Raw genomic sequence first — 55,570 nt, forward strand, 5'->3', positions numbered from 1 at the left:
CGCCGCCGGTGGGGGCGTTGCGGTGGGAGGCGCCGCGGGCGGTGGAGCCGTGGGGTGGGGTGCGTGCGGCGGTCGACAAACCGAGTGCGTGTCGGCAGCAGGCCAACCCGGAGGCGCCGGACGGGTCCACCAACGAGGACTGCCTGTACCTGAACGTCACCACACCCAAGCAACCGTCCAGCAAGCCGCGGGCTGTGGTGGTGTGGATGCCTGGCGGCGGGTTCTTCTCCGGCGCGGGCAGCAGCTATGACGCGGAGAAGTTTGCGACCCGGGGTGACGTGGTCGTGGTGACGGTCAACTACCGGCTCGGGATCTTCGGCTACCCCGGGCTCGCCGGCTCCGGCACGTACGGCATCCAGGACCAGCGACTCGGCGGCTGGGATGCCCCACTGTCCGAGACGTAGCAGGTGCTGTCGAACCAGATGGTCGACTACTGGACCGCATTCGCCCGCACCGGCAACCCCAACGACCCAGGCCGACCACACTGGTCCCCCACCGACAGCACCTCAGCCACAGGCCTGTCCCTGGCCCCCACCGACCAGGGCGGCATCCAGCGGGTCGACCTGACTGCCGAACATCACTGCACCTTCTGGTCAGGCATCCGCTGATCGACGGAGCAGCAGAGCGACAGTGAGTACGAGCGCCGCGAGGACGAAGCCAGCGGCAGCAAGCCACGCGGCGCCGTACCCATCTCGAAGAGCCAGTACGTCGCTCGCACCCTCACCCAACCGGCTAGCAGTCGTCGACGCAGCCAGGGTGGCCAGTACGGCGGTGCCGACCGCAGCGCCCGCCTGCTGCGCAGTGTTGTTGAGTCCGGAGGCCAGACCGGCGTCACCGGGCTCCGCGCCCGACATGGCGAGCATGATCGCGGCCGGGATGGCCAGACCGATGCCGGCGCCCATCACCGCGAGCACTGGCGCGACGTTGACGACGTACGAGCCGTCGACAGGTGCCTGGCTGATCCACAGCAGGGCGACAAGGAAGGCGGCGAGTCCAGCGGTGAGCATGACTCGTGGGCCGAAGCGGACTGTCAGGCGCGGTGCGATGGACAGCGACATCACGGCGTTCATCAGCGGCGCGGGGAGGAATGCCAGGCCAGTGGTGAGCGAGTCGTAGCCCAGCACGCGCTGCACGTACAGCGCGGTCGTGAACTGGAAACCGAAGCCGGCTGCGAACAGCAGCACCACGACGACGTTCGCCACCGTGACCTGTCGCTTGCGGAAGATGTGCAGGGCGAGCAGGGGGTTGGCGATGCGCGCCTGCCGCAGTACGAACGCAGCCAACAACAGCACCGAGACCATAGCCAGGATGAGCGTGCGCAGCAGCGACGCGTGCGGCTCAGCAGTCTGGACGATGGTGTAGACGCCAAGCGAGAGTCCTGCGGTCACCAGTACGGCGCCCAGCACGTCAGCGCCGTTGCCGAGGCCCAGGCCCCGCTCCCCCGCCAGCACCCGTACGGCGAATGCCAGCGAGAGCAGTCCGATCGGCACGTTGATCAGGAACGCCCAGTGCCAGCCGACGGTCTGGGTGATGACGCCGCCGAAGATCAGGCCGATGGACGCGCCGCTCGCCGCGGTGAAGCTGTAGACACCCATCGCCCGGGCCTGCTCACCCGGAGCCGGGAACAGCTTGACGATCATGCCGAGGATGACGGCGGACGCGAGCGCCCCGCCGACGCCCTGCAGGAACCGCCCGGCGATCAGCACACCGGCGCTGGTGGCGAGGCCGCACAGCAGCGAGGCGGCGGTGAACAGGGCGAGACCGGCGACGAAGACGCGGTTGCTGCCCAGCAGGTCGCCGACCCGGCCGGCCAGCAGCAGGAGGCCGGCGAAGGCGATCAGGTACGAGTTCATCACCCAGGCCAGGCCGGCCTGCGAGAAGCCGAGGTCATCCTGGATGGTCGGCAGCGCGACGGTCACCACGGTGCCGTCGAGGATGATCATCAGCTGCATCACGCACAGCACGACCAGGGCCTTCACGCGGCCGTCGATCGTGGGTGCAGGGGTTGCCGAAGTGGTCGTCATGAAAACGACCATAACAGATAGTTCCGTAGTAGACGATCTTTTAGTGGATCATGGGGTGCGTTGGCGGGCTCGTCGTACCGGCTGCGCCTCGACCGGGGTGGACAGGTGGCCGTCGACAAGCTCGGCGAGGGCGTGCACGAACGGCGTGCGCTCGTCGGCGGCGAGCGCGGCCAGGGCCTCGGCGTGCACCCGGTCGACGATCCGCTGGCCCTCGTGCGCGATCTCGGCGCCGGCGTCGGTGACGGCGATGATCCGGGCCCGGCGGTCGGTGGCCGACGGTTTGCGCACGGCGTACCCGGCCTTCTCCAGCGCGTCGACGGTGACGACCATGGTCGTCTTGTCCAGGTACGCCAGCTCGGCGATCTGGATCTGCGTGCGCTCTGCCTCAAGCGCATGCCGCAGGACGCACTGCATCCGCAGTGTGAGCCCGACCTCCGCCAGCGCCGCGGACAGCTGCGTCTCGAGCACATGACCGGCATGCGTCAGGTAGCCGGTGAGATCAGGAACAGTCCGAGCTGGGGTTGTCGCCATACCTCGAGACTATCCCGCGCCAGATAATCCCGTCCCGGATCATCCCGGCGGAAAAGCGACATCGCGGTGCGCAGGTACGGCGAGGGCGGGACTCGGGTTGCTGACCCTGGCCGTGCTGGGTGGCCTCTATGCCTTCGTGCCGCCACTACCGCCTCTGCAGGTGACACGCCCCGCCGTCCTGCAGGCAGCGCTGAGACAACGCGACATCGGTGTGGCCCTGGCGCTCACCTGTCTGATCGTGACGGCACACTTCGGCACGTACACGTACGTCACCACGTTCCTCCGCGAGTCCATCCAGCCGGAGCTCCTGAGTGGACTGCTGCTCGTCTACGGCGTAGCCGGCCTGGTCGGCAACCTCGTCGCCGGCAGCAGCGCGGCCCGGCACCTGCACGCGACGTTCCTGACCTGCGCGGGCCTCATAGCCGCCGCCACACTGCTGTTGCCCGTCCTCGGACGCAGTACGGCGGGAGCGGTGATCCTCCTGGTCGTCTGGGGACTCGGGTACGGCGGAGTGCCCGTCTGCTCGATGAGCCTCTTCGCCAAGGCGCTCCCCCGGACCCGCGAGGCGGCGACCGTGTTGTTCACCTCGTCCTTCCAGGCCACGCTGTCCGCCGGTGCTCTGCTGGGTGGGCTGGTCGTCGACGCGTGGTCGGTCTCGGTCGCGATGGTCTCCGGCGGGCTGTGCGCTCTGCTCGCGTGCACCGTGCTGCTGGGGTTCAGAAGGGCCACGTAGCATCTCGTGGATGCGTAGGACTGAGGCGGATCGGTGCCCCGGGGTGCTGGCAGTACATGAGGCGGCCGATGGAGGACTGGCTCGGGTGCGGGTGCCGGGTGGGGTGCTGAGCCTTGCGCAGCTCCAGGTGCTGCGGATGGCTGCGAGTGAGCTGGGTGACGGACGGCTCGAGCTGACCTCGCGGGGGAACGTACAGGTCAGAGGGCTGACGGAGGACGGTCCGCGGGAGCTGTCCCAGCGGTTGTACGACGCTGGACTGCTGCCGTCGATCACGCACGAGCGCGTGCGCAACATCCTCGCTTCACCGCTATCCGGTCTGGACGACCAGGGCACGTACGACGTACTGCCGCTCGTCAGCGCGGTCGATCGGGCCTTGTGCTCGCGTCCGGGGCTTGCGGAGTTGCCCGGGCGGTTCCTGTTCGCGCTGGACGATGGGCGCGGGGATCTGAGTGGGTTGCAGGCGGATGTGCTGGTGCGCGCGGTGGACGAGCGCGGGGGCCTTCTGAGCCTGGGTGGCTCCGCAGTGCGGGTCAGCTGGGCTGAGGTACCTGAGGTGATGGTCGCGGCGGCGGAGGCATTCCTGGCGGAGCGCGACGGCCAGGAGTGGCGGATCGCCGAGCTCGACGACGGAGGACGCCGGATCCTGAACCGCCTCGGACTGCCGACGACCGAAGAGCTGCCGTCCGACACGGAAACCACCGGATCCTCGGTGATCACCGCCGGGCGGCACGGGTCGGCCCTGGTGGTGACGGTTCCGCTGGGCAGTCTCGGCCAGGAGCAGGCGGTTGTCGTCGCCGACATGGCCGAGCAGGTCCGGGTCACGCCTTGGCGGTCGCTGGTCCTCGTCGCGCCGGCGGATCAGGGGGCGCGGCTGGAGGAGGTTGGGTTGGTCACAAAGGCGGACTCGCCGTGGAACGGTGTGACAGCGTGTGCTGGTCAGCCGGGGTGCGCGAAGGCGCTCGCGGACGTCCGGGCGGAGGCCTGGCGGGTGACCCCGCGGCTGCCGCGGCACGGGCGGCCGATGCACTGGTCCGGGTGTGCGCGACGGTGCGGGAAGCCGTCCGGTGAGTTCGTGGATGTGCTTGCGCTAGGCAACGGATATTCGATCGACGGAGAGCGGATGTGAGTGGGTTCGAGTACGTGAAGGACGGCGCCGAGATCTACCGGCGGTCCTTCGCGACGATCCGGGCCGAGGCGGCGGACGCGCTCGGCGGGCTCCCGGCCGACCTGGCGCAGGTCGCCGTACGGATGATTCACGCGTGCGGCATGACCGACCTGGTTGCGGACCTCGCGGCATCGCCCAACGTGGTCAAGAACGCGCGGGCCGCGCTGCAGGACGGGGCGCCGATCCTCTGTGACGCCCAGATGGTCGCGGCCGGTATCACCCGGAAGCGGCTGCCGGCGGACAACCAGGTCATCTGCACGCTCCAGGACCCCCGGACCGTCGAGCTCGCCGAACGCCTGCAGACCACCCGCAGCGCCGCCGCGGCCGACCTCTGGCACGACCACCTCGCCGGAGCTGTTGTTGCTATCGGCAACGCTCCGACCACGCTGTTCCGGCTGCTCGAGCTGATCGCGGACGGCGCGCCCCGGCCGGCCGCGATCCTGGGCATCCCGGTCGGGTTCATCGGCGCAGCCGAGTCCAAGGACGCGCTGGCCGCGAACGACCTCGGGCTGGAGTACCTGGTGGTGCGAGGTCGTCGCGGCGGGAGTGCGATCACCGCGGCGGCAGTCAACGCGATCGCGAGCGAGGAGGAGTGAGCGGGCGGCTCTGGGGCGTCGGGCTCGGCCCGGGCGATCCCGAACTGGTGACGGTGAAGGCGGCCCGGCTGATCGGCGCGGCGGACGTGATCGCGTTCCACAGCGCGCGGCACGGCCGTAGCATCGCCCGCTCGGTCGCGGCGCCGTACCTCACCGAGGGGCAGATCGAGGAGCACTTGGTCTACCCGCTGACCACGGAGACGACCGACCACCCGGGCGGCTACCAGGGCGCGATGGACGACTTCTACACGGACTGCGCTGCCCGGCTCGCGGCGCATCTCGATGCCGACCGCGACGTCGTCGTACTGGCTGAAGGGGATCCGCTGTTCTACGGGTCCTATATGCACATGCACAAGCGGCTGGCCGACCGGTATCCGTGTGAGGTGGTTCCCGGCGTCACTTCGGTGAGCGCGGCGGCCGCCGTACTCGGTCGGCCGCTGTGTGAGCGGGACGAGATCCTCACCGTGCTGCCCGGCACGCTGCCGCCTGATGTCCTGGCGGACCGGCTGCGGAACACCGACGCGGCCGCGGTGATGAAGCTCGGCCGCACGTTCGCCAACGTGCGCGAGGCCTTCGAACTCGCCGGTCGCGAGGACGAGGCCTGGTACGTCGAACGCGCGACGACCGACGCGCAGCGCACCGCTCCCCTGGCCGACGTGGACCCGGCAGACGTGCCGTACTTCTCGCTCGCCCTGCTCCCGAGCCCGATCAACAACACCTTCACCGCCCCGACCCCCAAGACCGAGGCGGAGGGATCGGTGACCGTCGTCGGTCTCGGACCCGCCGGACCGGAGTGGATGACGCCGGAAGTGCGGGCGGCGATCGCCGGCGCCGACGACCTGATCGGCTACGGCCCGTACGTCGACCGACTGCCGGACCGCGCCCGTCAGCGCAAGCACGGGTCGGACAACCGGGTGGAGTCCGAGCGGGCCGCCTTCGCGCTCGACCTGGCTCGCAAGGGCGCCAAGGTGGTCGTGGTGTCGTCCGGTGATCCCGGTGTGTTCGCGATGGCCAGCGCGGTCACGGAGGTCGCGTCCGAACCCGAGTACGCCGACATCGCCGTACGCGTGCTGCCCGGGATGACCGCGGCCCAGGCGGTCGCCAGCCGGGTCGGCGCGCCACTCGGGCACGACTACTGCGTCCTGTCGCTGTCGGACCGCCTGAAGCCGTGGGACGTGATCGCCGGGCGAGTCTCTGCTGCGGCCGCGGCCGACCTGGCGATCGCGATCTACAACCCGGCCTCGAAGTCCCGCACCTGGCAGGTCGCCGCCACCCGCGACCTGCTCCTCGAACACCGTTCGCCCGGTACGCCGGTCGTCGTCGGACGCGACGTGGGCGGTCCGGAAGAAGAGATCACCGTCACCACGCTCGCCGAACTGGACCCGGAAGCGGTTGACATGCGGTGCTTGCTGGTGATCGGGTCGTCACAGACCCGCACCGTGCCCCGCCCGGCCGGCCCTCTGGTCTTCACTCCCCGCCGATACCCGGCGACGGTGAGTGAGCCCGCGCCAGAGGCCGGTTAAATCCGCCGTTCCGGCTGTGTAGGAACAGCCTCGGTGGGTAGGACCCGCGCGGAGCTGACCAGTGAGGAGATGCGGAATGGTCCAGCAGTACGGCGAGACCGCCACGATGAGGCAGCCTGTCGCCGCGGCGCCGGTGCCTGAGAATGCGGATGCGAACACGACCCAGAAGTACGAGGAGGCGCGGGCGGCAGCCCACCGGGCGATGAGCACTGTCACGATCATTCCTGACCGGCCACTGCCGGTCGAGCCGGTCGTCGACCCCGACCTGCTGTCGTACCGCGGCTTCAAGTTCGGCGCCGCGTTCTTCGGCTGGCTGATCGCCATCGCGATGTCGGTCGTGCTGTCGCTGGCCGTGTCCGCGGCCGCCGTGGGTACGGCGGAGGTCCTCGACTACACCCGGGCCGACGCCGAGGCGCAGGCCGGCGCGGCGGGCATCACGGCTGCGGCCATCGCCGTACTGACGATGTGCCTGGCCTTCTACTGCGGCGGGTACGTCGCCGGGCGGCTGGCCCGCTTCGACGGTGGTCGGAACGGGTTCGGGGTGTGGATGTTCGCGTTCCTGTTCTCCGTGCTGGCGGCCGGGGCGGGTGCGCTGCTGAACAACCAGTACGACCTGGTCTCCGAGGTGAACCGGCCGGACGTGGCGGTGTCCACCGACAGCATCACGACCGCGGGCATCATCGCCGCCGCGGCCCTCGTCGTACTCACGCTGCTGGCCGCCATCCTGGGCGGCAAGACCGGCAAGCGCTACCACGACAAGATCGACCGCCTGCTCGACTAGCGGTCAGTCACCACCTCGCCACGCTTAGCCAGCCCTCCGACGGGTACCGGAGGTGCGACACGGGGCTGTCTGGCGAGGAGAACTGACATGGCCCAGCAGTATCGAGAGGACACGCAAGCTGAGCGGCTCGGCGCGGCCGAGCCCTATGACGACGACCGGCAGGTCACCACGACCGAGCCGCTGTACCGGGCGGATGTCCCGGCCACCGAGGTCGACCCGGCGTACCGGGGCTTCAAAGGTGGCGCCGCGTTCTTCGGCTGGCTGGTCGCGGTCGGCCTGATCGCGCTGCTGAGCGGGATCGTCGGCGCGGTCGCCGCCGCCATCGACTACGCGGTGACGATCGACTGGAACGCGGCCGAGGCAGAGGCCGGCACGATCGGCATCGTCTCCGGCGGCGTGCTGCTGCTGATCCTGGCGATCGCCTACTACAACGGCGGGTACGTCGCCGGCAGGCTCGCCCGCTTCGACGGCGGCCGGCAGGGCTTCGGCGTCTGGCTGATCGGCCTCCTGGTCACCTTGATCGTCGCGGCGATCGGTGCCCTGGCCGGTTCGCAGTACGACGTGCTGGACCGGGTGGACCTGCCGTCCCTGCCGCTGACCGACGAGACGATGACCGCCGGCGGGCTGATCGCCGTCGGCGCGGCCGTGCTGGTGACGCTGTTCGCGGCCGTGATCGGCGGCAAGGCGGGACAGCGGTACCACCGCCGGATCGACGTGAGTGGCGACTGACCTGAGGAACGGGACCCGGGCTGCGGATGGGGGGCATCCGCTGTCCGGGTCTTCGTTGTGCTGACCTGGACAGCGGTGCAGGATGCCGGACATGGCTCGGACCGCGCTTGTCATCGGAGGTACGAGCGGTATCGGCGCGGCCACCGCGCTCCGGCTCGTCCTCGACGGCGCTTCCGTGGTCGCCGCCGGGTTGAAGGTCGCGGAGGCGTCTCCCGAGCTGCAGCGGTCAGCTCAGCTGCACGAGCTCGACCTCCGCGCGCCGGATGCGTTGGAGGAGCTGATCGGGTCGCTCGACCGGCTCGACGTACTGGTCAATGCGGCCGGCATCATCCGGCGCGGCCACGAGCACCGGCCCGAGGTGTTCCGGGAGGTCGTCGAGATCAACCTCACCGGCGCGATGCGGGCTGCCGAGGCCGCGCACGACCTGCTCGCCGCGAGCCGGGGCTGCATCGTCAACGTCGCCTCGATGCTGAGCTACTTCGGCGGGCCGCTGGTCCCCGGGTACAGCGCTTCGAAGGGCGGGATCGTGCAGCTCACCAAGTCGCTCGCGGTCGCCTGGGCGGCCGAGGGCATCCGGGTGAACGCGGTCGCGCCCGGCTGGATCGCCACCGACCTGACCGCCGCCCTGCAAGCCGATCCGGACGCGGCCGCCCGGATCATCTCCCGTACGCCGATGGCCCGCTGGGGCAGACCGGAGGAGGTCGCCGGTGCGATCGCCTTCCTGGCGGGCCCGGACGCGGGATTCGTCACCGGCGCCGTCCTTGCTGTAGACGGCGGCTACCAGAGCATTTGACGTCCTCCCCGCCGGAATCGGTAGGGATTCCAACTACTACGCGGAGGTAGCGTGTTGAGGTTCACGCTTCGGCGAGACCCGTACCGGCGTCTCTCGGCGTGCGCTGACGGCCCGTCCGGCCGCGATATTGACTGCCGCGTTCACGTCCGCGTGCGCCCGATACCTGCAGGCGACGCACCGGAACACCGATTGGCTCTCGCGGTTCTCCGGTGCGCGGTGCCCGCAGACGCTGCAGGTTTGCGACGTGTACGCAGGGTTGATCTTCTCGACCCGTCCCGCTGCCTTGTGCTGGAGGCGCCGGACGAGCAGGCCCCAGCCATTCGAAAGGATGCCGCGGTTGAGTCCGGCTTTGGCGCGGCGACGGTTCGGCAGATGGACGCCGGGCTGTACGGGGTCGGGTTTGGGTTTTGGTCGCTTGGTCATCCGAGCGACCCGCAGGTCCTTCACGCGGATGACGTCGAAGCGCCTGGCCAGGTCGGTGCTGGCCTGCTCGACCCAGTCCTTGCGGCGGTCGGCGACCCGGGCGTGCAGCTTGGCAAGCGCCGCCTTCACCCGTTGACGGCGACGCGACCCACGGCGGCAGCGCGACAGGCGACGCTGAAGCTGCTTCAGCCGCTCATGCTCATGTGCCGACGGACCGGGACAAGACAGCAGCTCCCCAGTGGACAGGGCCGCCGAAACAGCGACGCCGCGGTCCACGCCGACGACCTCACCCGTCCCCGGTGCGGGAATCGGCGGGGGGATCACGGCGAACGCGATATGCCAACGACCCACCCGGTCACAGGTGACCCGGTACGACCTCGCGGCGGGGACAGGTCGGGTCAGCCGGAACCGCACCCAGCCGACCTTGGGCACCAGCACGCCGCCCCACTTCCGGTTCAGCTTCACGATCCGGGACGCCTGGGAGCCGACGATGCGGAACCCCTCATGCAGCCCGGCCTTGCGCCAGGCCGGCCGTCCATGGGTGCCGCTGTAGAAATTCCTGACCGCCTGTCCGAAATCTCGCAGCGCTTGTTGCTGCACAGTCTGCGACCCCGCCCGCAGCCACCCGAACGTCAGTCGCGCCGCGGTCAACTGCCGGCACTGCTCAGCAAAGCCAGGTGCCGGTGCCCTGTCACGGGACCACATCGACCACTGCTCGAGCGCCAGGTTCCACACGTACCGCGCGTGGCCGCAATGCTCCAGCAACGCTACCCGCTGCGTCGGAGTGGGGCACAGCCGGTATCAGGACACGTCATCAACCCAATCAGTCAGGACCGACAGTCTCTACGCCATGAAAGACGGCGCGGTCGCTGCCCATGCTTGACGGCTCCACTCCCTACGAAAACATGTGAAGGAGCGTCGATGATCCCTGTTTCGGCAGGAGTTCCCGCGGAGATCGCCGTACCGGCGGTGCCCGAGGACGACCGGTTGTGGGTGCCGCAGGCGCCGGACGTGTGGTTCCGGCCGCTGATGCTGAACACGATCACCGGGCAGTGGTGCAACCTGCTCAAGGTGACCCGGTCGGGCATCGTGTCCCGGCACCGGCACCCGAGCGCCGTGTTCGGCTACGTGATCAAGGGCAAGTGGCAGTACGACGAGCACGACTGGGTCGCCGAGACCGGGTCGTTCGTGTACGAGCCGCCGGGTGAGATCCACACGCTGCGGGTGCCGGAGGACTGCACCGAGATGATCACGTTCTTCAACATCTCCGGCGCGATGATCTACGTCGACGACGCCGGCAACCAGACCGGCTACGAGGACACCTTCACCAAGATCCAGCTCTGCCGCGACCACTACGGCGCGAATGGGCTAGGCGCGGACTACGTGGACCAGTTCATCCGCTGACAGCACGGACCGCGTCGATCACCTGGCCCAGCGCGGGCGAGGGCGGGCTGTCCCGCCGGGTGAACAAGCCGACCTGACGCTCGACGCCGGCGTCGGCGACCGGGACCAGACGGACGCCGGCCAGATTCGCGGTGGTGACCGCGAGCTCGTTGGTGACGCCGACGCCGAGTCCGTGCCGGACCAGCGAGAGCAACGTCTGCGGCTGGTTGGTGCGGAAGGCGGACTCGGGGCTCAGGCCCGCCGACGCGAACGCCAGGTGCGACTCGAACTGCCGCGGCCCGTCGCTCTCGCCGATCGAGATCAGCGGCAGCTCGGCGAGTTGCTTCAGGCTGACGGCCGGGCTGCCCGCGAGCGGGTGCTTCTCAGGGAACACGGCGGTCAGCGGCTCGCGCCACAGCACCTCGTGGGTGAGCGACTCGTCTGCGACCAGCGGGTGGACCGGGCGGATGGCGAGGTCGATGTCGCCGCGGACCAGACCGCTCTCCAGGTCGACGCTGGGTCCTTCGACGAGCAGGAGCCTGACGTTGGCGGGGAGGCGGCGGACGACCTGGGGGAACAGCCAGGCGGCCGCGCTCGGGTAGGCGCCGAACCGGACCTCTCCACCGGCGGACATGTTGTGGACGAGGCGCAGGATCTCCTCGGCCTGCGGGAGGAGCGCACGTCCTTCCGGCGTGAGCCGGGCCGGGTGAGCGGTGCGGTCGAAGAGCTGGACGCCGAGGGCCTTCTCCAGGTCGGCCACGTGCTCGCTGATCCGGGACTGGCCGCGGAAGACGGCCTTGGCGGCCGCCGAGAAGCCGCCGTGGTGGGCGACCGCGACAAAGCTGACGATCCAGTCCATCCGAAAGCCGTACGCCGCGGTCAGGTCCATCTGCCCAGTATTCAAGCCAGGTCCGTACCACGCCTCGCCGCATCCGCGGTGCCGTCGCCGGACTGAATCATCGGCAGTACCCGGTTGACCAGCGCCTCGCGGAAACGCTCGGGTTGAGTGAAGGCTGCGAAGTGGCTGGCGTCCTCGATCAGCGCGATCTCCTTGTGCGGCGCGTCGATGTGCGCGACGTAGTCCTGCGCGAGGTCGGTCAGGGTGAGCACGTCGTCCGCGCCCTGGAAGACGAAGACCGGCAGCTCATAGCGGGCGGGCAGATCGTAGGCGTTGAAGGACATGTACTCACTGAACATGGCCTTCTGGGTGGCCAGGAAGCCGGCGAGCAGATGCCACGCCTCCCGCTTGCTATAGACCTCCCCCTTGAGTGCCAGCGGGAACAGCAGCTTGCTCACGGCGTTGGGCGTGACGGGGTCGGTGGCCATCGTCCACTTCATCTTGATCTGCCACGCCTTGAGGTCCCAGGCGGCCGGGTCGGCGCCGATCTTCTTCAGGGCGCGGACGGCCTTGGAGTTGCCGGCCGCGGTCACGCGCTCCAGGCAGCGGGCGTAGCCGAGGGCCTCGTTGCGGTGCATGTCGGCGTACAGGTCCGTGGTGACCAGCGCGGAGTACAGGTCCGGGCGGCGCTGCGCCAGCGGCAGGCCGATGATCGTGCCCATCGAGCCGGCCATCAGGACGATCTTGTCCTTGTCGAGATGGGTCCGCAGGAACTCGGTGACCTCGATCGCGTCCTCGAGATGCCGCTCGAACGGGGCTGTCTGCTTGGTGCCGCGCGCGCGAGTCTTGCCGCAGCCGCGCCGATCCCACTGGACGACGGTGAATTCGCGCTCCCAGGACCGGATCAGCGGCGTGAACACCGCGTACGGCGAGCCCGGGCCGCCGTGCAGGACCAGGAGCACGGGGTTGTCGGCGCTCTCGCCGCGGATCTGGATCCACTGCTCGACGCCGCCGATGCGGAGGTAGTGCTGCTCGTTGATCGTCATGGCAAACATCGTACGCAGGTCTTAGACACTTGTGCAAGACGATCGTCTGAGAACTCTGTATGATGTGGGCATGGGAAACCGGGAAGCCCTGATCCAGGGCGCCAAACAGTGCTTGTTCGAGAAGGGCTTCACGCGGACGACGGCACGCGACGTCGCGACCACCGCCGGCGTGAGCCTGGCCGCGATCGGGTACCACTTCGGCTCCACAGAGGCGCTGCTCAGCCAGGCGCTGTTCGAGGCCGTCGGTGAGTGGGGCGCGCGACTCAGTGAGGCCATGGCTGCCGGCGGCGACCCGGCCGCCGTCTGGGACGGCGTCATCGCCTCGGTGCGGTCCGACCGTCCGATGTGGACAGTGCAGTACGAGCTGGTCGGGCAGATCGACCGCGCGGAGCAACTCCGCACATTCCTCACCGATTCCCAGCGGTACGCGCGAAGCGAGCTGGCGGATCTCTTCGGCTCACCCACCGGGGACGAGGAGCGGCGCCTACTCGGCGGGCTCTACCAGGCGATCCTGGGCGGTCTGGTCATGCAGTGGCTCATCGACCCGGACAACGCGCCCACCGGCGCCGACATCGTCGCCGCGCTCAAGCTCGCCGCCTAGCCGGCAAAGCCCCGAACCTCGGAGCTGGCCGGGAAGAGCTGTCGGGTTCGGGGTGTTGGTCTGGGTGTGAAGGTTGTCGTGATCGGCGCGGGACAGGCGGGCTTGTCGGCTGCCTACCACTTGGTGCGGCTCGGGTTCACGCCGTACGACGAGGTCGTCGTACTGGACCGGAATCCGGCGGCGGGTGGGGCGTGGCAGCATCGGTGGGACTCGCTGACCATGCGGGACGTGCACGGGATCGCAAGCCTGCCGGGGGTGTCGGTGCCGCCCAGCGCCGACGGCGACCGGGCGAACGTGTTTGTGCCGGCGTACTTCGCGGATTACGAGGAGCGGTTCGCGTTGCCGGTGCTGCGGCCGGTGGTCGTGTCGAGTGTGCGTCGGGCGGGCTCGCTGTTCGAGGTGCGGACGTCTGGGGAGACTTACCTGACCGAGGCGATCGTGAACGCGACCGGGACGTGGAACCGGCCGTTCATTCCCTGGTATCCGGGGATCGAGAGCTTTCGCGGGCGGCAGCTGCACACGGCCGACTATCGCGGCGCCTCGGAGTTAGCCGGCCAGCACGTGCTCGTGGTCGGTGGAGGCGCGTCGGCGGTGCAGTTGCTGGCGGAGATCTCCGAGGTCGCGACCACGACCTGGGTGACGCGTCGGCCGCCGGAATGGCGCACGGGTGAGGACTTCAGCCCGGAGTACGGGCGGCAGGTGGTCGCCAAGGTCGAGGAGCGGGTACGCGCGGGACTGCCGCCGCGGAGCGTGGTCAGCGTGACCGGCCTGCACCTCCGGGAGCAGGAACAAGACGCGTTGCGGCGCGGCGTCTACGAGCGGCAGCCCATCTTCTCCCGCATCACCCCGGACGGCGTCGAGTGGCCCGGCGGCCGCGCCTTGCACGTCGACACCATCCTCTGGGCTACCGGCTTCCGCGCCGACCTGGCCCACCTGGCCCCACTCCACCTCCGTGAGCCCTCCGGCGGCATCCGCATGAACGGCACCCAAACCGTCCTGGACCCCCGAATCCACCTCATCGGCTACGGCCCCTCAGCCAGCACCATCGGCGCCAACCGAGCCGGCTTCACCGCCGCCCGAGCGCTACGCAACCTCCTCCAACCAGCCGCCGCCTGAACCACCCCACGCGCCCCGCTACACCCGCTCGTCCGTCGTCGCTCCCTTCGAGGCGTTCTCCCGGTAGGTGTGCCACTTGGTCGGCGGGGGTTCGGGTGGGGCGGGCGAGAGTTGGCGGACGGTGGTGGCGCCGGGGGCCCAGGCGGCTTCGGGAAGCCTGTCGCCCATGACGTCGGCGTACACCGACCGGATGACCTCGGCCTGCGCGGCCCAGGAGAACCGGTGCAGCAGCCGGGGGTCGTCGGCGATGCGCTTGGCGATGCGGTCGCGGTCGGCGAGCACGTTCCAGACCGCCTGGACGAGGCTGTCCACGTCGCCCGCGGTGTAGACGGCGCCGAGGTCGAGCTCGTTCACCAGGTCGGCCTGGGCCGGGGTGTCGCTGGTGATGATGGGCAGTCCGGCGGCGATGTACTCGCAGAACTTGTTCGTCACCGCGATGTCGTGGTTGGGCGCGTGCAGCAGCGGGCTGAGGCCGATGCTGGCCGAGCGCAGGTACAGCGGCACGACCTCGGCGTCGACGAACGGCGCCAGGTGCACGCGGTCGCCCACGCCCAGCTCGGCTGCGCGGGTCAGCAACTCCGCGGTGACGGAGTTGGCCCGCGCAACGATCGCGAGGTGGACCTCGGGCAGCTGGGGCAGTGCCTCGACGACCGTCCCGACGCCGCGGGCGCGGTTGACGCCGCCGCCGTACACCAGCAGCGGGACGTCCTCGGACAGTTGCAGCAGCTCGCGCAGACCCGTGACCTCGGCGTCCTCGGGCGGCTCGACCGGCGCGTTCAGGACGACGTCGGGCATGCTGGCCAGCTTGTGGTCGCGGTGCAGCCAGCGGGCCAACGGCTCGGACACCGTGATGACGCGGTCGGCGTCGCGGATGAACTCGCGCTCGAGGTCGCTGTATGCGGCGACCCGGCGCGGGGCGACCACCGGCACGCCCGGGATGTACTCGTGGGCGTCGTAGATGATCTTGATCGTGCGGCCATCCAGGGCCGCCCGGTGCGCCGCGCGCGCCGCGATGCCGAGCATGAACACGTCGTGCACGTGGATGACCTCGATCTGCATCCGGTCCAGCAGCGGGCCCAGCGTCAGCTCTTGGTCGACCAACTCGGGCATCACCCGCCGCCAGCGGCCCGACGGCAGGCGGCGGTGCAGAGCGAGCAGCCGCTCGCGCCGCTTGCCGATGCCCAGGTCGGTGAGGTCGGTCGTCTGGTGCTTGGCCCGCCGGACGAGATAGGCGCGGGCGTGCAGGATGGCGCGACGCAGCCGCAAGGTCCGCCAGGTCACCGCCCGCCGCAGCCGGTCGACGGCCGGCCGCAGGGTCGGCCGGGACGAGCCGCCGGTGCGCTGGCGGTCGCGGCGGTCCCGGCCACGCTCGGCGCGCAGCTCGCGGCTGTCGTACTGCCAGCGGCCGTAGGCCAGCTTGTACTCGGCCTCGGTTCTGAACCACGGGTTGAGGTTGGCCTTGATGGTTGCCCACCGCTTGCGCCAGCCCGTCACCAGGACCTTCGACTGGATGGGCGGGCACAACACCTGCACCTTGCCGAGCCGGCGGATACCCCTGAGTCTGCGCCCGGGGATGCCGATGCAGGTGACGTCGAGGTCCCAGTTGGCCACTGTCTGCGCGTACTTGAGCACGCGGGCGTCGACGACGATCTCGTTGCCGGCCATCATGACGACCTTGGGCCGGACCCACGGCGGCTTCCAGTCCGCCGGCACCGTGCTCGGCTGCTCCACGAACGCGGCGAGCGTCTCGGCCGACCGGCGGCCGTCGTGCACCTGCTCGACAAAGGCCGGCCCGCGCGCCGCGACCGCGCGGGCCCGCTCCGGGTGCGCGATGAGGTCGAGCACGACCTGCTCGACGGTGTCCGGCGTCGCATCCACGATGGGCAGCTCGAGCCCGGTGTCGGCGGCCACGCGGTCGCGGACGTGCTGGGCGATGTGACCCACCACTATCCGGCCCGCCGCCATGGCCTCGCACGCGGCGACGCCGTAGCTGCCGACGCGGAACTGGTCGAGGACGATGTCGGCGTCGCGGTAGACGGCCGGCATGTCCGCCGGATCGACGCCCTCGACCCGGCGGTAGGTGATGAGCCCCCGCTGGGCCAGGCGCTCCATGATCGGGTCGATGAGCTCGGAGCCCTTCATGGCCGACTTGCTGGGCGCGTGGGCCACCACCGGCTTCTCGTGTGCGAGCACCGGGGCGTCGCTGCGCCAGGTGTCGACGTCGACGACCACCGGGCACCACGCAGCGTTCGGGACGTAGTCCAGAAGGTCAGGCGTCGAGACGTAGACCGGGCCCGGGTACGACGTGAACAGCTCGACAGCCCGGGTCGCGTTGCGCTCGAGCAGTTCGACGGTCTCGTCCTCGAGGTCGGGGAACGGCGACCACGGCTCGAGCTCGACGTGCCGGCTCGGTACGCGGACATCGGAGCCGTGCGCCATCAGCCCCAGGTGCAAGCCCTTGGAGATCAGGTGCTGGATGTCGCCGGCCGCGTCCGGTCCGTGCAAGGGACCGAAGATCGGCCGCGCCGCCTCGATCAGCACGTGCGTGTAGTTGCGCACGACATGGTTGTAGAAGTTCAGCTGCCATCGACGATGGCGCCGGTACGTGCGCGCCGGGACGCCGTAGTCGACCGGGTAGTCGAGGACTCCCCTGAAGAACGCGAACGAGGTCGCCAACGTGTCGGGTGCCCGCTCCTCGAGCGCGCGTGCCCATCTGGTGCCCTGCCCCGCGAAGTTGGCCGGGCCGACCAGCAGCCGGACGGGCGCGTCCAGCCGCGCCGGCATCCCGTCCCGGGTCGCCGGTGCGCTTTCCGGGCGCGCGTCCCTGCCCTTGTCTGTACTGCGATCCACTGTGTTGCCCCCCACGCCGCTGACAAGATCGCGCTGCGTTCTTGAGATTGCGGACTATACCGGTATTTGGGCAGGCGCTGCCCAGGACGGTTGCTGCTGGTGGTGCTCTTCCCCCTCTGTGTCCAGCGGGCCCGAGAGGTTGCCTCGGACTACTGGATAGATGCAGCGAACGTGCCGTTTGGTTGCAACGAATCGCGCACTTTCTTCGTCACCTCATCACGAGGTCCAGAAGGTCGGTGCCGAGGTTGCGGAAGGCGTCCTCGTCCAGGCGGTAGGCGACGAAGCGGCCCTGGCGTTCGGCGGTGACCAGGCCGGCTCGGGTGAGGGCGCGGAGGTGGCGGGTGACCTGCGTCGGGTGCAGTCCCCAGAGGCCGGCGATCTCGCCGGCGGTGCGGGGCTCGCTGGCCACGGCCCGGCAGACGAAGAGGCGATCCGGGGCGGCGAGGGCTTCCAGGCGGGCGCGGACCTGCTGGGCCGTGGGCACGGCCGGACCGCGATCGGCGGCCGGGTAGATGATCGTGAGCGGCTCCCCCGGCACCTCGCCGAGGAACAGGTGCGGCGCGATGTAGTTGCTGGGGACAAGCAGGAGCGAGCGTTCACCCAGGTCGATGCGCTTGTTCTGGACTTTCTGGACCAGCAGGCTGTCCTTGTCCCGCACGCTGATCGCGCCGTCCAGCGAGCACAGCATCGCGGCCACCCCGGCGCGGATCGCCAGGTCGCGATCCTGCCGGCCGCGAGCGGCCAGCGCATCCCGGGACTGCTCCCACACCTCCTCGAACCACTCCGACCAGCAGGCGTCGAGCAGGTCGAGGAACCGCCGTACCGGTTCGGCCGGGTCGGTCAGCAGCGCCTCGACGAGGGCGCCGACGGGCCGGCCCCGGCTCCGGGCCCAGCGCAGTACGGCGTCGGCGTCAGTGGCGCGACTGTTCGACGGCAGGCCGCGAAGGGGACGGATCAGGTCGGCCGCCAGGTCCTCGGGCCGGCGGGACCGCAGGGCCTCCAACTCGTCCTGCCAGGTCGGCACGCCGGTCGCCGTACTCGTCGCGAAACAGCGTGAGCGGACCGCCCGCACAGTCCACGTCCACTGCGCGAGCTCGGCCCGCAGGTCGTCGGACAGCGGTACGGCGCATGCCCACTCGGTCCGACCGTGGTGGCGCGGCTCGGCCAGGACGTGCAGGGCGCAGCCGAGCTCGATCAGCGGGGACGCGACATGCCGGATCCGTTCCGGCTCGAGCCGGCTGATCCCGGCGAGCACGTTGGGCAACGGCGGGCTCAGTCCTTGAGCTTGAACTCGAGGTCGGTCTCCCAGTCGTTCATGTCCGGGACCTCGCGCGGGTCGGACCGGTAGATCTCGAGCCGGGCCGTCCAGTTGTTGCCGTGGGCATCCCACTCCAGGCCCTGCTCGGCCGCCCACTCGAGCAGGTCGCGGGTCGCGCCGAGCAGGCCGTCCGGGTGGCCGTGGTGGGTGGCGCTCACGTACCGGCCGGCCGGGAGCACGCCCGCGACGATCTCCCCCTCGCCGTGGTGCAGGTCGTCGACCGGGAACCCGATCTCCAGCACCAGCCCGGCTTCCATGTCGACGACGTCGTACTTGAAGAACGGAGCGTCGTTCGGGGCGACCTCGTGCGCGGCCAGCCAGGACACCACCTCGCCCATCCGATCGGCGAACGCGCCGATCCCGTCCATCGCGACCTTCCCCCGCAACGCGACGTACGGCCGCTCCTCGCGCTTCACGATCTCCGGCATCCCACGACCTCCCGACTCGACGCTTCCCTCAACTTAACGCCTGCGCAGGACTGGCGCCCGCCAGGCTCCCGGCTGTCTACTACTCAGGTGGGGGTGATCGTGATGATCCGGGTCAGGGTGCTGGCGGTGGCTGTCGCGGTATTGGCATTGGGGTTGCCGATGACGGCTTCGGCCGAGCCGACGACGCCGTTGACCTATCCGGCGGGGAGTACGGCGACGCGGTTCACCGGGTATGCGTTCGACACGTGCACGGCGCCGACGGTCGCCCAGATGACGGCGTGGAAAGCCTCGCCGTACAAGGCGATCGGGATCTACATCGGCGGCGTCAACCGCAGTTGTGCGCAACCGCAGCTCACGCCCAGCTGGGTCAGCAGCGTGACGCGAATGGGCTTCCGGCTGATTCCGATCTACGTGGGCTACCAGGCGCCTTGCACGTTCCGGACCAACGCCGTGAAGATGACCGCGCCGTCCGCCACCACCCAAGGCGGCCTCCAGGCCAGGGATGCGATCGCCAGAGCCCGGGCGCTCAACCTGCTGGCCGGTAGCGCGATCTACTTCGACCTGGAGCACTACAACGCGGCTGATGCGACCTGCAAGACGACGGTGCTGCGCTTCTTGTCGGCCTGGACGAAGGAGCTGCACCGGCTCGGGTTCCTCTCCGGCGTGTACGCGCACCAGAACTCGGGAGCGCCACACCTCGCGTCGGCGTACAACTCCACGTCGTACGCCCGGCCGGACGCGCTCTGGATCGCCCGCTGGGACGGCATCAGCTCGCTCACCGGCTGGCCGACCGTGCCCAACTCCTTCTGGGCGGTCGGCCAACGCGGCAAGCAGTACCTCGGCGACCACAACGAGACGCACGGCGGCGTGACGCTCAACATCGACAGCGACCGCTTCGACGCGCCGGCGGCGAGTGTCTGGTACACGTACACGGTCCGGACCACGATCCACTCGTACGCCGGCCCGTCTACCGCGTACCCGGTCCGGTCCACGATCGCGGCGAACGCCGGCGTACGGATCGTCTGCCAGACGTTCGGGCCGAAGATCGGCACCACCAGCGTGTGGAACAAGCTGATCGACGGCACCTACGTGACCGACTACTACGTGCGGACACCGAACAAGACCGGCTACTCCGCACCCATCCCCGGCTGCAGCAACGCCTTCCAGACCACGATCAACAACCTGACCCGCCGGCACGGCCCGGGTACGTCGTACGCCGCGTACCCAAGCCCGCTTCCGATCGGGTCCCTGGCCTGGGTGACCTGCCAGCGCGCCGGCTCCAGGGTCGGTACGACGTCCGTCTGGGACCGGCTGAGTGACGGCAGCTGGGTCACCGACTACTACGTCGCCACCACCAGCAACACCACCTACACCGCACCGCTCCGGCGCTGCTGACTCACTGCGCCCACGGCGGCTGAACCGTCGTACCGTCCGCCATCGTCCCGGTGAAGCCGGCGGTGACGGCGACGTACAGCTCGGCCGGGCCGGCGCCGAGGTTGGTCAGTCGGATCGGCTCCCCCGCGGCGACCACGACGGCGTCGCCGGCGCCGAGCTTGTCGCCGTCCGGGGTTACCTGCACAGTGCCGTCGAGCACCATGAACACCTCGTCGCGGTCGACGGTGTGCGGCTGGTCGCCGCCGGCGCCGGGATCGACGGTGAGCTTCCACGTGCACAACCCGGCCGACCCGAGGCTCGGCGCCGCCATCACCGTGAACCGCACGCCGGGCAGCTCGAACACCGGCGCCTCGTCCGCTCGGACAACCTGCATGTCCCCTCCTTCAGATAGTCAAGCTGACTTGACCAAGCCAGCTTGACTATCATGGAGCGCATGACACGATCTGGCAAGCCTGATTTCGGGATCCTGCTGCTGTTGGCCGAGCAGGAGTTCGTCCGGGGGCTGCGGGCGGAGACGGCTGCGCAGGGGTTCGACGACCAGGGCCGGTCGGACGGGTTCGTGCTGCGCACGCTGGGCGCCGGGCCGACGAGTATCAGCGGACTCGCGGAGCGGCTGGAGATCACCAAACAGGGCGCGAGCCAGATCGTCGACGACATGGAACGGCGCGGGTACGTCGAACGGCGTCCCGACCCGTCCGACGCCCGCGCGCGCCTGTTGCACCTGACCCCGCGGGGTGAGGCGGCGCTCAACGCGGCCCGGAAGTTCCACCAGGCCTACGAGCGCAAACTCCGAAGGCAGTACGGCGACGACGCGATCGACACCGTCCGCGCCGTACTGACCTCGATGGCAGGTGAGGCGCAGGTGCGCACCCCACACTTCCGATCCCTGTTCTAGCTGAAGTACTTGGAGAAGTAGTCGTGGGTCGGCCAGGTCTGCACGCCGTTGGCCGCGGTCCACATCGCCGCGTCGATGTCGGCGTACGACTTGCCGCTGGCGTCGTCGCGGCGGTTGAAGACGGCCGCCCAGCTCATCCCGGACGAGGTCCGGACCAGCAGGCTGTAGGTGCCCGGCAGGCTGCCGGTGTGCCAGGTGTTGCGCCCGGTGCCGCCAGAGGTCGGACGCACCTGCCAGCCGAGGCCGTAGTACCAGCCGTTGCTGATGCCGGTCTCCGGCTTCGCCCAGATCGCGTTCAGCGAGGTGGAGTTCAGCACCGAGGACGACGCGTCGAACATCCGCGCCCAGCGGACCAGGTCCGGCGCGCTGGCGATCCAGCCGCCGTTCGCGTCCTGGATCCGCATGCTGAACGTCCCGTACGGCGAGGCCACCGTCGCGCCGGTGTTGTCGAGCACGGTCTTGCCGGTGTACTGCGACTCGTACGGCATCTCACCGGTGTGCTTGGCGATGCTCCAGCCCAGCGCCATCCGCTTGATCTTCAGCGGGGTCAGCAGCTTCTGCTGGACGTAGGCCGCGTAGCTCATGCCGCTGACCTTCTCGATCACCCGGCCGGCCAGCACGTAGCCGAAGTTCGAGTAGACGACCTTGGTGCCCGGCGCGTGGTTGATCGTCTGGCCGGCCATGTACTTGATCACGTCGGCGTGCTTGAGCTCCATCGGCACGTTCAGCGCCTTGGAGATCGTGGCATCCTTGAAGTTCGGGTCACCGGACAGGTCGCGGTCCCAGCCGCCGAGGTGCTGCAGCAGCCGCTTGATCGTCACCGACGACCAGCGCGCGTCCCGGGTCTGGCCGGCCGGCGGGGTGGTGGTGAGGATCTTGGTGACCGGCGTGGACAGGCTCAGCTTGCCGTCCTGCACCAGCTTCATGATCGCGGCCGCGGTGATCGACTTCGACACGCTCGCGATCCGGAACAGCGAGGTCGGCTGGACGTCCAGCGAGGTGGACGTGCTGTAGCCGCGGGCAAGCACCAGGCGGCCCTTGTAGGTGACCGCGAGCTGGCCGCCGGTGATGCCGCGGGCCTGCATGAAGGTCTTCATCTGGTTGTCGAAGCCGGCCAGCGCGGTGACCGCGGTGCCGGTGGTCTTCCAGGTTGCGGCGGCATCGGCGGAACGACTGAGCACCGTCGTCCCCACTCCGGTGCCGACGGCGGCGGCCGCCCCGGTTGCGACAGCAAACTTCCCGAGGTTGCGGCGCGACAGCTCCACGAACGTGTTCTCCTTCAGGTGTTCAAGGCAGGGGGCAGTGCCTGAGGAGTCTCTCACCGCGTGGGTTCGTCTACGGCTCGTCGACCACCGAGGCGTACGAGATCACACCGCGCCGGATCTGGTCCACGACAGCTCGTGCGGTGCTGCGCAACTGGGTGTCACCGGCGGCGTCGGCGACCTGCTCGGTGAGATCGATCAGTTGCTTCACCCAACGAACGAAGTCACCCGCGGCAAGGTCGGACTCGTACAGCACCTCGGCCAGCGACGCGCCCGAGGCCCAGCGGAACGCCGGCCAGCAGAACCCGAGGTCCATCGACCGCAGGAAGTCGACCCGCATGTCGCGCTCCAGGGCCGACAGGTTCCGCCAGATCGACCCCATCCGCTCCAGCGCCTGCCGTACGTCGCCACGCGGCAACCGTGGTGACGTCGGCTCGTCCTTCGCCCGCGACTCGTAGACGAGCGCAGCCAGGCACGCGGCCAGCTCGGGCACCGTCAGGTCGTCGAACACGCCCTGCCGCAGGCACTCCGCCGCGACCAGGTCGAGCTCGGTGTAGATCCGCGCCAGCCGGTCGCCGGCCTCGGTGGTCTTGTCGCCGTCCAGGTAGTGCAGTGCGTCCAGCACCTGGCAGACCCGGTCGAACTGGCGGGCGATCGTGTTCGTGCGCTGCTCGATCTTCCGCTGCACGTCGCGGTTCTCCCGGTCGAGCCGGAAGTACCGCTCGGCCCAACGGGCGTGGTCCTCGCGGTCCGAGCAGCCGTGGCACGGGTGCGCGCGCAACTGCGCCCGCATCTCCTGCAGCTCCGGGTCGTCCGCATGACTGACCGCGTCGCGGCCGCGGGCGCGCGACGGCGGCCCGTCCTCACCCAGCATGTCGGTGCGGCTCCGCAGCACCTGGGCCAGCTCGCGGCGCTGCTGCGGGTTGCGCGGGTTGAACTTCTTCGGGATCCGCAGCGACCCGATCGCCTCGACCGGGGTCGGGAAGTCGATCATCGACAGCTTGCGGACCTGCCGGTCCAGCGTCAGCACGGTCGGCCGCGGGCCCTCCCGCTCCGAGCGCATCCCCGGGTCGAGCACCAGCGCGAAGCCCGCGCTGCGGCCGGCCGGGATCCGGACGATGTCGCCGATCCGCAGCTTCTCGATCGATTCCTGCGCCTCGATCCGGCGGTCCAGCTTGCGCCGCTTCGACCCGGACGCCTCGCGCTCACCGATCCGCCGGCGCAGGTCGGCGTACTCGAGGAAGTCGCCGAGGTGGCAGTCGATCGACTCCTTGTAGCCCTCGAGCGCCTCGGTGTTGCGATGCACCTGCCGGGCCAGCCCGACCACAGCCTGGTCGGACTGGAACTGCGCGAACGACAGCTCCAGCATGTCGCGGGCCCGGGTCCGACCGACCTGGCGGACCAGGTTGACGGCCATGTTGTACGACGGGGAGAACGACGACCGCAGCGGGTACGTACGCGTCGAGGCCAGCCCGGCCACGGCGCGCGGATCGAACCCGGGCTGCCAGAGCACGACCGCGTGCCCCTCGACGTCGATCCCGCGCCGCCCGGCCCGGCCGGTGAGCTGGGTGTACTCCCCCGGGGTGATGTCGACGTGCGCCTCGCCGTTCCACTTCGACAGCTTCTCGAGCACGACGGTGCGGGCCGGCATGTTGATGCCCAGGGCAAGCGTCTCGGTGGCGAACACGACCTTGATCAGGCCGCGCGCGAACAGCTCCTCGACGACCTCCTTGAAGGCCGCCAGCATGCCCGCGTGGTGCGCGGCGATCCCGCGGCTGAGCGCCTCGGCGAAGTCGTGGTACCCGAGCACGCCGAGGTCCTCGTCCGGCAGGTCCGCGGTCCGCTCGGCCAGCACCCGCTTGATCTCGTCCCGCTCGTGCGGCTTGGTCAGCCGCAGGCCGGACCGCAGGCACTGCAGCATCGCGTCCTCGCAGCCCTTGCGGGAGAAGATGAAGTAGATCGCCGGCAGCAGCGCGCCGGCGTCCAGCTCCTCGACCACGTCGGACCGGAACGGCGTGAAGTGCGTCCGGCTGGGCCGGTTCTTCGGCAGGTCGCGGCGCCGGCGTGGCTTGCGCGAGTCGTCGCGGAAGACCCGGTTGTCGTCGCGGGCGATCCGGACCAGCTGCGGGTTGACCAGGTCCTTCAGGTCGGGCTGCGCCGCCTTGGCCGGGTTGCCGGACTTGTTCTTCGCAGGTGCGCCGACCCTCGCGGTCGGCGCTTCCCCGGCGAACAGGTCGTGCAGCCGCTTGCCCACCATCACGTGCTGGAACAGCGGCACCGGCCGCTTCTCCTCCAGGACGACGACGGTGTTGCCGCGGACGGTCTCCAGCCAGTCGCCGAACTCCTCGGCGTTGCTCACGGTCGCGGACAACGACACCACCGACACCGAGTCGGGCAGGTGGATCAGCACTTCCTCCCACACCGCGCCGCGGGAGCGGTCGGCCAGGTAGTGCACTTCGTCCATCACGACGTACGACAGGCCGAGCAGGGTGCTGGAACCGGCGTACAGCATGTTCCGCAGCACCTCGGTCGTCATGACGACGATCGGGGCGTCGGAGTTGATCGAGTTGTCACCGGTCAGCAAGCCGACCTTGTCGGCGCCGTACCGGCTGACCAGGTCGGCGTACTTCTGGTTGCTCAGCGCCTTGATCGGGGTGGTGTAGAAGCACTTCTGCCCGCGCTGGAGGGCCAGGTGGACGGCGAACTCGCCGACCAGCGTCTTGCCGGACCCGGTCGGCGCCGCCACCAGTACCTGATGCCCGTCCTCCAGCGCCGCACAGGCCCGCAACTGGAACTCGTCGAGCTCGAAGTCGTACAGCCGCCTGAACTCCACGACCGCCGGATGCTCCTGGTCCGAGCGAAACACGGCGTACTTCTCGGACGGAGTGCTCATGCCCCCAATCTATGCGACCCGACCCCCAAGAAACGTCGCGGCGTGGTCGAGGGCCTCGTCGGCCTCGTCCAGGAGGCCGGCCATCAGGGGGTAGACGTGGGGTGCGCCGGCGACTACGTCCAGGCTCACGTCGACGTCTTGTTCGGCGGCGTGGGTGGCCAGGCGGAGGGCGTCGTCGAGGAGGACCTCGGCGCTGCCGACCTGGATCAGGAGGGGTGGGAGGCCGGTCAGGTTGGCAAGCAGGGGGCTGGCCAGGTCGTGCTTGGGGTCGTGGCCGGCGAGGTAGTGGTCGGCGTACTCCTGCATGTGGGCGCGGCTGAACAGCGGGTCGAAGTCGCCGCGGGTGTCCATGCTCGCGCCGGACAGCGTGAGGTCGGCCCAGGGCGAGAAGACAACGGCAGCGGCCGGCAGCCGGAGGTCCTCGCGTCGCGCGGCCAGCATGGTGGCGAGGACCAGCCCGCCACCTGCGGAGTCGCCCGCGATCACGATCGGACGGCCGGTCTCCACGAGCGCTTTGTACGCCGCCAACGCGTCATCGAGCGCAGCCGGGAAGGGATTCTCCGGTGCGAGCCGGTACTCCAGCGAGACCGCCTGGAAGCCGGTACGGCGGGCCAGCGGGGCCGCCAGGTTGGCGCCGGTCCGGGCCGAACCGACGACGTAACCGCCGCCGTGAAGGTAGAAGATCACCGCGTCGCCATCCGCACCGGCGACATCGACGTCCAGCGCCGGGACGCCGCCCAGCGTGCGCTGCGTCAGCGTGACGTCGTCGCCGAGCGGCCGGGTCGCGAACAGTTCGTCGAACCCGGCCCGCTGCTCCGCCACGGTCCGGCCGAGGTCGCCCTTGGTGATGATGGCTCGCGCCGCGGCGCGTTGTTCGAAGGTCATCGTCATCCTCCGCTGGATGATAGATTCCGAGGAATATAGTTCCTGGTAACCAGATTCCTCAGCAGCTCATTCCCCAGGATGCCGAGTGACCGATCTCACAGCACTGTTCACCGACCTGGTCCGGCTGGAGACGCGGCTGTACAACGTGCTCGACGCCCGGCTGAAGGCGGAGCACGACCTGCCGCTGGGCCAGTTCGAGTTCCTCCGGTTCATCGCGGCCCGCGGGTCGGCCCGCGTGCACGACCTCGCCCACCAGATGGCGATCACCGTCGGCGCGACCAGCAAGGCCGTCGACCGGCTCGAGTCCGCCGGCCGCGTCCGCCGTACGGCGAATCCGCACGACCGCCGCTCGTCGCTGGTCACGCTCACTCCGGAAGGCGAGCGCATCCTCGCCGCAGCAGCCCCCACCGTCGAGGCGGAGCTCACCACCTGGGTGGGTTCGGTGCTGCCTGCCGGCGTCGTCGAACAGTTGGCAACGACCCTGTCCATGCTCCGTCAACGAGCCGAAGCAGACCACCGAACTGACCGCCCCGAACCCAAGGTCACGCCTTAGAGAGGGAAGGTTGTGTCTCAGGCGAAGACGGTGAGGGCGCCTGGGGCGATGGTGATGTCGACCGGGAGCGGGCCGAGCGGCTCGCCGTCGGCGTACGCGGTGATACCGGGCGACTCGATCCGGACCGACTTGCCGCGCAGCGTCAGCAGCCGGGGATCGCCGACGTGCGTGCCCTTGGCGAGCTTCGGGAACAGCTGCAGCAGGGTCAGCCGGGACAGCGGCGAGATGATCGTGACGTCGAGCAGGCCGTCGTCGATCTCGGCGCCGGCGCAGATTTGCAGTCCGCCGCCGTACGTCGGCCCGGTGCCGACCGCGACCAGCATGGCCCTGGTCTCGATCACCTGGTCGTCGACGGTCACGACGTACTCGAGCGGGGTGAAGGTGCGGAGCTCGGCGAGGGTGGCGACGGTGTAGCGCGAGTTGCCCTTCGGCCAGGTCATCGCGTTGGCGCGCTTGTTCACCAGGGAGTCGAAACCGCCGGCCACGACGGTGGTGATGTACTCGTCCTTGGCCACCGCGAGGTCGACCGCCCGGGTGTTGCCGGCCACGATCAGGTCGGCCGCCGCGGCCGGATCCTTCAGCGGTACGCCGATCCCGCGGGCGAAGTCGTTGCCGGTGCCGGCCGGGATCACGCCGAACGGCATCCCGGACCTGGCCAGCACCTGGGCGCCGAGGTGGATGGTGCCGTCGCCGCCGATCAGCGCGACCGCGTCGGCGCCGGAGGCGATCACGTCGGCCGAGATCCGGCCGACGTCCTCGGCACACGTCGTCGAGTACTCGTCGACGGTGAGCCCGGCCGCCTCCAGCCGCCCGCGGACGACCGGCGCGGCCCGGGCACCGAGGCCCTTGCCGGCGGTCGGGTTGACCACCAGCGCTACTTTCCTGCTCATCAGTCGGCCAGGAGCTCTTCGGTCCTGCGGGCCCGGCGGCGGTCGTTGAGCCGGGAGATCACCTCGGCGATGAAGAACAGCACGCACATCGGGATCGCCAGCAGGCACATCGTGAACGGGTCACCGGAGGGGGTCGCGACCGCCGCGAACACGAAGATGACCAGCACGATGTACGGCCGGAACCGGCCCAGCGCGGCGCCGGGGACGATCCCGAGGATGTTCAGCAGCACGACCACCAGCGGGATCAGGAACGCGACCCCGAAGACCAGCATCGTGCGCAGCACGAAGTCGAGGTAGTCGGGCAACTCGACCAGGTTCTGGATGTCGAGCGGGGTGAAGCCGAGCAGGATTTCGATGCCCTTCGGCAGCGTCCAGTAGGCCACCCAGATACCGCCGGCGAACAGCGGGGTGGCGAGCGCCGAGAAGACGTAGGCCCACTTCCGCTCGTTGCGGTGCAGGCCGGGCGCGATGAACGCCCACAGCTGGTACAGCCAGACCGGCGCGGCCAGGATCAGGCCGAACAGCGCCGAGATCTTGATCCGGAAGGTCAGTGCGTTGCCGACGCCGGGGAAGGTGAGCTGCGGGGTCTTCGTGTTGCCCGCGTCCTTGGCCATCTCGGCGACGCTGGTCAGGAACGGCTTGGTCAGGAAGTCGAAGGCCTGGTTGTAGAAGATCCAGCCCACGATCGTCCCGGCCACGATCGCGAGCACACTGATCACCAGCCGGTTGCGCAGCTCGATGATGTGCTCGCGCAGGGTCATCCGACCCTCGTCGTCCTTCGGACGGCGTTCCTTGGGTTCCTTACGCCGTCCGATCTTCACCAATGACACCGGCGGGTGCTCGGCTCAGTTGGCCGTGTGCGGCGGCAGGCCGTCGCCCGGCGCCTGGCCGTTCACCTGGTTCGGCTGCTGGGCCGCCTGCGGCTGCGCCTGGGGGGCGGCCTGCTGGGTCGGCGCCTGGGCCGGCTGGGTGGTGCCCTCGGTCAGCTCCGGCTCCTTCTTCTTCGGGCCGACCTCTTCCTCCCAGATCTTCTTCGACTTGCCGAGCTGCTTCACCAGAGCCGGCAGCTTGGCCGATCCGAACAGCAGCACGACGATGGCGAGGATGATCAGCCACTCCGCGCCCTGGGGCATACCGATGAGTGGTGCCATGTCGATCTCCCTTTCACAAAACTTCTAGGTGGACGCTCGAGCGTGCGAACGTGGGCCGAATACTACGCCGGTGCTCGCTGATCCTCGCGGGTCTGTCCAGACCCGGCCGTGGACATCGCGGCGTCCAGCTTGGACTGGGCGGCGACCAACTCACGCGTCAGCGCCTTGCCCTGGCCCCACAGCCTCTTCGCGAGCAGGGCGAGGACGAGCAGCCACACCGCCACCACACCGAGGAGGAGCAGGAACCAGTACATACCCAGGAGCCTAGCGGGTTCCCGGCGATCGCCCACGTCCCGCGGGGAGTCTCGGTGGACAACGGTGCCGGAACGTGATGGTAAAACCGGGTGTCTCGCAGCCGACGCGGCCTTCGGGCTGCCGGTCGGCCGGTGAGCGGGCAGACTGCTTCCGCGAGCGTGTGAGCACGGAAACTTTCGGTACGGCGAGGGGGCGGCTGGATGGTGCGGTTCGGGGTCGAGGAGCGGCGGACGCGGATCGGCCGGCGGCACCGGCTCGGGCCGGACGTCCAGGCCGCGGACCCGGTGGCGGCGGCCGCGTCCGTGGTGGCCCTGCACGCCACCGATCCCGCGACGGTCCACCTGTCTGTGGCTGCGCGCGTGCCTGGGAGTGAAGTGGCAGGCACGGAGCGTGCTCTGTACGAGGAACGGACGCTGATCCGGATGCTCGGCATGCGCCGAACGGTGTTCGTCGTACCCACTGCTTTTGCGCCGGTGGTGCAGGCGGCGTGCACGGACGACATCGCGGTGAAGCAGCGGAAGTTGCTGGTCAAGCACCTGACCGAGGCGGGGATCGCGCCGGACGTGGAGGCGTCCGGCAAGTGGCTGCGGGCGGTCGAGGAGTCGACTGCCACGGCGCTGACGCTGCGCGGGTCTGCGACCGCTCAGGAGCTGTCTGCGGACGAGCCGCGGCTGCGGAGCCGACTCAGTATGGCGGAAGGGAAGGCGTACGCCGCTCAGCCGTACGTGACGAGCCGGGTGCTGTTCCAGCTGTCGGCGGAGGGGCGGATCGTGCGTGGACGCCCGCTGGGGACGTGGCTGAGCAGCCAGCACCAGTGGTCACCGGCGGAGGACTGGGTGCCGGGCGGGCTCGGCGACAAGCTCGCCGCTGAGGAGGCGCGGGTGACGCTGGCCCGAGCGTGGCTGTCGTCGTTCGGCCCGGGTACGGCGGCTGACCTGCAGTGGTGGGCTGGTTGGACGGGCGGTCAGACGAAGAAGGCGTTGGTTGCGGTCGAGGCGGTCGAGGTGGACCTGGACGGGCAGGTGGGCTACGTGCTGCCGGGTGACGAGGCGCCCGAGGTGCCGGTGGAGCCGTGGGTGGCGTTCCTGCCGGCGCTGGACCCGACGCCGATGGGCTGGAAGGACCGCGACTGGTACCTCGGCGAGCACAAGGCGAAGCTGTTCGACAACACCGGCAACGTAGGCCCGACGGTCTGGGCCGACGGACGCATCATCGGCGGCTGGGGCCAGCCGGAGTCCGGCGAAGTCCGCTACCAACTCCTGGAAGACGTCGGCTCCGACACCCTCGCCCTGGTCGAGTCCGAAGCCGCCCGCTGGACCGCCTGGCTCTCCGGCGTCCGCGTAACCCCCCGCTTCCGCGCCCCCCTCGAAAAGAACCTCAGCCAGGGCTAGCCCCACCCCACCCGCGTTCGAGGGGATATCCCCTCGACCTATGCCTTCTCCGGTCGTCTACGAGGGGAGAAGGCACACCACGAGCGGATATCCGCTCGAACGAGAGGTGGGGTCAGGACGGGTCGTCGTACGCGGAGAGGGCTTCGCGGGCGGTGGCGGCGATCTGGGTGGTCAGGTCGGGTGGGTGGAGGAGTGTGGCGGCGCCGCCCAGGCGGAGGACCAGGCGCTGGAGCCAGCCGGTGTCGGCGACGCGGAGCTTGACGATGAGTGAGTTCTCCGGGCCTTCTTCGACCGACTCGTTCGGGTAGTACTCGGCGACCCAGCGGGCCGGCGGCGCGAGCCGGATGGTCGCCAGCAGGTCCCGCTCGGACGGCTGGAACATGCCGTTCGACAGGTCCCGCGGCGTCGCCTCCGGCGGCGGCTCGCTCGGCAGCTCGAGCAGCTTCACCGCAGCGATCCGGTCCAGGCGGAACAACCGGACGTCCTCGGCCAGCCGGCACCAGGCTTCCAGGTACGTGCGCCCCTCGGAGACGACCAGCCGCATCGGGTCCACGTCCCGCTCGGTGGTCTCGTCGCGCGACGGTACGTCGTACGTCAGATGCAGGCGACGCTTCCCAGCAAGGGCCCGGTTGACCGTCTCGGCGATCTCCGGCGCGGCCGGCTCGACGTGTACGTGGGCCGCCGCACCCTCACTCGCGGCCGCAGCCTCCCCCGCAGCGCGCTCGAGCTTGGCGATCGCCCGGTCGACCGCGTCCCGGTCGCTCCCGGCGGTCACCTCACGCAGCGTCCGGAGCGCGGTCAGCAGCGCCAGCGCCTCGTCCGCGGCCAGCCGCAACGGACGGGCCAGGTAGTCGGCGTTGTTGATGTGGATGACGCCGTCGCCCTCGGCCGCCTCGATGTCGATCTCGATCAGGTCGCCCATCTGCGCACCCGGCAGCCCGCAGAACCACAGCACCTTCAGGTCCGCGATGATCTGCTTCGGCCGGACGCCGAACTCCTTGGCGACGTCGTCGACCCGCGCACCGTCGTTCTCGCGCAGGTAAGGCACCAGTGCCAGCAGTCGCTGCACCTGGTCGCGGGCGTTGCTCATACGCCAGCCACCGTTCGCAAGCGCCACAGCACACCGTCCAGTACGTCGCCTGGGCCCTCAACCACCGCGTCGGGGCCGTAGGAGGCGATCTCCTCGGCCAGCACGCCGGAGTCGGCGTACGGGACGTGCAGGAGGTCCCAGCCCTCCTCGTACGGCTCTATGGCGTTCGCACGGCGTCGCAGGCTGACGCATGAGCCGGTGCGAGCCCGCACCTTCGCCTCCGACGTCGGACGCGGCGGCGCGAGCTCGGACACCAGTGACCGCAGGTCGGTGCCCTCCGGCACGGTGAACGCGCCCGGCTCGCCGACCGTCTTCACGTCCCCGCCGATCCGGGACAGCCGGAACATCCGGGTCGCCTGGCGGTCGCGGTCCCGGCCCACGACGTACCAACGGCCGTGCCAGGAGACGATCCCCCACGGCTCCAGGGTCCGCGTGGTCGGCTCCGACGCACCGCTGCGCAGGTGCTGGAACCGTACGGCGGTCCGGCTGACCACGGCCGACCACAGCGGATCGAAGGCCGGTTCGGACGCGCCGACGTGCGGCTCGATGGCGCTCAGCGCGGACTGGTCGGTCTGGATCCCGGCCGCCTTCAGCTTGAGCACCGCCGACGTGGTCGCCTCGGCCAGGCTGGCGTGCTGCCAGACCCGGGCGGCGACCCCCAGTACGGCGGCCTCGTCCGGCTCCAGATGAACCTCGGGCAGCTCGAACACGTCCCGGCGGATCCGGTAGCCGACCTCGTCGGAGAAGAACTTGTCGATCGTGCCCATCTCGATCGGGATGCCGAGATCGCGCAGCTCGTCCTTGTCCCGCTCGAACATCTTCTCGAACGCGTCGTCGGTCTGGCCCGCGTACCCCTCGACGACCTCGCGGATGCGTTCCTTGGTCACGTAGGTGCGCGCGACCAGCAGGCAGATGACCACGTTGAGCAGTCGCTCACTCTTCCGCGCCGACACCCGACCACCTTACGGCCTGAAAGCGTCAAACCCCGCCCTCCCGCACCGAAATCTTCGAACACACCTTCGAGGCACGTGCCTCGTCGAGGCACTACAGTCGGCCTGTGATTCGGTGGCGCGACGGTGTGGTGCGTGAGGTCGGACGGAGCTGGGCGGGCGCTGTCGAACTGACAGTGACGGTCGGTTCGCAGGCTGTGCGCGCGCTGGCCTACCCGGAGCTGGTCGGTTCGCCGGTGGCCGGCGACCGGGTGCTGCTGAACGTCGGCGCGCTCGACAAGGGCCTGGGGACGGGCGGGTACGCCTTGGTGGTCGCCGTACCGGACCGGCTGCCGGAGGACCCTCCTGAGCACGGCCACCTGGTCAAGGCGCGCTACACGCCGCTGCAGACGATGGTGCTGGGCGCGGACGAGCAGGACTCCCCCGACCACGACGTACTGCGTGACGCGGACGACCTCTTCCGTACGCCGATCGTCGTGGCGGACCTGCACTCGGCGCTCCCCGCCGTACTGGCCGGTGTGTACGAGGCACGGCCGACCACGCGGGTCGTCTATGTGATGACTGACGGTGGGGCGCTGCCGCTGGCGTTCTCGCGGACTGTGGCGGCGCTGCGGGACAGCGGGTGGCTGAGCGGGACTGTGACCGTTGGACAGGCGTACGGCGGGGATCGGGAGGCTGTCACGGTCCACACCGGGCTGCTGACCGCCGTACACGTGCTGACGGCGGAGCTCGTCGTACTGACACAGGGGCCGGGCAATCTGGGGACTGGGACTCGTTGGGGGTTCTCCGGGGTGCAGTCCGGTGAGGCGGTCAACGCGGTCGGCACGCTGGGCGGGCGGGCCGTGGCGTCGCTCCGGATCTCCGAGGCCGATCCACGGCCGCGGCACCGCGGGATCTCGCACCACAGCCTGACCGCGTACGGCCGGGTGGCGTTGCAGCCGGCGGATGTCGTCGTACCCGATCTGCCGGGTGAGTTCGGTGACGCGGTCCGCGACGCCGCCGAACCACTCAAGGCCCGGCACCGCGTCGTGCGCGTGGGAGTGGACGGCCTGTACGACGCCATGCGTGCAGCGCCGGTCAAGTTGTCGACGATGGGCCGCGACCTGGACGCCGACCGCGCGTACTTCGAGGCAGCCGCAGCCGCCGGGCGCCATGCCGCCGGACTCGTGGACGTGCCGTGATCATCACCGCCGCGAGCTTCCCGACGCCCGAGTTCATCATGACGACGAACAATCCGGCGGTCTGGGACCAGAAGGCGCGGTTCGCCGACTTCCAGGCAGCTGCCGCCAACCAGGCGCTGGAGAGGTTGAGCGGGACGCTGGGCCGCCTGTCGACGCCGGACGAGCGATCGATGGCCTTCGTGCAGCTGTACCGCGACCTTGCGGAGTGGCGGTATCGCCTCGCCCATACCGCCGAGGGTCAGAGCCCCGGCGCCGAGCTCGAGCAGTACCACCTCCCGATCGGCGGCCATCGCATGGTCGATCGCTTCGGTCCGGGTCGCCGGCGGGAGCTGACGACCGACCGGGCCACCGGCCTGGTGGTCCGGGTCGACGAGACTCCTGGCAGCCGGACGTCGGCCCGGATGGGGGCGATCATCGAGGCGCGGTTCCAGGCTGAGGCGCCACCCGGCCTGGAGACGCTGCAGAACCACGTGCGGTTGCCGGACGGCCGGGCGATCCCGGGGAACGTGCTGATGCGCGGGAGCGCCGCCGCAGAGGCGTACGGCGTCGCCGTTCCTCCCGAGGGGATCTGGTGCACGATGACCGGTGCGGAGGCCGATCGGCATGCTCTGCAGCGGGAGGCGTTCACTGTGCTGGGCGATCTGGAAACACAGCGGGCCGAGGGCCGAGGGGACCTGATTGCCGATCCGGACGCGCGGCGGGCGTTCACTGCGGCGGAGTACTACCTGTACCAGGGGCCGGAGTACCAGCGCGGTGGGGACGCGACGATCAGAGTGCTGCTGGCGGCCTCGCACGCCCGCATCTTCGACGCGGCGCCGAAGCTGCCGCACGACATCGACCTGATGGCGTACGCCGCTGGACAGGACGAGTTCCACAGGCACGTGGACAGCACTCAGGCGGTGTTGTCGAGCGGTGCTCCGGTCCTGGCCGGCCAGGGTCAGCAGCCAGTGGCACGGCGGCAGCAGCAGCGTGGGGTAGCGCCGGAGCGAGGGTGACCGGTGGGGGTACGTCCACCTCGAGTGTGGTCGCAGTACTCCTGATGCTCAGGGCTTCGGCGGCGACGCTGGAAGCATGGCAACCACTACTGCAGTCGAAGCCCCACTGACGGCCCGTTGGGCGACCCTGCTGTGGTTGCTCGCCGTCGGTGCGGGGGTCGCGGAGTCCGTCGTCGGCGCGATCCAGGCGGACAGCTCGCTACCAGCTCTCGCGGTCCAGCTCGCCGTACGGACGCTTGTGTACGGCGGACTGTTCGTCACCATCGACCGCTACTTCCGTCACGGCGTCCCCTGGTCCCGCTACCTCCTTGCCGGGCTCCTGGGCACCGTCGGCCTCGCGTCCCTCGTCTACCAACCCATCACCTGGCTGGCCGACCACCAGCTCAGCGACCTCAGTTGGTCTCCCTCGTTCTTACTCTCGGCAGGCCTGCGCACCATCCACCTCAGCGCCCTGCTGGCCGCCCTGGCCCTCACCTTCCACCCGGACACCAACCGCTGGTTCCGCCGATAAACACACCGAGAGCCGGCCTCCCACGTAGGGAGACCGGCTGTCGGTAGCTGCTTCGGTTACCGACCCTGCTGCTTCGGTTACTGACCCTGCTGCTTCGGGGCCGGGAACGCGTTCAGCACGTCGATGACCGCGAAGGCGCTGACGGTCTTGCCGGCGGCGTCCTTGGTCGGGGGCAGCTCGACGAGGACGCGGCTGCCGATCGGGATACCGGCGAGGGCGTCCAGCGGGCCGGCCTGGCCGTTCGGGCCGGGGCCTACCTGCAGCTGGTCGGTCGGGGCGCCGGGCTGCGCGGGCTGGCCCTGCGCGGCGGGCTGGCCGTCCCAGGTGCTGGCCTGCTTCTTGCCGGCGTAGTCGAACACGACGTACCGGCCGATCAGCTGGCTGCCCTTCTCGATCGGCTTGCCCTTGCCGGTCGCGAACACCACCGGCTTGCCCGGCTTCGCCGGCGCCTTGCTGCCCGCCGGGACCGTCACCTTCGGCTCCGCGTTCAGCGCGCCGGTGACCTTGATCGCACTCGCCGTCGAGGCCGCCGGGGTGGCGTCCAGCGGGGTGTCGTTGGCGGCCGCGCCGACCAGGTCGACGACGAAGATCAGCGTGTCGTCCTTGGTGATGCCGGCTTTCTCGTTGCCGCCGGAGGGGCCGTAGCCCTTGTCGGCAGGGATGGACAGCATCACGCGGCTGCCGATCTTCTTGCCGACCAGGCCCTCGTCCCAGCCGGCGATGACGCCGCCGACCCCGATCGGGAACGACGCCGGCGCACCCCGGTCGTAGGAGTTGTCGAAGACCTTGCCGTCCCGCCAGATCTGGCCGAGGTAGTTCGCGGTGAGCAGCTCGCCCTTCTTGACCGCCGGCCCGTCGCCCTCCTTGAGGACCTCGGTCACCAGGGTCTTGTCCGGGTCACCTTCGCGGTGGGTGACGGTCGGCTTCTGGCCGAACTCCGAGGTCACCTTCACCCCACCGGCTCCGAACTCCGGTTCGTCGGAGCCACAGGCGGCCAGCCCGGACCCGAGCGCGACCACCGCGACCAGACTCAACAACTTGCGCACGAAACGAGCACCTCGAAACATCCCGGCGCGATCCGCGCCGCTCGACTCGGAGGGCAGAACCCTCTCGGGGGGCAACAACGCGCCCACCCTAGCCTGCGCACGCAAAGAGCCCATCGCCCGACCGCGTCACCATTGCGTCACACCACGTACAGTGACAGCGATTTCGTCGTACGGCGGACCTCACATGCTGGCGATGAGTTTCTCCACTCGTTCGTCGTGGGACTTGAACGGGTCCTTGCACAGCACGGTGCGCTGGGCCTGGTCGTTCAGCTTCAGGTGCACCCAGTCGACGGTGAAGTCGCGGCGGCGCTCCTGCGCGCGCTTGATGAACTCACCGCGCAGCCGGGCCCGGGTCGTCTGCGGCGGCACCGACTTGGCCTCGAAGATCCGCAGGTCGTCGACCACCCGGGTGACCGCGCCCTTGCGCTCGAGCAGGTAGTACAGCCCGCGCGGCCGGTGGATGTCGTGGTACGCCAGGTCGAGCTGGGCGACCCGCGGGCTGGCCAGGCCGAGGTTGTTCTGCTGCCGGTAGCGCTCGATCAGGCGGTACTTGATCACCCAGTCGATCTCGCGCTCGATCCCGCTCAGGTCACCGGACTCGATCGCCTTCAGCGTCCGCTCCCACAGCGACAGCGCCCGCTCGACGGCCGGCGTCCCGAGCTCGCGGCGGTCGACGAAGTCGCGCGCCTTGGTCAGGTACTCGCTCTGGATGTCGAGGGCGCTGGCCTCGCGGCCGTTGGCGAGCCGGACCTCGCGGCGGCCGGTCATGTCGTGGCTGATCTCGCGGATGGCCCGGATCGGGTTGTCCAGGGTCAGGTCGCGCATCACGATGCCGGCCTCGATCATCCGCAGTACCAGGTCGGTGCTGGCCACCTTGAGCAGCATGGTGGTCTCGGACATGTTCGAGTCGCCGACGATGACGTGCAGCCGGCGGAACCGCTCGGCGTCCGCGTGCGGCTCGTCGCGGGTGTTGATGATCGGCCGGGACCGGGTGGTCGCGCTGGAGACGCCCTCCCAGATGTGCTCGGCGCGCTGGCTGACCGAGTACACCGCGCCGCGCGGGGTCTGCAGCACCTTGCCGGCGCCGCAGATCAGCTGGCGCGTGACCAGGAACGGGATCAGCACGTCGGCCAGCTTGGCGAAGTCCCCGTGCCGGCTGACCAGGTAGTTCTCGTGGCAGCCGTAGCTGTTGCCGGCCGAGTCGGTGTTGTTCTTGAACAGATAGACGTCGCCGAAGATGCCCTCGTCGTGCAGCCGCTTCTGCGCGTCCACCAGCAGGCCCTCGAGGATCCGCTCACCGGCCTTGTCGTGCGCGATCAGGTCGGTGACCGAGTCACACTCACCGGTCGCGTACTCCGGGTGGGAGCCCACGTCGAGGTAGAGCCGAGCCCCGTTGCGGAGGAAGACGTTGCTGCTCCGCCCCCAGGACACGACGCGCCGAAACAGGTACCGCGCCACCTCGTCCGGGGTCAGTCGGCGCTGACCGCGAAAGGTACACGTGACGCCGTACTCGTTCTCCAGACCGAAGATTCGCCGGTTCACACACCCACACTACGTGGCACCTCCGACAACCGGGCCATGTCTCAGGCGCGCCGTTTCACGGCGTTACCCCTTTGATGTCAACCGACTGCGAGTGGAGCGCTCTCCGGACGACGGGTGGATCTCCGGGTGGAGGTCGATCCGACAGTAGTGACGACCCAGGTTGCGGATGCCAGCGTCGGCGTCATGAGGAGACGAACCTTCACCGCCGTACTCGCCTCGACGATCCTGACCGGGGTGTCGCCGGCCTTCGCCCGCAGTGGTGACCTCACGCTTCGGCTTCCGCCGCCGACGGGAGGATTCCTGGTCGGTACGACGAGGTTGCCGTTGGTGGATCGTGATCGCACTGATCCGTGGAACGGCGCCGGCGTGCGTGAGCTGATCGGCGGGCGGCGCGACCGCGGCGGTGTCGCTCGACGATCCGCGGGTCCGAGCGGCGGTCAACCTTGATGGGTACCTGGATTCGCTGGACGGTGAGCTGCACCCGATTGCTGAGCATGGCACCGACAAGCCGCTGCTGCTGGCCGGGACGGACGGCTTCCGCGACGATCGCTTCGACCGGACCTGGGCGGCCGTGATGGCTCACGGCGGAGCGGTACGGCGCGTCGAGCTTCGGGATGCGAACCACTGGGTGTTCACCGACTACGCCGCCCTTACTCCGCAGCTGCAGGCGGCCGGCCTCGTCACGCCGTCGGCTCGGGCTCGGCTGATCGGCAGTACGTCTTGCGGGATCAGCGCGTACGCGTGCTGGTGCGGAGCTTCTTCGATCGGGCGCTGTAACTTTCTGGCGACGGAGTGCATCGACGTGGGTATGAGGAGACTCACCGGGTTGGCCGGCACGCTGAGCGCCGTACTGCTGGCGGCGACACTCGTCCCGACGGCAACGGCGAGCACCACCGCCGTCTGTGGACTCAGGCTGGGGTCGGTGACGGCATCGGGCGGTCACCGCCTCCAGCAGGTCTCCGCGACCACGCCGCCGAGCGTCGTACAGTCCGTCGACGGGCCGAAGGACCTGTTCCCGGACGGGCAGGTGCGGCTGGCCACTGCGGTCGGCTGGGAGCCCGGTGCGAGCGAGGGCGAGCACCGCTTCGCCACGGTCTCGATCGGCAACAGCCTGTACGACGTCTACTACCACGTCGGCGACAACCTGACCGATGTCACGCCGGGCACGTACGAGCAGACGCTGATCGGGGGCGGCTGGACGCCGAGCATCACGTACGTCGAGGAGTCGTTCTACTTCGCCGCCGACGGGTCGCACCGGGCCAACAACTACGCGCTGTGGTCCGGGACGATCCACCGCTGGAACCAGGGCTGGGGCCAGCCCAAGGTGTTCAAGGGGTTCGACGCGGTCAAGACGATGACGCTGATCAGCCAGACCCCGACGTACGACACCTTCCTCGCGAACACCCGCGGGGGCGCGCTCTACACGATCCGGATCCCGCTGAGCAGCACCGCCGTACCGATCGTGAAGAAGGTGCGGACGCGGACGTGGCAGGGCTTCGAGACCCTGATCGCGGAGAAGTGCGGCCGGGCGAGCACGCTCCTTCTCGGCATCGACAAGGACACCGGCTCCGGCTACCTCTACGCCATGAGCCACGCCAACGGAACCGCCACCATCATCAACTCCCTCGGCAAGGTCCCCGGAACCTTCACCGACCCCACCCACTTCCGCTTCCGCCAAACCCTCCCCACCCCAACCGCCGCCCTCAACGGCGAGTAACCCAAACCCACAGAAGCCCCCACCGGACGACTTGCCCCCCGCACGACAGCACCGCCCGCACGACAACTCCGCGCGTACGACGACTCCACCCGCACGACGACTCTGCCTGCACGACGACTCTGCCTGCACGACAACCCGGCTCGCACGACAACTCAGCATGTACGACGGCTCCACCTGCACGACGACCCGCCCCGTACAACGACTCGGTACGTACGACGACTCGGCCGCATTACGACCCGGCACGTACGACGAGTCCGCCTGTACGACGACTCGGTCCGCACGACAACTCAGCACGTACGACGGCTCAGCCTGTAGGTCGGCTCCGCCCGTACGACGACTCCATCCGTACGGCTGCTCGGCCCGTTTGACGGCTCGGCCGCTCCGGGTCTCGTTGCGTGCGGCGGCTCGGTGCGCACGACGCTGTCGTGCGGGTGGACACCAGCACGACGACTCCACCGTACGGCGGCTCGGTCCGCACGGCGGCTCCGCCTGTACGGTGCTCGACGCATACAGCGCGGCGGGTGGGTTAGAGGTCGACCAGGTCGAGGAGTTGGCCTAGCTCTTTTTGGTCGAGTTCGCGGAGTTCGCCGGTGTGGAGGTTGCCGCGGCGGACCGGGCCGATGGCCGTGCGGGTGAGGCGCTTGACCGGGTGGCCGACCGCGTCGAACATGCGGCGGACGATCCGGTTGCGGCCCTCGTGCAGGCTGATCTGAATGAGCGTGCGGCCGCGGATGCTGGAGATCACCTTGACCGTGTCCGCCTGCGCCGGTCCATCGTCGAGCTGGACGCCGTCGAGGAGATTGCGCAGTACTGCTGGCTTCACGTTGCCGTCGACTTCGGCGACGTACGTCTTGGAGACCTCGTACGACGGATGCGCGAGCCGATGCGCGAACTCGCCATGATTCGTCAGCAGCAACAACCCCTCGGTGTCGGTGTCCAGCCGGCCGATGTGAAACAGCCGCTCCGGCCGTTCCTCGACGAAGTCCGCAAGGCAACGCCGCCCCTGGGGATCCGACATCGTGGAGACAACGCCGCGCGGCTTGTTGAGCACCAGGTACACGTGCGCGCTGGTCGGCGGAATCCGCTCCCCATCAACCCGAATCACCGAAACAGCCGGATCCACCCGCCGCCCGAACTCGGTCACCACCTGCCCGTCGACCTCGACCCTGCCCTGCTCGATCAAGATCTCCGCATTACGCCGGCTCGCCACCCCCGCCTGAGCCAACACCTTCTGCAGCCGAACCCCCTCGACCTCCTCACCCATCACGCCCCCCATCCCACCCCCGCAACCGCTCCCAAGCCAAACTCCCCGCCACCCCAGCATCCTCCGCCGCACCAGCCTGGTCCTTGGCGCCAGCCTGGTCCGCGGAGCCAGCTTGGTCCGTGGTGCCAGCTTGGTCCGCCGTGCCAGCGTCACCCCGGGCGGCAGATCCGTCTTCCACGGATGCCCCGTCCGCCCCACCGTCCGCACTCACCTCAGACGCGCTCGCCTCGTCGCCCGCACTCACGTCAGACGTGCTGACCTCGTCGTCGGCGCTCGCCTCATCGTCAGAAGTCGCCGCGGGCGTGCCGGCCTCGTCAGTCGGCGTATCGCTCGCGGTCCGCTCGTCGGCAGCCTCGAACTCGTCGGACGGCTCCAGCTCACCCGGCTCATGTACGACGTCCAACTCGGCCGACTCGTCGGTCGCCAGATCCCCGTCGATCCCAGCGTCACCCTCAGCAGACTCGTCGGCCGGTGGTTCGTCGGCGGCGTCGAACTCGTCGGATGGCTCGAGGTCGCCCGGCTCGTGGTCGACGTCCAGGTCGGCTGGCTCGTCGGTTGCCAGGTCAGCGTCGATGCCGGTCTGGTCCTCGGCGGTCTCGTCCGGCGCGGCGTGGGCCGCATCCGCCGAGGAGGACGGCGGCACGTCGAAGTCCGCGTACTCCTGGGGGATCGATCCGGCAAGCTCCGCATCCGCCGCGGAGGATGGGGGCACGCCGAAGGAGGGGTCCTCCGGGCGGACCGGCTCGGCGGATCCGGCATCCGCTGAGTCGTCCGGGTGAGCCGACTCGGTGTCCGCGGTGGATGGCTGTTCGACCGGCGAGGGCGGCTCGTCGGCGGCGTCGGGCGTCGTACTGGCGTCGCCCGTTGCGCCGTCGCCTGGCGTCGTACCGGCGTCTGGCGTCGAGTCGTCGGCTGGCGTCGTACCGTCGTCGGGCGTCGTGGTGTCGGCTCGGGGGAGGGATTGGGCGGCTAGTTCTTCCTCTATGTCGTCCATGTCGGGGAGGTAGGGGGCTAGCTCGGGGAGGTCGTCGAGGGACTGCATGCCCATGCGTTCGAGGAAGTAGGACGTGGTGCGGTACAGGGTTGCGTGGGACTCGGTGTCGGCGCCGGCTTCCTCGACGAGGCCGCGCGCGACGAGGGTTCGCATGACGCCGTCGACGTTCACGCCGCGGATCGCGGAGACTCGGGCGCGGCTGACCGGTTGCTTGTATGCGACCACGGCGAGGGTTTCCAGCGCGGCCTGGGTGAGGCGCGCTTGCTGGCCGTCGAGGACGAACCTCTCGACGTACGGCGCTGCCTCCACGCGGGTGTAGTAGCGCCAACCGCCACCCACCTCACGCAGGTCGAACCCGCGGCCCTGCTCGGTGTACTCCTCGGACAGCGTCCCCAACGCCGACGCCACATCACCCGTCGGGCGGCCGACCGCGCGAGCCAGCGTCAGCACCGGCAACGGCTCGTCCGTCACCATCAGGATCGCCTCGAGCGCGCGCCGCATGGTCTCGTCGTCAACGACGACCTCATCCCCCACCGGCACCTCAGTCTGCCCCGGCGGCAGGTAGTCCTCATCCGCTGGTACGTCGGAGTCGGCGCTCGACTGCCCGTCGTCGGAGGAGGTGTCGGCGGCCGATGACAGCTCGTCGGCCGGCTCGGTGAGATCCGTGGAGTCGGCGTCGTCGGGTGAGGCTTCGGTCGACTCCGCGGTTGCGCCGGCGGAGTCCGTCTCGGCGGTTGGCTCCTCGCTCGAGGGCTCGGTGCCGGCTGGGTCCGGGGAGTCGGCGTCGGCGTCGGCCGGGGTCGAGTCGGCGGCGGAGGTCACCTCGTTGTCGAACTCGCCGGACTCCGCGGAGGCGCCGTCGGAGTCGCCGGACTCCGCGGAGGCGGCGTCGGCGGCGGAATCCGTGGAGGAGTTGTCGGCGGCGGGATCCGTGGAGGAGGCGGCGGACTCGGTGGACTCCGCGGAGGCGGCGGAGTCGGTGCGATCCGTGGAGGAGGCCGCGTCGGCGGGATCCGCGGAGGCTGTGTCGGGCTCGTCGGACGGGCGGGAGTCGTTGGAGCGCGGCTCGGTGTCCTCGGGGTCCGCGGCGGGGTCGGTGAGGTCCGCGGCGGGGTCGGCGGCCCCGGCGGTGGGGTCGGCGGTCGAGGTGGTGAGGTCGGCGCCTTCGTCTACGGAGCTGGGGTGGGCGGGGGCGGACGGGTGGGTTGGGGGGTGTTCGGTCACTGGTCCGCCGTCTCGTTCGGGGCGTCGGCCGGGGCGGGCTCGACGTCGTCTTCAGCTGTGGCGCTGGCGCCGGGTTCGAGGAAGTCGGTGTCGTCGGAGACCTGCGGGGCCTCGCCGTCCTCGGATTCGGGGCGCGACACCTCGTCGAACTCGTCGCTGACGTCGATGTCGCCCTCGTCCGACCCGGTCCACCGGATCGTGAGCTCCCCCAGCGGCGTCACCTGGTCGAAGGAGACAGCCGCCTCCCGGAACAACTCCAGCAACGCCAGGAACCGGCACACCGTCGTCACAGTGTCCGGCGAGTCCGCCACCAACGCGCGGAACGTCGTACTGCGCTGCCGCCGCAACCGATCCACGACGACAGCCGCCTGCTCCCGCACCGTCACCTGCGACCCGTGCAGGTGCGTCAGCGACACGCCTTCGGGTAGATCGGTCTTCGGCGCCAGCGCCCGTGCGGCCAAGGCAGCCAGCCCGGCCGGATCGATCCCCAGCAGCACCTCGGGCAGCAGCTCCGCGAACCGCGGCTCCACCCCCACCGCCCGCGGGAACCGCTTGGCCTCGGCGGCCATCCGCTCCTGCATCAGCGCCGCGATCTGCTTGAACGCGCGGTACTGCAGCAGCCGCGCGAACAGCAGGTCCCGCGCCTCCAGCAGCGCCAGGTCCTCGGAGTCCTCGACCTCGCCCTTCGGCAGCAACCGGGCCGCCTTGAGGTCCAGCAGCGTCGCCGCGATCAGCAGGAACTCCGACGTCTGGTCCAGGTCCCACTCCGACCCGAGCGCCTTGATGTGGGCGATGAAGTCGTCGGTGACCTGGGACAGCGCGATCTCGGTGATGTCGAGCTTGTGCTTGCTGATCAGCTGCAGCAGCAGGTCGAACGGACCCTCGAAGTTGACCAGGTGAACGCTGAATCCTTTGCCCTCGGCAACAGCCGGGCCGGCGTCCGACCCAAGATCCAACGGCAACGAGTCCGAGGACACGGTCACTCCGAGGCCTTGAGCCGCCGTACCAGCACCGAGTCCGGTCCGTGGTCGACGAAGTCGGCCAGCAGCACATCGATCGCCTCGCGGACGATCCGGCCGCGGTCGGCCGTCAGCCCGTGCTCGGCCCGTAGCGCGAGTCTGGTCTGTTCCAGGCCGAGCAGCTCCTCCTCCGTCACGTACACGGTGATCTTCGTGTCGTGCCGGATCCGACCACTCGACTTCCGGTCGTCGACGACCGTCGTACTGGACCGCACAGTCGACGGTCCGTCAGTGGTGGTGCGCTTCTCGGGTCTGGTCTGCTTCGGTGCCGCACCCCCGAAGAGTTCACTGGCACCTGGCAGGCTCACCCGGCGGGACAACGCGCCAGCACCTCCTTGGCAAGATCGCGGTACTGCGTGGCCGCAGACGAGGACGGGGCGTACGTGGTGATCGGTTCGCCGACGACCGTGGTCTCGGGGAACTTGACGGTACGCCGGATGACGGTGTGGAAGACGCGTTCGTCGAAGGCCTGGACCACCCGGTCGAGGACCTCCCGGGCGTGCGTCGTACGCCCGTCGAACATGGTGCCGAGGATCCCGACGATCTCCAGCTTCGGGTTCAGCCGGTCCTGGACCTTGCCGATCGTGTCGGTCAGCATCGCCAGACCGCGGAGCGCGAAGAACTCACACTCCAGCGGTACGACGATGCCGTTGGACGCGGTCAGCGCGTTCACGGTGAGCAGGCCGAGCGACGGCGCGCAGTCGATCAGGATCACGTCGTAGTTCGGGATGATCGGCTCGAGCACGCGCTGCAGGGTGTACTCGCGGGCGACCTCCTGGACCAGCTGGACCTCGGCCGCCGACAGGTCGATGTTGGCCGGCAGCAGGTCGAGGTTCTCCACCCGGGTCGGACGGATCACCTCGTCCGGGGTGATGTCGCGCTGCATCAGCAGGTTGTAGACCGAGATGTCCAGGTCGTGCGGCTGCACGCCGAGGCCGATCGAGGCCGAGCCCTGCGGGTCGAAGTCGATCAGCAGCACCTTGCGGCCGGTCTCGGCGATCGCCGCGCCGAGGTTGATCGTGGTCGTGGTCTTGCCGACGCCACCCTTCTGGTTGCACATCGCGATCACCTGCGCCGGGCCCGTCCTGGTCGGCGGCTGCGGCACGGGCAGGTCGGGAACCGGCCGGCCGGTCGGCCCGATCTTGTTCCGCGGGCCGTGCGCGTCATTCACAGGTGCGATGTCCTCCGCGGTGAGCTTGGCCGTCGGCCGGGGCATCTCCGCATAGTTCTCGGGTGGGGTCAGGTTCCGCTGCGGCTGCGCTGCGGCAGCAGGCTGGGAGACCGTCGGCGCGATCGGTTGGGCCGGCGACGGGAACTGCTCGGTGCCCGGGAATGTCGACTCGTTCATGACTCGTCAAACCTTTCAACCGATACGGGCGATCCCAGCGACTGTAAGCGTGCATTCAAGCACTCTCAACCAGCCACTCCGCACCGGGGTGGGGTGGTTTGTCGACAAAGCTCCGGACCCGGCCGATCACCGCTTCCGCGTGACCAACCGTAACCAGATGATCGCACACCGTCCCCAAAATCCGAGCACCGACCCCCACCCTTTCACGACCCCGCCGGCGGCACGAATCTGGGTGGCGGACCGCCACGCCATCACAATGCGGGATCGCGCATGTCCCCCCGCGGGGACAGCGCGACAGCGCGGGATTGTGATGGCCTGGCGGTCCGCCATCACGACGACAGCGCGCGGGGGTGGGACGTCGCGTAGACCTCGCGGAGTTTGTCGACCGTGACCAGGGTGTAGACCTGCGTCGTGGTGACCGAGGCGTGCCCTAGCAACTCCTGCACGACCCGGACGTCGGCACCGCCGTCCAGCAAATGGGTGGCGAAGGAGTGGCGGAGGGTGTGCGGGGAGATCTCCTTGGCGATGCCGGCGCGTTGGGCGGCCCGGCGGAGGACGGTCCAGGCGGACTGCCGGGAGAGGCGGCCGCCGCGGGCGTTGAGGAACAGGGCCGGCGTACCGCGTCCTCGCCGTACCAGGTCGGGCCGACCGCGGACCTGGTACGCCGACAGCGCGTCGCGGGCGTAGGAACCGACAGGTACGACGCGCTCCTTGCTGCCCTTGCCGCGCAGCAGCACCGCACCCGCCTCGAGGTCGATGTCGTCGACGTCCAGCCCGACCGCCTCGGAGATCCGCGCACCGGTGCCGTACAGAAACTCCAGCAACGCCGCGTCGCGCGCCGCCAGGACGGCCGGCTCCGCCGCGGCGCCGGCAGCCGCGGTCAGGATCCGTGACACCTCGTCCACGGAGAGTGCCTTCGGCAACCGTTGCGGCGGCGCCGGCGGCTTCACCGCAGCCGCCGGGTCCACCTCGGTCAATCCCTCACGCAGACAGAACCGATGAAACCCGCGAACGGCGACCACAGTCCGGCCCGCCGAGGAGGCGGTGAGCGGCGGATGGTCCGCGTCGCCCTCCCGCAACCGCATCAGGAAGTCGCTGACCACGGCCTCCGAGATGCTCCCCAACGAGGAGATCCCGGCGGCCGCGAGGTAGGCGTCGTACCGGCGCAGGTCACGCCGGTACGACGCCAAGGTGTTCGCAGCCAGGCCACGCTCCACCGTGAGGTGGTCCAGGTAAGCGCCAACCGCACGGCTGATGCTCAGACCAGCACCTCGTCGAGCTTCAGCTGGGACAGGTCGTGGGCGTCGGCCACGGGACCGTAGGTGACGTGCCCCGCGTGCGTGTTCAGGCCGAGCGCGAGGCTGTGGTCCTGCTTCATCGCCTCCCGCCAGCCCAGGTTCGCGAGCTCGATCGCGTACGGCAGCGTCACGTTGGTGAGCGCGTACGTCGACGTGTTCGGCACCGCCCCGGGCATGTTCGCGACGCAGTAGAACAACGAGTTGTGCACCTTGTAGACCGGGTCGGCGTGGGTCGTGGGACGCGAGTCCTCGAAGCAGCCGCCCTGGTCGATCGCGATGTCGACGAGCACGCTGCCCGGCTTCATCCGGCGGACCATGTCGTTGGTGACGAGCTTCGGCGCCTTCGCACCGGGCACCAGCACCGCGCCGATGACCAGGTCGGCCTCCAGCACCGCCTGCTCGATCTCGAACGAGTTCGCGGCGATCGTCAGCAGGTGGCCCTGGTAGATCTGGTCGGCCTGGCGGAGCCGGGCGATGTTCCGGTCGAACAACTGGACCTGGGCCTGCATGCCGAGCGCGATCGCGGCCGCGTTCATGCCGGAGACACCGGCGCCGATGATCACCACCCGGGCCGGGTGCACCCCGGACACGCCGCCGAGCAGCACACCGCGGCCGCCGCCGTTGGCCATCAGGTGGTAGGCGCCGGACTGCGGCGCGAGCCGGCCGGCCACCTCGCTCATCGGGGCCAGCAGCGGCAGCGTCCCGTCCGGAAGCTGAACCGTCTCGTACGCGATCCCGGTGATGCCGGACTTCAGCAGCGCCTCGGTGCAGTCGGTGCTCGCGGCCAGGTGCAGGTAGGTGAACAGGACCTGGTCCCGCCGCATCCGGTGGTACTCCTCGGCCACCGGCTCCTTCACCTTGAGCACCAGCTCGGCGTCCGCCCAGACGTCGTCGGCGGCCGGCACGATCCGTGCCCCGGCCGCGACGAACTCGTCATCGGGGATCAGCGAACCGGTCCCCGCGCCCTGCTCGATCAGAACCTCGTGCCCGTTGCGCACGAACTCGTGCACGCCGGACGGGGTGATCGCCACCCGGTACTCGTGGTTCTTGACTTCCTTCGGTACTCCGACCTTCACAACTTGCCCTTCTTTCACATTCCAGGTGTGCGGCCCACGTCGTTGTGTCCGCGGCCCGGCGGTGAGGGGTGAGCTGCCAGGTCGCTGCCGAGTGTAAGCCCGCAAGGTTCATACCACCTGATCGGATGGTCCTATCCGGTGGAGACTCGCGGAACCAATGCCCGGCGGTTCGGTTACACTCCTGCAAGACGCTGCAACTCCGCGTGACGTTGACCGCGGAATCCCTTGCCTCACAGGCTTTGCGCAATCTTGACGCAATCTCCATTTCTGTCTTTACGCCAGTCTTGCACTGCCGCGAAAAACGCTCCTGACGAAAGGTTCTGACATGAACGAGGAGATCGCTCTCCACGGCGGCAACGTCGGCGGCGCGGTCCGCGTCGGCGACACCGTCCGGCGGGCCACCGGCCCGTGGACGCCGGCAGTTCATGCCTTGCTCAACTACCTCGCCGACGCCGGGCTGACCGGGATCCCGCGCGTGCTCGGGTACGACGACCAGGACCGCGAGATCCTCGACTACCTGCCTGGTACGGCGTACGGCCCGGAGGTGCCCGACGACGTACTGGCCGACGCCATGCGCTGGCTCGCCGAGTACCACCGCGTGGTCACGTCGTACCGGCCCGACGGCGAGATCGTCTGGCGCACGAGTCGCGGCGAACTCGCTGCCGGACAGATCATCTGCATGCACGACTACGGGTACTACAACTGGATCGGCACCGAGTCCGGTTTCAGCGGCGTGATCGACTGGGACATGGCCGGCCCGGGCGTTCCGCTCGACGACATCGCCTTCGCCGCCTGGAACACCGCTCCGCTTGCGATCCCGATGGACCCGGCCTACCAGGCCGCCCGCCTGCAACTGATGGCAACGTCGTACGGCGGCACCTTCACTCCTCTCGAGATCCTCGAGGCCGCGCCGATCCGTGCTCAGCGGTCGGCCCGCGTCATCCGCGCCGGCCAGCAAACGGGTGACCCAGGCATGCTCAACCTCCTCAGGGTCGGCGAACCCGACCGCACCGAGCGACGACTCGTGGACCTTCGGCAACGAATCCCCGAGATCGCCGCGCACCTGTAGCCGTCCACATTCTGGTTGCGCCGGCAGTCATCGTTGACTTGCCCTGGTGGGCGTCGGGGATGCTTTTCCCAGCACGGAATGGAGCCCGCCCGCTCCCGGTTGCAGCCTGAGAACGGTTCGACGAGAGGAGTACGCGTGGCGGTAGAACTTGGACGCTTCGGGGTCTGGCACGGACCTCAGCACTGGGGGCCGGAGCTGGCGGCGGGACTGGAGCAGGCCGGGTACGGCGCGCTCTGGCTGGGCGGCTCCCCGGACGCCGGCCTGCGCGACGCGGAAGTGTTGCTGGCGTCAACGAACTCCGTTGCCGTCGGCACCAGCATCGTGAACATGTGGAAGTCGCCCGCGGCCGACGTGGCCGCCTCGTACCACCGGCTGGAGGACGAGCACCCGGGCCGGTTCCTGCTCGGGGTCGGGATCGGTCACCCCGAACGCACCGGCGAGTACAAGTCGCCGTACGACACGATCGTCGGCTACCTGGACGAGCTCGACGACGGCAAGGTGCCGGCCGACCGGCGCGCCCTGGCCGCGCTCGGCCCGAAGGTCCTGCAGGTCGCGGGATCCCGCACCGCCGGAGCCCTGCCCTACTTGACGACTCCCGAGCACACCCGGGAAGCGCGTCGTACGCTCGGCGGCGGTGTGCTGCTCGCGCCGGAGCACGGGATCGTGCTCGAGACCGACGACGAGATCGCCCGGACGACGGCGCGCGACTACCTGGCGTCGTACCTGCAGTTGCGCAACTACCGGTCGAACCTGAAGCGCCTCGGGTTCACCGACGCCGACCTGGACGACGGCGGCAGCGACCGGCTGGTCGACGCGCTCGTGCTGCACGGCTCGGCGGTCGAGATCGCGGAGGGTCTGAAGGCCCACCTGGACGCCGGTGCGGACCACGTCGCGGTCCAGCAACTGGGGCGTGAGGGGATCGATCTGCTGCCCGGTTACGAGGCGTTGGCAACCGTTCTCCTGTAGGTGATGCCGAGTCCGTCCGGCGGTGCGCCTGTTCGCCGGACGACCTCTTGACGGCCGCTTGAAGCGGAGGAACATCAGCAGTAGACGCACGTCATTTCGGGGTGCGTTCACTGGAGGTGTTCCCCATGACCGAGCGACACGAGTTGCGTTGGGGCGGCATAGCCGGACTGGCCTTCGTCGTCCTGGCACTCCTGGGCAGGTTCCTGCCCGGCAATCTCCCCACGGTGGACGAGTCGGAAGGCACGATCACTGGCTTCATCGACGACGCCCGGACGTCGATGCTGGTCGGGTCCCTGATGTGGGCCGCCGCGGCCGGGTTGATCATCTGGTTCGCCGCTGCCTTCGCCGAGGCGATCCGGGAGCGGGACGAGCGCAGTGACGTCCACCTCGCGCTGCTGGCGGGATCGGTGCTGGTCGGCGGCGCGATCTTCATGACTGCAGGGCTGACCGCCGCGACCGCCTACGGCATCGACGGCCGGGACGCCGCGACCACCGTCATGCTGTACGAGCTGACCGCGGTGATGACGACGATGATCGGCTTCGCCGCCACGCTGCCGCTGGCTGCGGCCGGGATCGGTGTCCTGCGTACCCGGATGATGCCGAACTGGCTCGGGTGGCTCGCGCTGGCGGCCGCCGTCGTGTCGTTCGCCGGCGCCTTCGGTGTGTTCGCCACCGACGGCACGTTCGTTGCCGGCGGCACCTTGATGACCACGGTCCCGCTGCTGCTGTCGGCGGTCTGGATCGTCTGCGCCGGCGGCTACATGATCCGTGAGCACCTGCCGGAGGTGACAGCGGGCGAGGCGATCGTTCCGCAGACCTGAGCCCAGTCGTCCGCCGGGACCGTGTGCCCCTGACGCGCGTCCCGGCGGGCCCTCCCCTCACCGCAGGGTGAAGTCCGCGAAGTCGAATCCCGGCGACACGATGCACGACACCAGCACCGGCTGGTCCCCGGCCGGTCGCGCCGCCTGCCAAGCCCCCGCCGGTACGACGACCTGCGGCCGCTGACCCGCGCCGACGTCAGGTCCGAGGGTGACCGACTCGTCACCGTACTCGAGCGTCAACGGCCCGCCGGAGTGCCACAACCAGATCTCCGCCGACCGCACCCGATGCAGCCGCGACTCCTCCCCCGGCGCCAGCAGGAAGTAGATCGCGGTCGCACTGGCCCGCGTCCCGTCGTACCCCTCCGGCGCGATCTCCACCTCCGACCGCCACGTCTCCCGGTACCACCCACCCTCCGGATGCGGCTCGAGCCCCAACAACCCAGCCAACTCAGGCTTCTCCATAAAAGGCATTGTCGGATGGGCAAGGTTTGGGCAGAGTGCGGGGATGGGTGAGTTGCCTTCTGCGTATCATCGGCGGTTGCCGTATGGGGAGCGGTTGTCTGCGGAGGGGCTGGTGGGGCAGCGGTTCTTTCCGTTCGAGGGGGATGTGCAGGTTGTGCCGCTGGCGGAGCCGGTGGTGCCGGAGCCTCCGCGTGGGGGTGAGGCGGGTGGGGCGCCGTGCGTGACGTGTGCTGATCCGAACAAGTTCGTGATCTGGCGGGACGACCAGTGGCAGGTGAAGGCCGGCCTCGAGCCGAGCGGGCTGCCGTTCGTCGCCGTACTCGAGCCGCGGGAGCACTACCGCCTCGACAACTTGCCGCCCGAACTGCTCGCCACGCTCGGCCCGATCATCCAGCGCGTCGCCGGCGCGATCGGCCGGATCGACGGCGTCGGGCGCACGCATTTCAACCGCTGGGGCGACGGCTCCGAACACTTCCACGTCTGGTTCCTCGCCCGTCCGCTCGGCCAGATGCAGTTCCGCGGGGCGATGATCGCCGCCTGGGACGAGATCCTCCCGAAGGTCCCCGACGAGGAGTTCAAGGTCAACGTCCGCACCGTCACCGCCGCCCTCTGCGAAGGCGGCGGCGAGTCGGTGGACTGACCTGTCAGCTGCCCAGCGAGCGGGCGACGAGGATGTCGGTCTTGAGCTGAGGCGGACCGTCGACGGGCGCGGGGTCTTCGGCGGTCGGCGTGACACCGCCGGCGGCGACCTTGTCGAGGACCTTCAGGCCGAGGCGGTCGACGGTGCCGAAGATGGTGTAGTCGGGGCGCAGGCGGGAGTCGGCGAAGACCAGGAAGAACTGGCTGCCGTTGGTGTTCGGGCCGGCGTTCGCCATCGCCAGGGTGCCGCGGGCGTAGACCTTCCGGGTGCCGGTCGGGTCGTCGGGCCAGTTCGGCAGGTCGGTCGGGAGCTCGTCCTTGTAGGAGTAGCCGGGGCCGCGTTCACCGGTGCCGCTCGGGTCGCCGCACTGCAGGACCTTGAGAGTCGGGTACAGCGTGAGCCGGTGGCAGGTGGTGAAGTCGTAGAACCGGCTCTTCGCGAGGTGCAGGAAGCTCTGCACGGTGCACGGCGCCTTGGCCCGGTCGAGCGACAGCAGCATCGGGCCCTGGTTCGTCGCGACCACGACCCGCACGATGCCCTTGTTCGGCGTCGGCGTCGGGTCCGGCGGTAGCGAGACCGGGCGCGGCGACGGGTCGTCGGGGGTCGCGGTGTACCCACAGGGTCCGGTCGTGGTGACCGGCGTGGCGGACGCCGTACCAGGGACGGTCAGCAGGCCGGCGACGGTCAAGGTCGCCAGCAGGGCGACGCGGGTGGCTCTCATCGTTGAGATCTCCTTGGGGCGTTCGGGATCAGCCGGTGGCCAGGGTGAAGATCCGCAGGTCGCGGTTCTTCGGCAGGCTGATGCTGACCGGAGTCCCGCCCAACGTCAAGGGCGCCGTCAGCGGTCCTTGGCCGGCCAGGGGGCGTCGGCCGCGCGGAGGTTGTCGATGCCTGGCCCGTTCATCGCGGTCCAGGTCGCGAGTGCGCCCATCACCAGGATGGGGTTGTGCAGGTGTCCGGCCAGGACGGCGCCGACCACGTCGACCAGCGGCGCCCAGACGGTTTCCATGTCGGCTTCCTCGTGCCGCCGGTCGTAGGCCTCGTCGGCCGGGGACAGGTCGCGGGCGAGGAAGATCCGGACCGCCTCGTCGGTGAGACCCGGGGAGGTGAAGGCGTCGACGAGGATCCGCCAGTCGGCAGCCTTCGTGCCGGTCTCCTCCCACAGCTCCCGCTCGGCGCCCAGCCGGTACTGCTCCCCCTGGACGTCGAGCAGCCCGGCCGGTGGCTCGAGCAGGCGGTGGCCGACCGGGTGCCGGTACTGGCGGACCAGCAGCATCCGGTTGTTCTCGTCCAGGGCGACGACCCCGACCGCGCCCGGGTGCACGACCACATCCCGGACGAACGGGTCGCGACCGGGTGGGTCGAGGTGGTCGCGTCGTACCGAGATCACCCGGCCGGTCTCGTGCACCACCTCGGACGACGCGACCGGCCACTTCTCCGGCACGTCGGCCAGGCCCGCGCCGAACCGCAGCTCGGGAAGGTCCTTCATCGAGCCTTGACCGTCGTCTTGGCGGCCGGCTTCCTCGCGGCTGCCGGCTCTTCGACCGGCAGGCGGGACTCGCGCTGCCGGACCAGGGCGGCGTTGATCAGGCCGGCGAACAGCGGGTGCGGCTTGGTCGGCCGGGACCGGAGCTCGGGGTGCGCCTGGGTGGCGACGAAGTACGGGTGCTGGGCCTTGTCGAGCTCGATGAACTCGACCAGCTCGTTGTCCGGGGACAGCCCGCTGAACACCAGGCCGGCCGTCTCCAGCTTGTCGCGGTAGGCGTTGTTCACCTCGTAGCGGTGCCGGTGCCGCTCCTGGACCGAGGGAGCGGCGTACAGGTCACGGACGATCGAGCCGTCCGCGAGGTTGGCCGGATAGAGGCCGAGCCGCATGGTGCCGCCGAGGTCACCGGAACCGGAGACGATGTGCTTCTGCTCCTCCATGGTCGCGATCACCGGCTGCTCGGCGTCCGGGTCGAACTCGCTGGAGTTGGCCTCCACCAGCCCGGCCAGGTTGCGGGCGACCTCGATCACCATGCACTGCAGCCCGAGGCACAGCCCGAGGATCGGGATCCGCTGCTCGCGGGCGAACTTGATCGCGCCGATCTTGCCCTCGATCCCGCGGACGCCGAAGCCGCCCGGGATGCAGATCGCGTCGACGTCGCCGAGCAGCCGCGCGGCCGCCTCGGGCGTCGCGCAGTCGTCGGAGGCGATCCAGCGCAGCGTGACCTTGGCGTCGTTGTCGAAACCGCCGGCCCGCAGCGCCTCGGCGACCGACAGGTACGCGTCCGGCAGGTCGATGTACTTGCCGACCAGCGCCACCGTGACCTGGTCCTTCGGGTTGTGCACGACCCGCAGCAGCTCGTCCCAGCGGGTCCAGTCGACGTCGCGGAACGGCAGGTTCAGCCGCCGTACGACGTACGCGTCGAGACCCTCGGTGTGCAGCACCTTGGGGATGTCGTAGATGCTCGGCGAGTCGACGGCGGCGACCACGGCCTCGACGTCGACGTCGCACATCAGCGAGATCTTCCGCTTCACGCCGTCCGGGATCGGCCGGTCGGCGCGGCAGACGACCGCGTCCGGGGCGATACCGATCGAGCGCAGCGCGGCGACCGAGTGCTGGGTCGGCTTGGTCTTCAGCTCACCGCTCGGAGCGAGGTAGGGGACCAGCGAGATGTGCAGGAAGAACACGTTGTCCCGGCCGACGTCGTGCCGGACCTGGCGGGCCGCCTCGAGGAACGGCAGCGACTCGATGTCGCCGACGGTGCCGCCGATCTCGTGCAGCACCACGTCGACGTCCGGGCCGGCCATCGCCAGCATCCGTTCCTTGATCTCGTTGGTGATGTGCGGGATCACCTGCACGGTGTCGCCGAGGTACTCGCCGCGGCGCTCCTTGGCGATCACCCTGGAGTACACCTGCCCGGTGGTCACGTTGGCGACCGCGGACAGGTCCCGGTCCAGGAAACGCTCGTAGTGGCCGATGTCCAGGTCGGTCTCGGCGCCGTCGTTGGTGACGAACACCTCGCCGTGCTGGAACGGGTTCATGGTGCCGGGATCCACGTTCAGGTACGGATCCAGCTTCTGCATGGTGACCCGGATGCCCCGTGCCGTCAGCAGACTGCCGAGGCTGGACGCTGTCAGCCCCTTGCCGAGACTGGACGCCACGCCACCGGTGACGAATACGTGCTTGGTCTGCTGGGAATTCGAAGCCCTGTCCACGGGCCTTCAGCCTACCTGTTGTCAACCCCCGGTCGCGACGAGACCCACGTAGATGTCGAGCAGATTCTTCGCCACCGCGTCTTCGTCCGGCCATCTGGCGGCCAACTCCCGGCCCCGCGTCCGCATAGCGTTCGCCGTCTCCGGTTCGGCCAGGACCGCCCGGACGCCGTCCGCCAGCCCGTCCGCATCCCCGGGAAACGCCAGTACGGCGCTGTCGTCCACCAGCTCCGGGACGCCGCCGACCGCGGTCGCAACCACGGGTACGCCGACCTGCATAGCCTCCTGGATGACCAGAGCCCGCGCCTCCCAATGCGAGGTGAGCAGGAACACGTCAGCCGCGCCCAGGAGGTCCGCGATGTCGTCCCGGTGACCGAGGAGGCGCACGGGGAGGTTCTCCGCGTCGATCCGGGCCTGCAGGTTGTCGCGCAGCGGGCCATCCCCGACGATCGCGAAGACCACGTCCGGGTTGGACTCCCGCACCGATGCAGCCACGGACAGTAGCGTCGGGTAGTCCTTCTGCGGTGCCAGGCGACCCACGGTGAGCACGAGGGGCTCCTCGTCGAGCCCGAACGACTGCCTGACCTCGTGACGCGGCGTACGGACCTGAGGTATCGCAGGAGCCGCTACCGGGGCCAGCTGGGCCTGCCGCGCTCCGAGGCTCTTGGCGAGCTCCACGAGGTCGCTAGAGGCTCCTAGAGTCAGGTCCGC

The 55,570-nt window shown here is 69.7% G+C and carries 56 protein-coding genes and 1 pseudogene (2 of these 57 running past the window's edge); 25 read left to right on the forward strand and 32 right to left on the reverse strand.

All coding sequences use genetic code 11. From position 1 onward, the window contains the following. Positions 1–404: pseudogene (locus ACIBGM_RS31000) on the forward strand (carboxylesterase family protein) (its annotated part extends 4 nt beyond the left edge of the window); the annotation flags it as partial. 3 nt (positions 405–407) lie between these two features. Next, positions 408–608: a carboxylesterase family protein gene (locus ACIBGM_RS31005; RefSeq protein WP_396387530.1), complete on the forward strand. Its 201-nt coding sequence runs from the start codon at positions 408–410 to the stop codon at positions 606–608. Here the strand turns inward: ACIBGM_RS31005 and ACIBGM_RS31010 are convergent. Both ACIBGM_RS31010 and ACIBGM_RS31015 read right to left on the reverse strand, forming a co-directional pair. After that, positions 594–2,024, reverse strand: a complete 1,431-nt coding sequence (locus ACIBGM_RS31010) for a DHA2 family efflux MFS transporter permease subunit (RefSeq protein WP_396387531.1) — start codon at positions 2,022–2,024, stop codon at positions 594–596. The two genes, ACIBGM_RS31005 and ACIBGM_RS31010, sit on opposite strands and share 15 nt — an antisense overlap. A gap of 48 nt (positions 2,025–2,072) precedes the next feature. Beyond that, on the reverse strand, positions 2,073–2,555 hold the full coding sequence (locus tag ACIBGM_RS31015; protein ID WP_396387532.1) for a MarR family winged helix-turn-helix transcriptional regulator: 483 nt from the start codon (positions 2,553–2,555) through the stop codon (positions 2,073–2,075). Here ACIBGM_RS31015 and ACIBGM_RS31020 point away from each other — a divergent pair. The 7 genes from ACIBGM_RS31020 (at position 2,518) to ACIBGM_RS31050 (ending at position 8,875) form a co-directional block, all read left to right on the forward strand. Further along, positions 2,518–3,288: an MFS transporter gene (locus ACIBGM_RS31020; RefSeq protein ID WP_396387533.1), complete on the forward strand. Its 771-nt coding sequence runs from the start codon at positions 2,518–2,520 to the stop codon at positions 3,286–3,288. The two genes, ACIBGM_RS31015 and ACIBGM_RS31020, sit on opposite strands and share 38 nt — an antisense overlap. A gap of 10 nt (positions 3,289–3,298) precedes the next feature. Then, positions 3,299–4,414: a precorrin-3B synthase gene (locus ACIBGM_RS31025; protein WP_396387534.1), complete on the forward strand. Its 1,116-nt coding sequence runs from the start codon at positions 3,299–3,301 to the stop codon at positions 4,412–4,414. Then, positions 4,411–5,049 (forward strand): precorrin-8X methylmutase, encoded by a 639-nt coding sequence (locus tag ACIBGM_RS31030; RefSeq protein ID WP_396387535.1) that lies wholly within the window; start codon positions 4,411–4,413, stop codon positions 5,047–5,049. Before ACIBGM_RS31025 ends, ACIBGM_RS31030 begins: the two co-directional genes overlap by 4 nt. Further along, positions 5,046–6,572: a precorrin-2 C(20)-methyltransferase gene (locus ACIBGM_RS31035; protein WP_360533723.1), complete on the forward strand. Its 1,527-nt coding sequence runs from the start codon at positions 5,046–5,048 to the stop codon at positions 6,570–6,572. The genes ACIBGM_RS31030 and ACIBGM_RS31035 overlap by 4 nt, the downstream gene beginning before the upstream one ends. A 76-nt stretch (positions 6,573–6,648) precedes the next feature. Next, positions 6,649–7,353 (forward strand): hypothetical protein, encoded by a 705-nt coding sequence (locus ACIBGM_RS31040; RefSeq protein WP_360533726.1) that lies wholly within the window; start codon positions 6,649–6,651, stop codon positions 7,351–7,353. 87 nt (positions 7,354–7,440) lie between these two features. Then, on the forward strand, positions 7,441–8,082 hold the full coding sequence (locus ACIBGM_RS31045) for a hypothetical protein (protein ID WP_360533729.1): 642 nt from the start codon (positions 7,441–7,443) through the stop codon (positions 8,080–8,082). 91 nt (positions 8,083–8,173) lie between these two features. Beyond that, complete coding sequence (locus ACIBGM_RS31050) at positions 8,174–8,875, forward strand: SDR family oxidoreductase (RefSeq protein ID WP_360533732.1); 702 nt, start codon at positions 8,174–8,176, stop codon at positions 8,873–8,875. Between the two features lie 36 nt (positions 8,876–8,911). Here ACIBGM_RS31050 and ACIBGM_RS31055 read toward each other — a convergent pair whose 3' ends face one another. After that, on the reverse strand, positions 8,912–10,093 hold the full coding sequence (locus ACIBGM_RS31055) for an RNA-guided endonuclease InsQ/TnpB family protein (RefSeq protein WP_396387587.1): 1,182 nt from the start codon (positions 10,091–10,093) through the stop codon (positions 8,912–8,914). Positions 10,094–10,219: 126 nt separating this feature from the next. Between ACIBGM_RS31055 and ACIBGM_RS31060 the strand changes: the two genes are divergently transcribed. Further along, a complete protein-coding gene (locus tag ACIBGM_RS31060; protein ID WP_396387536.1) occupies positions 10,220–10,702 on the forward strand; it encodes a 2,4'-dihydroxyacetophenone dioxygenase family protein in 483 nt (160 codons plus the stop codon). Here the strand turns inward: ACIBGM_RS31060 and ACIBGM_RS31065 are convergent. Continuing rightward, the gene (locus ACIBGM_RS31065) at positions 10,692–11,570 is read right to left on the reverse strand and encodes a LysR family transcriptional regulator (RefSeq protein WP_396387537.1); all 879 of its coding nucleotides are present in this window, start codon (positions 11,568–11,570) and stop codon (positions 10,692–10,694) included. The two genes, ACIBGM_RS31060 and ACIBGM_RS31065, sit on opposite strands and share 11 nt — an antisense overlap. Positions 11,571–11,581: 11 nt before the next feature. After that, positions 11,582–12,565, reverse strand: a complete 984-nt coding sequence (locus tag ACIBGM_RS31070) for an alpha/beta fold hydrolase (RefSeq protein ID WP_396387538.1) — start codon at positions 12,563–12,565, stop codon at positions 11,582–11,584. Between the two features lie 70 nt (positions 12,566–12,635). Here ACIBGM_RS31070 and ACIBGM_RS31075 point away from each other — a divergent pair, with 70 nt between their 5' ends. Next, a complete protein-coding gene (locus ACIBGM_RS31075) occupies positions 12,636–13,166 on the forward strand; it encodes a TetR/AcrR family transcriptional regulator (RefSeq protein WP_396387539.1) in 531 nt (176 codons plus the stop codon). A 66-nt stretch (positions 13,167–13,232) separates the two neighbouring features. Continuing rightward, positions 13,233–14,282 carry an FAD-dependent oxidoreductase gene (locus tag ACIBGM_RS31080; protein WP_396387540.1) on the forward strand — a complete coding sequence of 350 codons (1,050 nt, stop codon included), beginning with the start codon at positions 13,233–13,235 and terminating at the stop codon, positions 14,280–14,282. 18 nt (positions 14,283–14,300) lie between these two features. Here ACIBGM_RS31080 and ACIBGM_RS31085 read toward each other — a convergent pair whose 3' ends face one another. The 3 genes from ACIBGM_RS31085 to ACIBGM_RS31095 form a co-directional block, all read right to left on the reverse strand. Beyond that, entirely contained in the window at positions 14,301–17,132 is a 2,832-nt protein-coding gene (locus ACIBGM_RS31085; RefSeq protein WP_396387541.1) for a glycosyltransferase, read from the reverse strand. 208 nt (positions 17,133–17,340) lie between these two features. After that, positions 17,341–18,387 carry a DUF5937 family protein gene (locus ACIBGM_RS31090; RefSeq protein ID WP_396387588.1) on the reverse strand — a complete coding sequence of 349 codons (1,047 nt, stop codon included), beginning with the start codon at positions 18,385–18,387 and terminating at the stop codon, positions 17,341–17,343. 17 nt (positions 18,388–18,404) lie between these two features. Then, positions 18,405–18,878: a GyrI-like domain-containing protein gene (locus tag ACIBGM_RS31095; protein WP_360533756.1), complete on the reverse strand. Its 474-nt coding sequence runs from the start codon at positions 18,876–18,878 to the stop codon at positions 18,405–18,407. 102 nt (positions 18,879–18,980) lie between these two features. Between ACIBGM_RS31095 and ACIBGM_RS31100 the strand changes: the two genes are divergently transcribed. Then, the gene (locus ACIBGM_RS31100) at positions 18,981–20,273 is read left to right on the forward strand and encodes a glycoside hydrolase domain-containing protein (RefSeq protein ID WP_360533759.1); all 1,293 of its coding nucleotides are present in this window, start codon (positions 18,981–18,983) and stop codon (positions 20,271–20,273) included. Between the two features lies 1 nt (position 20,274). Here ACIBGM_RS31100 and ACIBGM_RS31105 read toward each other — a convergent pair whose 3' ends face one another. Further along, complete coding sequence (locus tag ACIBGM_RS31105) at positions 20,275–20,646, reverse strand: cupin domain-containing protein (protein ID WP_396387542.1); 372 nt, start codon at positions 20,644–20,646, stop codon at positions 20,275–20,277. Between the two features lie 60 nt (positions 20,647–20,706). On the opposite strand from ACIBGM_RS31105, the gene ACIBGM_RS31110 reads away from it, so the two are divergent. Further along, complete coding sequence (locus ACIBGM_RS31110) at positions 20,707–21,168, forward strand: MarR family transcriptional regulator (protein ID WP_360533765.1); 462 nt, start codon at positions 20,707–20,709, stop codon at positions 21,166–21,168. Here the strand turns inward: ACIBGM_RS31110 and ACIBGM_RS31115 are convergent. The 3 genes from ACIBGM_RS31115 to ACIBGM_RS31125 all read right to left on the reverse strand — a co-directional run bounded on the left by ACIBGM_RS31115 (position 21,165) and on the right by ACIBGM_RS31125 (position 26,214). Further along, positions 21,165–22,433: a serine hydrolase domain-containing protein gene (locus ACIBGM_RS31115; protein ID WP_396387543.1), complete on the reverse strand. Its 1,269-nt coding sequence runs from the start codon at positions 22,431–22,433 to the stop codon at positions 21,165–21,167. The two genes, ACIBGM_RS31110 and ACIBGM_RS31115, sit on opposite strands and share 4 nt — an antisense overlap. A gap of 70 nt (positions 22,434–22,503) precedes the next feature. Beyond that, a complete protein-coding gene (locus ACIBGM_RS31120; protein ID WP_396387544.1) occupies positions 22,504–25,323 on the reverse strand; it encodes a DEAD/DEAH box helicase in 2,820 nt (939 codons plus the stop codon). A 9-nt stretch (positions 25,324–25,332) separates the two neighbouring features. Further along, entirely contained in the window at positions 25,333–26,214 is an 882-nt protein-coding gene (locus ACIBGM_RS31125; RefSeq protein ID WP_396387545.1) for an alpha/beta hydrolase, read from the reverse strand. 79 nt (positions 26,215–26,293) lie between these two features. Between ACIBGM_RS31125 and ACIBGM_RS31130 the strand changes: the two genes are divergently transcribed. Beyond that, positions 26,294–26,761, forward strand: a complete 468-nt coding sequence (locus tag ACIBGM_RS31130) for a MarR family winged helix-turn-helix transcriptional regulator (RefSeq protein WP_396387546.1) — start codon at positions 26,294–26,296, stop codon at positions 26,759–26,761. Between the two features lie 17 nt (positions 26,762–26,778). Here ACIBGM_RS31130 and ACIBGM_RS31135 read toward each other — a convergent pair whose 3' ends face one another. From ACIBGM_RS31135 to ACIBGM_RS31150, 4 genes are all read right to left on the reverse strand, one after another. Then, on the reverse strand, positions 26,779–27,651 hold the full coding sequence (locus ACIBGM_RS31135; RefSeq protein ID WP_396387547.1) for a diacylglycerol/lipid kinase family protein: 873 nt from the start codon (positions 27,649–27,651) through the stop codon (positions 26,779–26,781). Beyond that, positions 27,651–28,481: a twin-arginine translocase subunit TatC gene (tatC, locus tag ACIBGM_RS31140; RefSeq protein ID WP_396387548.1), complete on the reverse strand. Its 831-nt coding sequence runs from the start codon at positions 28,479–28,481 to the stop codon at positions 27,651–27,653. Before tatC ends, ACIBGM_RS31135 begins: the two co-directional genes overlap by 1 nt. A 15-nt stretch (positions 28,482–28,496) precedes the next feature. After that, positions 28,497–28,802, reverse strand: a complete 306-nt coding sequence (locus ACIBGM_RS31145) for a twin-arginine translocase TatA/TatE family subunit (RefSeq protein ID WP_396387549.1) — start codon at positions 28,800–28,802, stop codon at positions 28,497–28,499. 62 nt (positions 28,803–28,864) lie between these two features. Then, positions 28,865–29,056: a hypothetical protein gene (locus tag ACIBGM_RS31150; RefSeq protein ID WP_396387550.1), complete on the reverse strand. Its 192-nt coding sequence runs from the start codon at positions 29,054–29,056 to the stop codon at positions 28,865–28,867. 201 nt (positions 29,057–29,257) lie between these two features. Here ACIBGM_RS31150 and ACIBGM_RS31155 point away from each other — a divergent pair, with 201 nt between their 5' ends. Continuing rightward, positions 29,258–30,448 (forward strand): winged helix DNA-binding domain-containing protein, encoded by a 1,191-nt coding sequence (locus ACIBGM_RS31155; RefSeq protein ID WP_396387551.1) that lies wholly within the window; start codon positions 29,258–29,260, stop codon positions 30,446–30,448. Between the two features lie 112 nt (positions 30,449–30,560). Here the strand turns inward: ACIBGM_RS31155 and ACIBGM_RS31160 are convergent, their stop codons facing one another. Then, positions 30,561–31,538, reverse strand: a complete 978-nt coding sequence (locus ACIBGM_RS31160; RefSeq protein ID WP_396387552.1) for a helix-turn-helix transcriptional regulator — start codon at positions 31,536–31,538, stop codon at positions 30,561–30,563. Then, positions 31,535–32,491: a helix-turn-helix transcriptional regulator gene (locus ACIBGM_RS31165; RefSeq protein WP_396357454.1), complete on the reverse strand. Its 957-nt coding sequence runs from the start codon at positions 32,489–32,491 to the stop codon at positions 31,535–31,537. Before ACIBGM_RS31165 ends, ACIBGM_RS31160 begins: the two co-directional genes overlap by 4 nt. Positions 32,492–32,595: 104 nt before the next feature. Here ACIBGM_RS31165 and ACIBGM_RS31170 point away from each other — a divergent pair, with 104 nt between their 5' ends. The 3 genes from ACIBGM_RS31170 (at position 32,596) to ACIBGM_RS31180 (ending at position 35,175) form a co-directional block, all read left to right on the forward strand. Beyond that, complete coding sequence (locus ACIBGM_RS31170) at positions 32,596–33,669, forward strand: DUF3866 family protein (protein ID WP_396387553.1); 1,074 nt, start codon at positions 32,596–32,598, stop codon at positions 33,667–33,669. Then, positions 33,666–34,664 carry a hypothetical protein gene (locus tag ACIBGM_RS31175; protein ID WP_396387554.1) on the forward strand — a complete coding sequence of 333 codons (999 nt, stop codon included), beginning with the start codon at positions 33,666–33,668 and terminating at the stop codon, positions 34,662–34,664. Before ACIBGM_RS31170 ends, ACIBGM_RS31175 begins: the two co-directional genes overlap by 4 nt. 76 nt (positions 34,665–34,740) lie before the next feature. Then, on the forward strand, positions 34,741–35,175 hold the full coding sequence (locus ACIBGM_RS31180; protein WP_360533807.1) for a hypothetical protein: 435 nt from the start codon (positions 34,741–34,743) through the stop codon (positions 35,173–35,175). A 77-nt stretch (positions 35,176–35,252) separates the two neighbouring features. Here the strand turns inward: ACIBGM_RS31180 and ACIBGM_RS31185 are convergent, their stop codons facing one another. Next, entirely contained in the window at positions 35,253–36,221 is a 969-nt protein-coding gene (locus ACIBGM_RS31185; RefSeq protein WP_360533810.1) for an FKBP-type peptidyl-prolyl cis-trans isomerase, read from the reverse strand. A gap of 180 nt (positions 36,222–36,401) precedes the next feature. Continuing rightward, positions 36,402–37,763 (reverse strand): Pup--protein ligase, encoded by a 1,362-nt coding sequence (gene pafA / locus ACIBGM_RS31190; protein WP_360533813.1) that lies wholly within the window; start codon positions 37,761–37,763, stop codon positions 36,402–36,404. Between the two features lie 183 nt (positions 37,764–37,946). On the opposite strand from pafA, the gene ACIBGM_RS31195 reads away from it, so the two are divergent. Then, the gene (locus tag ACIBGM_RS31195) at positions 37,947–38,210 is read left to right on the forward strand and encodes a hypothetical protein (RefSeq protein WP_396387556.1); all 264 of its coding nucleotides are present in this window, start codon (positions 37,947–37,949) and stop codon (positions 38,208–38,210) included. Beyond that, on the forward strand, positions 38,167–39,480 hold the full coding sequence (locus ACIBGM_RS31200) for a hypothetical protein (protein WP_396387557.1): 1,314 nt from the start codon (positions 38,167–38,169) through the stop codon (positions 39,478–39,480). The genes ACIBGM_RS31195 and ACIBGM_RS31200 overlap by 44 nt, the downstream gene beginning before the upstream one ends. Positions 39,481–40,006: 526 nt before the next feature. Here ACIBGM_RS31200 and ACIBGM_RS31205 read toward each other — a convergent pair. The 7 genes from ACIBGM_RS31205 to ald all read right to left on the reverse strand — a co-directional run bounded on the left by ACIBGM_RS31205 (position 40,007) and on the right by ald (position 47,703). Next, positions 40,007–40,744 carry a pseudouridine synthase gene (locus ACIBGM_RS31205; protein WP_360533823.1) on the reverse strand — a complete coding sequence of 246 codons (738 nt, stop codon included), beginning with the start codon at positions 40,742–40,744 and terminating at the stop codon, positions 40,007–40,009. Further along, on the reverse strand, positions 40,737–42,962 hold the full coding sequence (gene scpB / locus ACIBGM_RS31210; protein ID WP_396387558.1) for an SMC-Scp complex subunit ScpB: 2,226 nt from the start codon (positions 42,960–42,962) through the stop codon (positions 40,737–40,739). Before scpB ends, ACIBGM_RS31205 begins: the two co-directional genes overlap by 8 nt. Then, positions 42,959–43,939, reverse strand: coding sequence for a segregation and condensation protein A (locus ACIBGM_RS31215; protein ID WP_396387559.1), 981 nt, complete (start codon positions 43,937–43,939; stop codon positions 42,959–42,961). Before ACIBGM_RS31215 ends, scpB begins: the two co-directional genes overlap by 4 nt. Positions 43,940–43,941: 2 nt before the next feature. After that, positions 43,942–44,289, reverse strand: coding sequence for a hypothetical protein (locus ACIBGM_RS31220; protein ID WP_396387560.1), 348 nt, complete (start codon positions 44,287–44,289; stop codon positions 43,942–43,944). Continuing rightward, a complete protein-coding gene (locus ACIBGM_RS31225) occupies positions 44,286–45,197 on the reverse strand; it encodes a ParA family protein (protein ID WP_360533838.1) in 912 nt (303 codons plus the stop codon). The genes ACIBGM_RS31220 and ACIBGM_RS31225 overlap by 4 nt, the downstream gene beginning before the upstream one ends. Before the next feature lie 461 nt (positions 45,198–45,658). Further along, positions 45,659–46,591, reverse strand: a complete 933-nt coding sequence (gene xerD / locus ACIBGM_RS31230; RefSeq protein ID WP_396387589.1) for a site-specific tyrosine recombinase XerD — start codon at positions 46,589–46,591, stop codon at positions 45,659–45,661. Then, on the reverse strand, positions 46,588–47,703 hold the full coding sequence (gene ald / locus ACIBGM_RS31235; RefSeq protein ID WP_360537501.1) for an alanine dehydrogenase: 1,116 nt from the start codon (positions 47,701–47,703) through the stop codon (positions 46,588–46,590). The genes xerD and ald overlap by 4 nt, the downstream gene beginning before the upstream one ends. Before the next feature lie 325 nt (positions 47,704–48,028). On the opposite strand from ald, the gene ACIBGM_RS31240 reads away from it, so the two are divergent. The 3 genes from ACIBGM_RS31240 (at position 48,029) to ACIBGM_RS31250 (ending at position 50,559) form a co-directional block, all read left to right on the forward strand. Then, on the forward strand, positions 48,029–48,772 hold the full coding sequence (locus tag ACIBGM_RS31240; RefSeq protein WP_396387561.1) for a phosphotransferase: 744 nt from the start codon (positions 48,029–48,031) through the stop codon (positions 48,770–48,772). Between the two features lie 135 nt (positions 48,773–48,907). Beyond that, complete coding sequence (locus ACIBGM_RS31245; RefSeq protein ID WP_360537497.1) at positions 48,908–49,738, forward strand: LLM class F420-dependent oxidoreductase; 831 nt, start codon at positions 48,908–48,910, stop codon at positions 49,736–49,738. 125 nt (positions 49,739–49,863) lie between these two features. Continuing rightward, the gene (locus ACIBGM_RS31250; protein WP_360537495.1) at positions 49,864–50,559 is read left to right on the forward strand and encodes a DUF4386 family protein; all 696 of its coding nucleotides are present in this window, start codon (positions 49,864–49,866) and stop codon (positions 50,557–50,559) included. A 57-nt stretch (positions 50,560–50,616) separates the two neighbouring features. On the opposite strand, the gene ACIBGM_RS31255 is transcribed toward ACIBGM_RS31250, so the two are convergent. Beyond that, positions 50,617–51,021 (reverse strand): cupin domain-containing protein, encoded by a 405-nt coding sequence (locus ACIBGM_RS31255; RefSeq protein WP_360537493.1) that lies wholly within the window; start codon positions 51,019–51,021, stop codon positions 50,617–50,619. A 76-nt stretch (positions 51,022–51,097) separates the two neighbouring features. Between ACIBGM_RS31255 and ACIBGM_RS31260 the strand changes: the two genes are divergently transcribed. Continuing rightward, positions 51,098–51,661: a hypothetical protein gene (locus ACIBGM_RS31260; protein ID WP_360537491.1), complete on the forward strand. Its 564-nt coding sequence runs from the start codon at positions 51,098–51,100 to the stop codon at positions 51,659–51,661. Between the two features lie 4 nt (positions 51,662–51,665). Here ACIBGM_RS31260 and ACIBGM_RS31265 read toward each other — a convergent pair whose 3' ends face one another. From ACIBGM_RS31265 to ACIBGM_RS31280, 4 genes are all read right to left on the reverse strand, one after another. Next, a complete protein-coding gene (locus tag ACIBGM_RS31265) occupies positions 51,666–52,382 on the reverse strand; it encodes a peptidylprolyl isomerase (protein WP_396387562.1) in 717 nt (238 codons plus the stop codon). 117 nt (positions 52,383–52,499) lie between these two features. Beyond that, positions 52,500–53,150 (reverse strand): NUDIX hydrolase, encoded by a 651-nt coding sequence (locus tag ACIBGM_RS31270; RefSeq protein ID WP_360537487.1) that lies wholly within the window; start codon positions 53,148–53,150, stop codon positions 52,500–52,502. Next, positions 53,147–54,862 (reverse strand): CTP synthase, encoded by a 1,716-nt coding sequence (locus tag ACIBGM_RS31275; protein WP_360537485.1) that lies wholly within the window; start codon positions 54,860–54,862, stop codon positions 53,147–53,149. Before ACIBGM_RS31275 ends, ACIBGM_RS31270 begins: the two co-directional genes overlap by 4 nt. 21 nt (positions 54,863–54,883) lie before the next feature. After that, on the reverse strand, positions 54,884–55,570 hold the 3' portion of the coding sequence (locus ACIBGM_RS31280; RefSeq protein WP_396387563.1) for a glycosyltransferase family 4 protein. The gene runs 339 nt beyond the window's last position; only the last 687 of its 1,026 coding nucleotides appear in the window; its start codon lies beyond the right edge, outside the window; it ends in the stop codon at positions 54,884–54,886.

Source organism: Kribbella sp. NPDC050470, from assembly GCF_044458365.1.
Taxonomy (GTDB): domain Bacteria; phylum Actinomycetota; class Actinomycetes; order Propionibacteriales; family Kribbellaceae; genus Kribbella.

Coding starts and splice junctions, on each gene's coding strand:
- ACIBGM_RS31010 (WP_396387531.1), bottom strand. CDS start 2,024: ATGACGACCACTTCGGCAACCCCTGCACCCACGATCGACGGCCGCGTG.
- ACIBGM_RS31015 (WP_396387532.1), bottom strand. CDS start 2,555: ATGGCGACAACCCCAGCTCGGACTGTTCCTGATCTCACCGGCTACCTG.
- ACIBGM_RS31025 (WP_396387534.1), top strand. CDS start 3,299: ATGCGTAGGACTGAGGCGGATCGGTGCCCCGGGGTGCTGGCAGTACAT.
- ACIBGM_RS31040 (WP_360533726.1), top strand. CDS start 6,649: ATGGTCCAGCAGTACGGCGAGACCGCCACGATGAGGCAGCCTGTCGCC.
- ACIBGM_RS31045 (WP_360533729.1), top strand. CDS start 7,441: ATGGCCCAGCAGTATCGAGAGGACACGCAAGCTGAGCGGCTCGGCGCG.
- ACIBGM_RS31050 (WP_360533732.1), top strand. CDS start 8,174: ATGGCTCGGACCGCGCTTGTCATCGGAGGTACGAGCGGTATCGGCGCG.
- ACIBGM_RS31060 (WP_396387536.1), top strand. CDS start 10,220: ATGATCCCTGTTTCGGCAGGAGTTCCCGCGGAGATCGCCGTACCGGCG.
- ACIBGM_RS31065 (WP_396387537.1), bottom strand. CDS start 11,570: ATGGACCTGACCGCGGCGTACGGCTTTCGGATGGACTGGATCGTCAGC.
- ACIBGM_RS31070 (WP_396387538.1), bottom strand. CDS start 12,565: ATGACGATCAACGAGCAGCACTACCTCCGCATCGGCGGCGTCGAGCAG.
- ACIBGM_RS31075 (WP_396387539.1), top strand. CDS start 12,636: ATGGGAAACCGGGAAGCCCTGATCCAGGGCGCCAAACAGTGCTTGTTC.
- ACIBGM_RS31095 (WP_360533756.1), bottom strand. CDS start 18,878: ATGCCGGAGATCGTGAAGCGCGAGGAGCGGCCGTACGTCGCGTTGCGG.
- ACIBGM_RS31100 (WP_360533759.1), top strand. CDS start 18,981: ATGATCCGGGTCAGGGTGCTGGCGGTGGCTGTCGCGGTATTGGCATTG.
- ACIBGM_RS31105 (WP_396387542.1), bottom strand. CDS start 20,646: ATGCAGGTTGTCCGAGCGGACGAGGCGCCGGTGTTCGAGCTGCCCGGC.
- ACIBGM_RS31110 (WP_360533765.1), top strand. CDS start 20,707: ATGACACGATCTGGCAAGCCTGATTTCGGGATCCTGCTGCTGTTGGCC.
- ACIBGM_RS31120 (WP_396387544.1), bottom strand. CDS start 25,323: ATGAGCACTCCGTCCGAGAAGTACGCCGTGTTTCGCTCGGACCAGGAG.
- ACIBGM_RS31125 (WP_396387545.1), bottom strand. CDS start 26,214: ATGACGATGACCTTCGAACAACGCGCCGCGGCGCGAGCCATCATCACC.
- ACIBGM_RS31135 (WP_396387547.1), bottom strand. CDS start 27,651: ATGAGCAGGAAAGTAGCGCTGGTGGTCAACCCGACCGCCGGCAAGGGC.
- ACIBGM_RS31145 (WP_396387549.1), bottom strand. CDS start 28,802: ATGGCACCACTCATCGGTATGCCCCAGGGCGCGGAGTGGCTGATCATC.
- ACIBGM_RS31150 (WP_396387550.1), bottom strand. CDS start 29,056: ATGTACTGGTTCCTGCTCCTCCTCGGTGTGGTGGCGGTGTGGCTGCTC.
- ACIBGM_RS31155 (WP_396387551.1), top strand. CDS start 29,258: ATGGTGCGGTTCGGGGTCGAGGAGCGGCGGACGCGGATCGGCCGGCGG.
- ACIBGM_RS31160 (WP_396387552.1), bottom strand. CDS start 31,538: ATGAGCAACGCCCGCGACCAGGTGCAGCGACTGCTGGCACTGGTGCCT.
- ACIBGM_RS31180 (WP_360533807.1), top strand. CDS start 34,741: ATGGCAACCACTACTGCAGTCGAAGCCCCACTGACGGCCCGTTGGGCG.
- ACIBGM_RS31195 (WP_396387556.1), top strand. CDS start 37,947: ATGAGGAGACGAACCTTCACCGCCGTACTCGCCTCGACGATCCTGACC.
- ACIBGM_RS31205 (WP_360533823.1), bottom strand. CDS start 40,744: ATGGGTGAGGAGGTCGAGGGGGTTCGGCTGCAGAAGGTGTTGGCTCAG.
- ACIBGM_RS31225 (WP_360533838.1), bottom strand. CDS start 45,197: ATGCCCCGGCCGACGGCCAAGCTCACCGCGGAGGACATCGCACCTGTG.
- ACIBGM_RS31240 (WP_396387561.1), top strand. CDS start 48,029: ATGAACGAGGAGATCGCTCTCCACGGCGGCAACGTCGGCGGCGCGGTC.
- ACIBGM_RS31250 (WP_360537495.1), top strand. CDS start 49,864: ATGACCGAGCGACACGAGTTGCGTTGGGGCGGCATAGCCGGACTGGCC.
- ACIBGM_RS31255 (WP_360537493.1), bottom strand. CDS start 51,021: ATGGAGAAGCCTGAGTTGGCTGGGTTGTTGGGGCTCGAGCCGCATCCG.
- ACIBGM_RS31265 (WP_396387562.1), bottom strand. CDS start 52,382: ATGAGAGCCACCCGCGTCGCCCTGCTGGCGACCTTGACCGTCGCCGGC.
- ACIBGM_RS31270 (WP_360537487.1), bottom strand. CDS start 53,150: ATGAAGGACCTTCCCGAGCTGCGGTTCGGCGCGGGCCTGGCCGACGTG.